This is a genomic window from Oerskovia sp. Root22, assembly GCF_001429135.1.
In the GTDB taxonomy this organism is placed as follows: domain Bacteria; phylum Actinomycetota; class Actinomycetes; order Actinomycetales; family Cellulomonadaceae; genus Oerskovia; species Oerskovia enterophila.
This window is the reverse complement of sequence record NZ_LMIL01000013.1, coordinates 1-57,184: the sequence shown is the minus strand read 5'-3', so window position 1 is coordinate 57,184 and position 57,184 is coordinate 1. Positions and strand designations below refer to the sequence as shown.

Genomic DNA, 57,184 nt, shown 5'->3' with positions numbered 1-57,184 from the left:
GACGCCGGCACCGCCCTGCGACTCGTCGCGGAGGACGCCCAGGTCCCGGAGGCCCACGGGCTGCTCGCCCCTGCCCTCCTGCGGTCGCAGACCCTGTCAGTGCTGCACGAGGCCGTGCACCGGGGCGACCTCCCGGCCGAGGTCGGGCGCGAGCACCTGGCGCGCGTCGGCCGCCTCCCGGTCAGGTTGTTCGGGGACGCCGTGCTGCGCCGCACGTCGTGGAAGGTCGCCGACGAGCTGGGCCTGGCCTCGACGTACGCCGCCGAGTACGTGGCCCTCGCCCGGCTCCGGGGCGTCGCGCTCGTGACCACGGATGCCGACCTGGCTCGTGCCGTCGTGGGCGTGGTCGAGACGGCGCCGTACGAGGCGCTGCTCGACGCGGGGACGTGAGCGGCGCGTCGTCCGGCGGGGTAGTCGAAAAGGCCAGGTAGTGTCGCTCTCTTCGGCGAGCCGGGCCCGCTGGAGTCGTGAAGGAGAGCCATGCTCCCGGACACCGATGTCGCTGCAGCCGCCACCACGATCTCGACCCTGTTCTCCGGCGTGGCCGCCCACCCCGTCGACCGCGGATGCGGTCGTTGTTTCAGCGACGAGGAGAGCGCGCTGCTCTGCACGCCGGACGCACCGCTGCCGGACGACCTGGTGCTGCGGGTCGCCGCGAAGGACCCACTCCACTGGGCCGACCAGCCGGCAATCGTCCGCCGCGTCCTCCCCCAGCTGGTCGTCCTGCTCGTCGACGGCGTCGACCTCGACGCCCGGTGGTGCGCCAGAGGCCTGGCCGCAGCCCGGTGGTCCACCTGGCCCGCTGACGAGAGCGAGGCCGTCGAGGCCTTCCTCAATGCCTGGTGGACGCACACCCTGAGATCGGGCGCGTCGTTCGAGCGGGTCGCCGAAGTCTTCATGAGCTGCGCGATCGCGAGCCTGCTCGTCGATCCCTGGCTCGCGACCTGGGACGAGGAGGCCGCGAGGAGCAGCGTCGTCCGCGAGCGCCGCGACAGCTGTGTCGAGGACTGGTGGGAGGACCTCGACCGGGTCGCGTCGCCCTTCCCCTGCTGGTGGGGCACCGACGAGAGCGAGGAGAGAGCCGCCGAGACCTTGCAGTCCTGGATGGGCTGCGCCGAGCGACCCGTTCGCTGACGAGCCTCAGGGGCTCGGTGCCCCCAGGCGGTCGAGCGCGCCGATGCTCGCCTCGACGATCTGCGCCTGCGCGTCGGCGCGGCTCGTGGCCGGCTGACCGTCTCCCGGTTGCTCGCCGTAGTCGGCGAAGAAGGCGTGGACGCCCCCTGGGACCTCGACGAACTCGGTGGTGGCGGGCAGGTCGGCGCGGGACGCCTCGATCTTGTCGGGCGTCGTCAGGCCGTCGCGCGATCCCCACACCGAGGTCACCTCGACGTCGGCCGTGCTCATGTCGCCCGACGGGTACGAGGCGTGCAGGAGCAGGCCGGTGACCTCGTCGTCGTGCGCGGCGGCGAACGACGCCGCGACGACGCCGCCCAACGAGTGACCGCCCACCGCCCAGGTGTCGACCTCGTCGAACGCTGCCATCGCCGACGCCGACTGGTTCGGTGACGTGAAGGCGATGCCCAGCGGTTCCTTGAGCGCCACGACCAGGTACCCGGCCTCGGCGAGCGGGCGCAGCACGGCGGCGGTCGCACGCACGTCCACCCGGGCGCCGGGCGAGTAGACCAGGCCGGTCGTCGCCGCACCGTCCCGCGGGACGAACGCTATCCAGCCCGCCTCGTCACGGACCTCGACCGAGCCGTCGCTCTCGAGAGCTGCGAGCGCTGGCGCCGTCGCGGGGAAGGGCCGGAGCCACACGACGGCCGCCGCCAGGACGACCAGGACGGCGACGGCGACACCCACCGCGACCCCACGCAGGATCCGGCGGGCCCGCGGTCGCCGTGGCGAAGGACCACGATCACGTCGGCGGGCACCCAGGAGGGCCACCGCGAGGACGAGCAGGCCCGCGACCACGCTCGCTCCGAGGACCGCAGCGAGCGCCCAGTGCTGGTGGCGCACGGTGTCGCCGGTCGTCGCGACGACCCAGACGGGCGCTGCGACCAGCGCGACCCCCAGGACGACGAGCAGCAACCGCCCAAGGGTCGCGGCAGGAGATTCCCTGGGCGGGACGGGCAGATCTGCCTCGGTACCCGATGCCGACGTGTTCACCGGTGCTCCGTACTTCTCGACGACGCCCACAGGGGCTGGGCGTCCGTCACGCTAGCAGCCGCGGACCAGCGACGAGGTCGGCAGCGTGCGGTGCGCGCGCGGGACGACGCCTCCTCTGGACACACTGGTCCGGGCGCGCGCGATGAGTTTCGGGGACGCCCAGGGTCTACCCCGACGACACCACGAGACGGGCCGCGAGCAGACCGGGCCGCTCGACCGACCGAGAGGCTCCGCCATGACCGACATCGAGACCCGCACGCTCGAGGCACCGGGTGCGACCGTGACCTACGACGTCCGCGGCGACCTGAGCGCCGCCACTCCCGAGGTGCCCGCGCTGCTGCTCATCGGCTCGCCCATGGGCGCCGACGGGTTCGGCACGCTCGCCTCGCACTTCACCGACCGACCGGTCGTCACCTACGACCCTCGCGGGGTCTCGCGCAGCGTCCGGCCCGACCCCGGGTCGCCCGTCCGCCCCGAGGACCACGCCGACGACCTCCACCGCGTGATCGACGCCCTGGGCGTCGGGCCCGTCGACATCATGGCGAGCAGCGGCGGTGCCATCAACGCGCTCGCCCTCGTGGCCGAGCACCCCGAGCAGGTGCGGACCCTCGTGGCCCACGAGCCGCCGTCGGGCCCCGCGCTGCCCGACCGCGACGCCGCGCTCGCGGCGGTCCAGGCCGTCTCGGAGACCTACCGGACCAAGGGGTTCGGGGCCGGCATGGCGCGGTTCATCACCCTGACGAGCTGGGAGGGGCCGTTCCCCGACGACGTCGCCGAGCTCCCCGCGCCGGACCCGGCCGCGTTCGGCTTCCCCGCCGGGGACGACGGGTCGCGCGACGACCCGCTGCTGGGTCAGAACCTCATCTCCTGCACCCACTACGAGCCCGCCTACGACGCGCTCACCTCGGCCTCGACCCGCGTGGTCCTCGCGGCGGGCGACGAGTCCGGCCAGCAGATGGCTGCGCGCGCGGCGCGGGCCATCGCCAAGAGCCTCGGCTCCGAGGCGGTCGCGTTCCCGAGCGGGCACGGCGGCTTCCTGGGTGACGAGTACGGGATGCCGGGCGACCCCGCGGGCTTCGCCGCGGCGCTGCGGACCGTGCTCGACGGCGACGGGCCGCGCTGAGCACCTCGCGGAGGGCAGCGGGCTCCCGCGAGGTGAGCCCGCCGCCCGGGTAAGTGCCGCCGTCGGGCACTCTGCCCCCCCCAGATGCCAGCAGCGGCGACCGCGAGGACCATGGCGGCATGACGAACCTGCTGACCGCCGACCCGCCGCCCGACACCCTGGCTCGACGCATCGGGCGCATCGCGCTCGGGCTGAGCCTGGTCTTCGCCGGGATCGGGCACCTGACGTTCTCGCGCGAGGAGTTCCAGGCCCAGGTCCCCGACTGGTTCCCCGTGAACGAGGACGTGACGGTCCTCGCGTCGGGGGCCGTCGAGATCGCGCTCGGTTCGTCGCTCGTCGTGCTGTCGCGCCGACGGGTCGCGGTCGGGCTCGTCGCGGCGGCGTTCTTCGTCGTGATCTTCCCCGGGAACATCGGGCAGTGGCTCGAGCACAAGGACGGGTTCGGGCTCGACACCGACGCCAAGCGGTTCGGTCGCCTGTTCTTCCAGCCCGTGCTCGTCGCGTGGGCGCTCTGGTCGACGGGCGCGTTCAAGGCTCTGCGCACGTCGCGGGACTGAGGAGACCTACCGGTGCGACGCAGCATCCCCCGACACCGCGGGCATGCCCAGCGCGGCGTCGACGAGCGTCTCCGCCGCGGCGCGAGCGCGCGCCGCCACGGCAGGGTCCCCCGAGATCGCGGCGGTCGTCTGCGCCCCCTCGGCCAGAATGACGAGCTGACCTGCGAGCGCCGGAGGGGCACCGGCGCCGTCGACCAGTCGTGCGACGAACCTCTCGAACGAGGCCTTGTGCGTCCGGACCGCGTCGGCGACCGCGGGGTGAGTGGTCCCGAGCTCGCCGAACGCGTTGATGAAGGCACAGCCGCGGAAGTCGTCGGCGCAGAACCAGTCGGCGAGGTAGTCGTAGATCGCGAGGAGCCGGGCGCGCGGGTCCGGCTCGCCCTCGACGCGCTCGGTGATCCCCCGCTCCCACTGCTCGTGCTTGCGCGCGAGCACGGCCAGGACGATGTCGTCCTTCGAGGGGAACGTGGCGTACAGGCGCCGCAGGGACACGCCCGACTCGCGGCGCAGCTCGTCCATGCCGACGGCCGCGTAGCCCTTGGCGTAGTAGAGGCGGTCGGCTGCGTCGACGATCTTCTCCCGTGCTTCCTCTGCAGTCATGTCCATCATCCTACTTGCACCGAGAACGATCGTTCTCTAGAGTCAGGACCAGCGGCGAGAACGATCGTTCTCACGCTCCATCGTGAAGGGACGCATCATGGGCACGATCACCTCCGGCACCGAGAACAGCACACCCGTCGAGCTCTACTACGAGGACCACGGGACGGGGCAGGCCGTCGTCCTCGTCCACGGCTACCCGCTCGACGGGAACAGCTGGGAGCGCCAGTCCCGCGTCCTGCTCGACGCCGGGTACCGCGTCGTCACCTATGACCGCCGCGGGTTCGGTCAGTCCAGCAAGGTCGGGACCGGGTACGACTACGACACGTTCGCGGCCGATCTCGACGCCGTCCTCGAGACCCTCGACCTCCGCGACGTGATCCTCGTCGGTTTCTCCATGGGCACGGGCGAGCTCGCCCGCTACGTCACGAACCACGGCCACGACCGCGTCGCCAAGCTCGCGTTCCTCGCCTCGCTCGAGCCCTTCCTCGTCCAGCGCGACGACAACCCCACGGGCGTCCCGCAGGAGGTGTTCGACGGGATCGCCGAGACGGCCCGCGCAGACCGCTTCGCCTGGTTCACGCAGTTCTACAACGACTTCTACAACCTCGACGAGAACCTCGGCGAGCGCATCTCCCAGGAGGTCGTCACCGCGAGCTGGAACACCGCGACCGGCTCGGCCCCCGTCGCCGCCTACGCCGTCGTGCCCACCTGGATCGAGGACTTCCGCGACGACGTCGCGGCCGTCCGGGCGAGCGGCAAGCCCGCGCTCATCCTGCACGGCACGGCCGACCGGATCCTGCCCATCGACTCGACGGGCCGCCCGTTCCACGCGGCCTTCCCCGAGGCCGACTACGTCGAGGTCGACGGCGCACCGCACGGGCTCCTGTGGACCCACGCCGAGGACGTCAACCGGGCACTGCTCGCGTTCGTCCAGAAGTAGCGCACGCCCCGCGCGGCGCACCGGGCCCCTGGTCCGGTGCGCCGCGTCGGCGTGCGGGGTGGGCGACCGCGGGGCTACACGGTCGAAGGGAACGCCTTGCGCGCGACCACCACGACGACGAGCCCCACGAGCACGAGGACCGCCCCCACGAAGGGCAGCCAGCCGACCCCGTACCCCGCGAGCACGGCACCGCCCAGGGCCGCTCCCCCGCCGATCCCGATGTTCGCGGTCGAGTTCACGAGCGCCCCCACGACGTCGGGCGACGCCCCGCGCGTACGGATCGCAGCCGTCTGGAAGATCGACGCCACGCCGCCGAACCCCGCGCCCCACACCACGGCGGCCACGAGCACGGGGGCGAGCGCGGGGAACGCCAGGCCCAGCGCGCACAGGCCCAGCGTCAGCGTCACCAGGACCACGAGGACCGTCCGGCGCGGCCGGCGGTCGAGCGAGACCCCCGCGTACCAGGTCCCGACCAGGCCCAGCGCCCCGAGCCCGAGCAGCACCGGTCCCACACCCGCGACCGAGAGCCCGGCAGCCAGGAGCAGGACCGACACGTAGGTGTACACCGAGAACTGGCCCAGGTAGACGAGCGCGTTCGCGGTCGAGACCACGGCCAGGCGCGAACGTCGGGCAGCCTGCCCGTGATCGTCTCGCCGCGCGCCCCCTCCGCCCGCGACAGCCGGCAGGAGCAGCGCGACCAGCACCGTGGTGAGCGCGCAGACCCCGGCGAGCACCGCGAACGCGGTCCGCCAGCCCACGGCTGCACCCAACGAGGTCGACAGAGGCACGCCGAAGACGAAGCCCGCCGACGCCCCTGCGGTCACGAGCGCGAGCGCGCGGCCCGTGAACAGCGGCTGCACGAGCCGCGCGCCGTACCCGATGCTCACCGAGAAGAACAGTGCGTGCGCGATCCCGCCCACGGCCCGCCCGGCCGCGACGACGGCGAACGTCGGCGCCACCGCGACCAGGGCGTTGCTCACGGTGTACGCGACGAGCGTCCCGAGCAGCAGGCCCTTGCGCGGGAGGCGCACGGTCGCGAGCGTCAGCGGCACCGCGAGCGCGGCGACCATGAAGGCGTAGACCGTCACGAGCAGCCCCGCGGTCGACTCCGTGACGTCCAGCTCGTCGCTCATGAGCGGCAGCAGGCCCACCGGGAGCAGCTCGGTCGTCACGGCGAGGAAGGTCGCGAGCATGAGCGCAAGGATCCCCCCGGCGGCGTCCCGCACGGTCCCCGGACGCCAGCCCGGTGAGGCGTTCGGCGCAGGATCGGTCACCCAGGCATCTTGGCACGGCGCGTCGCCCTCCTCACGACGCGCCGCAGGGACGGGCACGCGGGGCCGCACCTAGGGTGAGGAGCAGGACCCGAGGGGACGGGAGGCACGGATGGTCGAGACCGTGACGCTCGACCTGCCCTTCCGCGACCGCTGGCTCGTGCAGAACAGCCCCGCCCGGCGCGTCCCGAGCCACGGGGTCGACATCCTGGGCGAGCGCTACGCGATCGACTTCGTGGGCGTCGACGAGCGGCACCGCACGGCCGCGGTGCGCGACTGGCGCACGCTCCTCGCGACCGAGCCGCCCGAGCGCTTCGTCGCGTTCGGGCGCCCGATCCTCGCGCCTGCAGGCGGTGTCGTGGCCCACGTGCACGACGGCGAGGACGACCACGCGGCCCGTCGCTCCCAGCCGGCCCTCGTGCCCTACGCGCTCGGGGCCGCGGGGAGGCTGCGCGAGGGCGTGCACGCCGTGGCGGGGAACCACGTGACGATCGCGCTCCCGGGTGCCCGGGCGTACGTGTCGCTCGTGCACCTGCGGCGCGGGACCGTGCAGGTCGGGGTCGGCGACGAGGTGCACGTGGGGCAGCAGCTCGCCGAGTGCGGCAACTCCGGGAACTCGACCCAGCCGCACGTCCACGTGCAGGTCGCCGACAGCCTGGACCTCACGGTCGCCCAGGGGGTCCCGGTCGCGTTCCGCGACTTCCGCGAGTGGCTCCGCGGCCGGGGCGAGCCCCTCGACCGGGCGACAGGACTGCCCGGCGAACGCTCCGTCGTCGAACCCTTGCCCCTCGCCGGGACGTGACGGGCGCACGACCTTCACGTCCCGGCACCGGCTCACCCGGGGCACGAGCGCAGCGGGGCTAAACGCTTCACCCCCTGGCCACCGACGCCCCGTGCTCCTCACCATGGGCCGGGTCCGCACGACCGTGCGGACGACGCCGCCAGAGACGAGGACGTCCGATGAGCCGCACCCCCCTCCCACCCGACGCCGCCCCCGGGCGCCTCGCCCCCGTCGTCGCGGGCCTCACGACGGCCGCGCTGCTCGCGACCCTCGCGGCCGTGGGCGTCGGAGCCGCCGCGCGCACGGCCCACGCCGCCGAGACCCCGGGCATCCATGTCGCCGACGGCCGGATCGTCGAGGGCGACGGCACCGACCTGGTGCTGCGCGGCGTCAACCACGCGCACACCTGGTTCACGGGCCAGACCTCGTCGATCGAGGCCATCAAGGACGCGGGCGCGAACTCGGTGCGCGTCGTGCTCTCGAGCGGCGACCAGTGGACGCGGAACACCCCCGAGGACGTCGCGCACATCGTCGACCTCTGCGAGGAGAACCGGCTCGTGTGCGTCCTCGAGGTCCACGACACCACGGGCTACGGCGACCAGTACGCGCCCGCGGCGGGCACGCTGGACCAGGCCGTCGACTACTGGGAGGACCTGTATCCCACGCTCGCGGGGACCGAGGACTTCGTCATGGTCAACATCGGCAACGAGCCGTTCGGCAACGACGCCGCGACCAACACGCGCTGGGGTGCGGAGACGTCCGCGGCGATCGAGCGCCTGCGAGACATCGGGTACGAGCACGCGATCGTCGTCGACGCCCCGAACTGGGGGCAGGACTGGACGAACATCATGCGGGCCGAGGCCGACGAGGTCTTCGCGGCCGACCCCGACGCCAACACGATCTTCTCGATCCACATGTACGGCGTGTACGCGCAGGCCTCGACCGTCACGCAGTACCTCGAGCACTTCGTGGACGCAGGCCTGCCTCTGATCGTCGGGGAGTTCGGCTGGCGGCAGACGTCGTCGGACGTCGACGAGGACGTCGTGCTGGCCGAGGCCGAGCGCCTCGACCTCGGGTGGCTCGCCTGGTCGTGGAGCGGCAACACCGACCCGTACCTCGACATGGTCCTGGGCTTCGACCCGGCGAACCCGAGCGCGTGGGGCACGCGCATCGTCGACGGGCCCGACGGCCTGCGGGACACCGCGGTCGAGGCGTCGTGGTTCGGCGGCACGGTCGAGCCCACCGAGGAACCGACCGAGGAGCCCACCGAGCAGCCGACCGAAGGGCCCGAGGACTGCACCGCGGCGCTGCGCATCGTGGGTTCGTGGCCCGGCGGATGGCAGGGCGAGGTCACGGTCACGGCGGGGTCCGCGCCGGTCGACGGCTGGTCGGTCGGCGTCCCGCTCCCGGCGGGAGCCTCGGTCACCCAGCTCTGGGGCGGGGTCCGCACGTCCACGCCCGACGGCGTCGTCGTGACCCCCGCGGCCTGGAACGGAACGCTCGCGGCGGGCGGGGCGGCGACGTTCGGGTTCATCGGGACGGGTGCCGCGCCGTCGGGCACGGGCGTGACCTGCGCGGGGTCCTGACGGGACTGCCGGGCGCTCCTCGCGGGGAGCGCCCGGCGGGACGCGCCGGGGCTGCATGCCCGACGGCGCAGCCTGGGTCGCGTGTTCGGCGCGGCCGGGAGCGACCGAGGTTCACGCCAGCGGCTGGAGCCTGAACAGGCGGACCACCCGGCCCGACTCGCGCTCGTACGCGCGGTACCCCGGCCACTGCGCCTGGATGAGGTCCCACGCGGCCTCTCGCTCGCCGTCGTCCTCGACGAGCGACGCCCGCACCCTCATGTCCCGGCCGCGCACCGTGATCGCGGCGTCGGGGTGCGCCAGCAGGTTGTACGTCCAGGCCGGGTGCCGGTCCCGCGCGAACGACGTCCCGGCCACGATCGCCCGGCCATGGCCGTCGGGCGTGTACATGAGGTAGGTGCTGCGCGGCTCGCCCGACCTCGCGCCTGTCGTGTGCAGGACGAGCGAGGGCACGAGGAGCGCGCTGAGCTGCACGCGACCTCGCGAGACGCGCGCGAGGAAGCGTTCGGCCGGCGGCAGCACGACCGGCCCGATCCTGCGGAACGCCCGCGTGCGCGTGAGCGGGGCGACGAGCGACCGGACGACCTGCAGCAGGGAGGTCATGCCCCCATGATGGCGGGGACGGCTCCGGTGTGCTCGTCCGGGGTGGCCGATCGAGCGGCCGGGTGCGAGGCGAGGGGCGGGATCGACGGGCGCCAGGCATCGGGCCCGTCAGCGCGCCGCGTACTCCTCATCGGTCACGTGCTCGAGCCACGTCGTGGTGGTCGCCGCGTCCTCGGCGTTCTCGAGCATCGCGAGGTGCTCCATGAAGTCGTCCGCGGTCGCGCCGTGCCAGTGCTCCTCGCCCGGCGGGCAGTAGACCGTCTCGCCGGGACGCACCTCGACCACGGACTCCCCGCGGGACTGGACGAGCGCCACGCCCGACACCACGTGCAGCGTCTGCCCCTTGGCGTGCGAGTGCCAGGCGGTCCGTGCCCCCGGCGCGAAGCGCACGAGCGCGACGACCATGCGCTGCGAGGGGTCCTGCGGCAGGGCGATCGGGTCGAGCCACACGTCGCCCGTGAACTGCTCGGGCGGGTTCTTGGTGGTCGCGGGCTTGGTCAGCTTCTGCATCAGAGGTCCTTCTCGGTGGGGGTGGTGGTCGGGCGTCCTGTCGGCCCGGGGCTCCCGGCGGGAGCACCGGCCTGCACCCCGTGGCCCTCGGCGGCCGCGCCGTCGGCCTCCGTGGCGCGCGTGGCGGCCCACGAGGCGAGGAGCTTGAGCCCGTCGTCGGACGACGACCCGGGTACCGCGGTGTAGACGTTGAGCTGCAGGCCGGCGTCCGCGGGCAGCTCCAACGCCTCGTAGTCGAGCTCGAGCCTGCCCACCGCCGGGTGGTGGAAGACCTTGGTCCCCGTCCGGTGGAGCCGCACGTCGTGCGACGCCCAGAGCCGACGGAAGTCCTCGCTGCGGGTCGACAGCTCCCCGACCAGCGCGGTGAGCGCCGAGTCGAACGGGTTCTTCCCGGCCTCGGCCCGCAGGATCGCGACCGCGTCGTGCGCGATCCGGTCGTACCGGTCGCCCCAGAACTCGCGTGCGGCGTCCGGGTCGAGGAACTGGAACCGGGCCGTGTTGACGGGCTTGTTCGCGATCCGCTCGGGCGAGTCGTAGATCGGCGCGTAGAGCGCCCGGCCCAGGGTGTTCGTGCCCAGCACGTCGAGCCGACCGTTGCGCACGAACGCGGGCGCGCCGTCCATCGCGTCGAGGATCCGCTGGACGGCGGGCCGCAGGACCGGCGCCGGAGTCCGACGGGCGCGCGACCGCGCGGCGCCCGACGCGTTGGCCGCCCGCGCCAGGTCGAACAGGTGGCGGTGCTCGGCCTCGTCGAGCTGCAGCGCCTGGGCCAGGGCCTCGAGCACCTCCTCGGACACCCCGCCGAGGCTCCCGCGCTCGAGCCGCGTGTAGTAGTCGACGCTCACCCCGGCGAGCATCGCGACCTCCTCGCGACGCAGGCCAGGGACCCGACGGTTGGTGCCGAACGCGGGCAGACCGGCGCGGTCCGGGGTGATCCGGGCGCGGCGCGTCGTGAGGAAGTCGCGGGTCTCCGCCTTCAGGTCCATGCCTACGACGGTACGACCAGAGGCCGGTGCGGGGGAGGTACTGGTGGTACCCGGGACTGCCCGGGCCCTCGTGAGCCGGGCCCACCCGCTGGCTCAGCGACGCGCCCGGCTCACCGGTGCACGTCGTACGTCAGGCGCAGCGCGCCCGTCTCCGTCGGCTCGGAAGCCGCCAGGCGCCAGCTCGACGCGGGCAGGCCGTCGTCGAACAGCCGCTCTCCCCCGCCCGAGATCTCGGGGCACAGCATGAGGCTCAGGCGGTCGAGCCGTCCTGCGGCGACGAGCTGCCGCAGGATCGACGCGCTCGACATGACCCACACGTCACCGCCGGCCTGCTCCTGAAGGTGCGCGACGACGTCGGGCGGGCTCTGCGCGGTCACGCGCGTCCCCGACCACTCGGCCTCGGTGAGCGTGCGCGAGAAGACGACCTTCTCGACGTCGTCCAGCCAGCGCGAGAACTCCCGGCTGCGCGGGTCCGCGGACTCGTCGCCCGCGACCGCGGGCCAGTAGGAGCGGAACCCCTCGTAGTTCTTGCGGCCGAGCAGGACCGTGGTGCTGGTCCGCATCAGGTCCTCCAGGAGGCCGAACGCCGCGTCGCTCACGGCGTGCGGGGCCACCCATCCCATGTCGTTCTCGCCGCCCGGGCCGTTGATGCGGCCGTCGAGCGAGACGGAGACGTTGCCGACGACGGTGCGTGAGCTCGGGGCCATGGTGCGATCCTCCTGCGGTGGGACTGGTGTCGCACGGTAGACGGGCGCGGGACCGAGAACTCATCGGTCCCGCGGACAGCGCGGAGGCCGGACCGAGAACCGGACATCTCGACCAGCAGGAGGTGCGTGCCGATGCTCTTCCGACAGCAACAGTCATGGCGTCCAGTCGCTACCGCGGGCAATGCCCCCGGTGCTACAGTCTCGCAGTTCACCTCCCCCCAAGACGCGAGGCGCGGTCCATGATCACCCAGCTTGCCCGGTACACCCGACACATGATCCTTCTGACGATCGTCGGGATCCTCCTGATCCTCGTCTCGCAGGCCGGCTCCGACTCGGGGGGCTTCCTCGTGACGGGGATCCTCGCCGTGGTCGTCGGGGTGGGCCTGCTCGTCCTGACCATCGTCGGCGGCCGACGCAAGAGTCGCCAGTGACGGCCCGCACGGGCTCGAGCCGGCGCGCCACGGTCCTTCTCGCCGCCCCGATCGCCCTCGTCCTCGCGCTGTCCGCCTGCTCGGGCGGGGCGGACGAGGCCTCCCCGACCCCCACGCCGTCCGCTCCGAGCGGCGTGCTCGCAGGGTCCGAGCACGGCCTCGCCGTGGGGAGCACGGAGGCCGTCCCGTTCGACGCGTCGGCCGTGAGCCAGGGACCGCAGGCCACGTTCACCACCCCGGCGACGAGCCTCGTCTACGACGGCAAGGGCAACGAGGACCCGGCCGTCGCCCAGGTCGAGCTCACCTCCCTGACCGAGGGCTCGGTCGAGGACCTGAACCTCGACGAGTCGTCGCTCGCTCTCGTCGAGGGCGCCACGCTCTACTACCTGTCGTACAAGCTCTCGTACGTCAACGGTCCCGTGTTCACCATGCCGAACTTCAACTCGTTCGCTCTCCTCGCGGGCGACGAGAACGTCACGGACGACATCTCCAACTTCAGCGCAGGGAACGCCGAGTGCGGCACGGCCTACGAGGTCGAGAACTTCGGGGCCGGCGCCTCCATGGAGACCTGCACCTGGTTCTTCGTCACCGCGGGCAACCCCGCCCCCACCGCCGTGCAGTGGTACTCGCCCGCGATGCTGGACGCGGGACTGACCCCGGTCACCTGGCCCATCGGCTGAGTCCGCGGGGCGCTGCCGCGGCGGTCGGCGCCCCGTCCGCCGCTCCGGATGCGCGAGCCGTGAACGGCTGCAAGGCTCCGAGACATGTCACGATCCAAGCCAGCCTCCCCCGCCATCGTCCGGCAGCAGCAGGCCTTGCGAGACAGCCTGCCGTTCCACGACACCCAGGACTTCGACGACACCAGTCGTGGGCTCCTCGGCCGACGCACCCCGAACGCGGTGACCGCCGAGGACGGCCGCGTCGTCTGGGACAACGACACCTACGACTTCCTCCAGGGCGAGGCCCCGGACACGGTCAACCCGAGCCTGTGGCGCCAGTCCCAGCTCGTCGCGACGCAGGGCCTGTTCGAGGTCGTCGAGGGCATCTACCAGGTCCGTGGCTTCGACCTGTCCAACGTCACCTTCATCGAGGGCGAGACCGGCGTGATCGTGCTGGACCCCCTCATCTCGACGGAGACGGCCGCCGCGGCGCTCGCGCTGTACCGCGAGCACCGCGGGGACCGCCCGGTCACGGGCGTCATCTACACCCACTCGCACGTCGACCACTTCGGCGGTGTCAAGGGTGTCACGACCCAGGAGGACGTCGACGCCGGGCGCGTGCCGGTCCTCGCTCCCGAGGGGTTCACCGAGCACGCCGTCTCGGAGAACGTCTACGCGGGCACGGCCATGGGGCGCAGGTCGGGATACATGTACGGGGCGGCTCTCGCGCGCGGGCCGCAGGGACAGGTCGGGGCCGGGCTCGGACAGACGACGTCGACGGGAACCATCACCCTCATCGCCCCGACCGTGGACATCACCACGACCGGCGAGGAGAAGACGGTCGACGGCGTCCGGATGATCTTCCAGATGGCCCCCGACACCGAGGCGCCGTCCGAGATGCTCGTCTACTTCCCCGACCACCGCGCGCTGTGCGCGGCCGAGGACGCGACGCACAACCTGCACAACCTGCTGACGCTGCGCGGCGCCGTCGTGCGTGACCCGCATGCCTGGGCGCACTACCTCACCGAGTCGATCGAGCTCTTCGGCGACGACCTCGAGGTCGTCTTCGCGTCCCACCACTGGCCCACGTGGGGCAACGCACGCATCCTCGAGTACCTGAACATCCAGCGCGACCTCTACGCGTACCTCCACGACCAGACCTTGCGCCTGCTCAACCAGGGACTGACCGGGATCGAGATCGCCGAGGTCCTCACGCTCCCCCCGGCGCTCGAGAACGCGTGGAGCACCCATGGCTACTACGGCTCCGTGAGCCACAACGTCAAGGCCATCTACCAGCGGTACATGGGCTGGTACGACGGGAACCCCGCGCACCTGTGGGAGCACCCGCCGGTCGAGGCGGGCAAGCGCTATGTCGAGCTCGGCGGTGGTGCGGACGCCGTGGTCGCCAAGGCCCAGACCGCGTTCGACGAGGGCGACTACCGCTGGGTCGCGGAGCTCCTGAACCACGTCGTCTTCGCCGAGCCCGACCACGCCGGGGCACGCGAGCTGCTCGCCGACACCTACGAGCAGCTCGGGTACGGGGCGGAGAACGGCACCTGGCGCAGCGTCTACCTCTCGGGGACGACCGAGCTGCGCGACGGCCCGTTCGGGACGCCCATCGTCACGGTGTCGGGTGACATGGTCGCCCAGCTCTCCCCGACGATGCTGTTCGACGCCCTCGCGATCCAGGTCGACGGGCCGGCGGCGTGGGACGAGAACCTGTCGATCGACGTCGTGCTGACCGACGTCGACGAGCGCTACCGTCTGCGCCTCGCCAACGGGGTGCTCAGCTACAACACGGCCGTCCAGAAGAGCCCTGCCGACGCCACGCTCACCGGGACCAAGCGTGCGCTACCGGTCCTCGCGAGCGGGAACGTCACCCCGGACACGCTTGCCCAGGCGGGCATCGAGCTGACCGGTGACGCAACCGTGCTGGGTCGCCTCGCCGCCGTGCTGGACCCGGGAGACCGGGACTTCGCCATCGTCACCCCGTGACCCGGGCCATGTCCTCACCTGTCGCAGTCCCGTCGCCCCGGTGGCGAGTCGCACCCTCGGTGCCCGTCGCGGCGGTCGTGTTCGTCGTCTACTGCGTGATCGTCGTCGGCCTGATGAAGGTCTCGGGCGTCGGGTACGAGCACTTCTTCGACACAGCGGACACCACGCTGCGCACCGCGGTCCTGCCGCTCGCGGCAGGAGCCGTCTGGCTCGTCGCCTTCCTCGCCTGGGCGCGCTGGGACCACGTGTTCCGGGACGCTCGCCGCCTGCCGACGAGCTGGTTCCTCTGGACGCTGCCGGCCGTCATGGTCCTCATCTCGGTGCTGCACCTCCTGGGACTCGAGTGGAGCCTGTTCGCCCCCGCGCACGTGCTCGCCGTCCTGCTGGCGAGCCTGCTCGTCGGGTTCACCGAGGAGACCCTGTTCCGTGGGGTCGTCCTGCGCTCGATGCGGCAGGGGGAACGGTCCGAGGGCATGGCGATCCTGTGGACGACGCTCTGGTTCGGCGGGTTCCACCTGACCAACCTCCTGCTGAACGAGCCCGGCGCCGTCATCCAGATCTTCTTCGCCGCCCTCACCGGGACCGGCCTCTACCTGGCGCGGCGCGGGACCGGCACGATCCTGGCCGCCATGGCCCTCCACGCGCTCTGGGACTTCTCGTCCTTCCTGGTCGGGGTCCACCCGGCCGACAACGGTGCGGCCATGGGCGCGAACTTCCTCGTCCCGGTCGTCTACGTCCTGGCTGCGGTGACGCTCGTCGTGCTCGTCGTCCGCGAGCGCACGCGGCCCGCCCGCGAGGCGATCACCCCGGCGCTCGTGCCCGACGTCGGGGCGCGCCCGTGAGCTGTGTCCAGCCCGTCGCGGGCTCGCCCGAGCCTGGCTAGGGTCGACGGCATGCCCGCACCTCGTTCCTGGCAGTCCGAGACCGCGCGGCTCGGCAACGCCGAGCCGTCCGACCCCACGGGCTGGTTCGAGCGGCTCTGGTCCTCCGCCACGCACGGCGACATCACCATGCCGTGGGACCGGGTCGATCCGCACCCGGCGCTGGCCTCGTGGACCGGAGCCCCCGCACCGGGCGGCGCGAGCGCGACTGCGGTCGTCGTCGGCTGCGGGCTCGGGGCCGACGCCGAGCACCTGGCCCGGCTCGGCTACCAGACGACGGGCTTCGACGTCTCGCCCACCGCGGTCCAGGCCGCCCGCGACCGGAACCCTGGATCGTCGGTGACCTACGCCGTCGGGAACCTGCTCGACCTGCCGCCCGCGTGGGCGGGCGCGTTCGACCTGGTCGTGGAGATCTACACCGTCCAGGCCGTGAACCGCAGCGTCCGTGACGCGCTCACGGCCGGGGTCCGCTCGCTCGTCGCGCCGGGCGGGACCCTGCTCGCCGTCCAGGGGGCCACACGCCAGCCCGACGACGACGGCCCGCCCTGGCCGTTGACGCGCACCGAGATCGAGGCGTTCGGCCGGGACGGCCTGGAGGCCGTGTCGATCGAGGAGCTCGCGGCGCCGGGTGCTGCTCCTGGCCGGCCCGGGACGTGGCGGGCGGAGTTCCGTCGGGGCTGAGCGTCCGCCCCGGCTACGGTGGGGTCTTTCTGCCCGACCGAGCCGGAGCGTTCGTCCCCCGTGATCTCCACCCTTCTCGTCGCCCACCCGTGGTTCTCCCCCGTGGTCCTCGCCGTGCTCGTGCTCGGCGGCCCGGTCGCGGGGCGCTGGCTGTACTGGCGGCCGCGCACCGCGTGGGTGGTGTTCGCGGCGTCGCTGCTGCCGATCGTGCTGCTGACGCTCGTCCCGACGAGCCGGGAGGTCCTCGAGCGGTGCGCCGTCTCCTGGTACCTGCCGACGTTCGGCCGGGTCGAGCTCATGGCCAACGTGATCCTGTTCGTCCCGCCGGTCCTGCTCGCCGCCGTCGCGAGCCGCCGCCCCGTGGTGGCGCTGGTCGGGGGTGTCGTCGGTTCCGCTGCGATCGAGGCAGTGCAGGCGCTGGCCCCCGGCCTCGGGCGCTCGTGCGACACCAACGACTGGCTCACGAACTCGATCGGCGCGGTGATCGGCGCGGCCCTGGCCTGGGCCGCGATCTGGGCCGCGCGACGGTGGCCGCGACGGATCGGGACCACGGGCCGTCGGTGAGGCGCGTGGCGTGAGGCGCGTTGTGTCCGAGGGGCGCTGGGTGTGGGCGTTCCGCTCCTGATCAGGCGTCGGCCTGGTCCGGGTACCCGGCGTCGTGCGTGTCGGGTCGAGCGCGCGTAGCGTCGAGGGCACAAGCCGTCGTACCGACACAGGAGGGGTGCTCATGGCACGCAAGAAGTCGTGGAGCGAGTTCAGCAGCGGCAAGAAGGCACTGATGGTGGTGGCCTCGATCGTGCAGATCTCGCTCACGGTCGCGGGCTACCGCGACCTGGCCAAGCGCTCCGACGACGAGGTCGAGGGCTCGAAGCTCGCATGGGGCGTGGCGATGCTCGCGAACTGGGTGGGCCCGATCACCTACTTCGCGAAGGGCCGCAAGGGGCTGGGCCTCAACAGCTGAGCCGTCGGGGCGCGGGCCCGCAGTGGCAGGACGACACCGGCGAGAAGCGGTGTGTACGGTCGCCATCCACTCGTAGAAGTCTCGAGGGACGAGGTCGTCGTTCTCCGTCGAACGAGCGAACCGGGCGACGACGTCGGTCGACGCTGCAACGCGCCATCACAGGCCGGAGGCCTGTCGCCCTTTCGCCCTCCGCCTCTGCTCGGCTGGTCACGATGCTTCGCCTCCCGTCGCTGGAGGCCCCACGGTCGGCAGACTGGCGAGCAGGCCACGGAGGAGCTCCACCTCGACGAGCAGTGCTTGCTTGCCGCGCGGGGTGATGCGTGCCCACGTGCGAGATCGGCGCCCGTCGCTGCCCTTGCGGAGTAGATCGGATCAAGACACCTGTTCGCGGCGACGACCCATCGATGGAAGACGTCGCAGGACTGGTGTTCACGATGCGCCAGGGCGCCCTCGACAACGGGCGACAGCATCGACTGGCAGGTAGGCGACGGGCACCGCGCCGGGCGTGAATCTGGGGAACCTACCCCTCGGCGGTGCTCTGCTGGCCGCCGTCCTCCTCGTTCTCCCCGCGCACCCAGGCCGTCCTGAGCGGGGTACCAGCAGAACCTGCCTCATCCGGCGGGCACCTCCTAGCGTGAAAGGCATGACGATGAACCCGATCCCCACTCTGACCTTGAACAACGGCACAGAGATGCCTGCCCTGGGGTACGGCGTCTTTCAGACGCCCCCGCAGGAGACCGTCGACGTGGTCACCGAAGCGCTGCGCACCGGCTACCGGCACATCGACACCGCCGCCGCCTACGGCAACGAGCGCGAGGTCGGACGCGCGATCGCCGGATCCGGTCTCGAGCGCGACGAGGTCTTCGTCGAGACGAAGGTCTGGATCAGCGACTACGGCTACGACGCGACGCTGCACGCGTTCGACAAGTCCGCCGGCAAGCTCGGCATCGAGACCATCGACCTGCTGATCCTGCACCAGGCGCTGCCGAGCCGGTTCGACCTGACGATCGAGGCCTACAGAGCACTGGAGACGCTGCTCGCCGACGGCAAGGTCCGCGCGATCGGCGTCAGCAACTTCATGCCCGACCACCTGACCTCGCTCCTCGAGGCCACATCGGTGGTCCCAGCGGTCAACCAGATCGAGGTCCATCCCTACTTCCAGCAGAAAGACCTCCAGAAGCTGCACGCCGAGCACGACATCCTCACCCAGGCGTGGTCGCCGATCGGCGGCATCACGTTCTACCCCGGCTACGGCGAGGAACGTCGCAGCACCCTCGCGGACCCGACGATCGGCCAGATCGCCACCGCGCACGGCAGGACGCCCGCGCAGGTGATGCTGCGCTGGCACCTGCAGCAGGGCCGCTCCGCGATCCCCAAGTCCGTCACCCCCTCGCGCATCGCCGAGAACTTCGCCGTGACCGACTTCGAGCTCACGGACGACGAGCTGGCCACGATCGACGCCCTCGACACGGGCGTCCGCGGCGGCCCCGACCCCGCCGACATCACGCTCGAGAGCTTCGGCCGCGAGATCCCCGAAGCCTGAGCACCAGCACCGGCCGAGCCTCACCGCACGAAGGAGCCAACCATGCAGTACCGCCCGCTCGGACGCACCGGCGTCCAGGTCAGCCCCCTGACCCTCGGTGCCATGATGTTCGGCCCATGGGGCAACGACGACCGCCAGGACGCGACGCGCATCATCCACCGCGCGCTCGATGCCGGCATCAACGTCATCGACACCGCTGACGTGTACTCCGCCGGCGTCTCGGAGGAGATCGTCGGCGACGCGATCACCGGGCGCCGGGACGAGGTCTTTCTCGCGACCAAGTTCTTCATGCCGATGGACGACGACCCGAATCACCGGGGCGGGTCGCGCCGGTGGATCGTGCGCGAGGTCGAGAGCTCGCTGCGGCGGCTGAAGACCGACCACATCGACCTGTACCAGGTGCACAGGCCCGACCCCGGCACAGACGTGACCGAGACCCTCGGCGCCCTGACCGACCTGGTCCGCCAGGGCAAGGTCCGCTACATCGGCTCGTCCTCGTACTCCGGGTCGCAGATCGTCGAGGCCCAGTGGGCGTCCCGGGAGCGGCGCCTCGAGCGCTTCGTCACCGAGCAGCCGCCGTACTCGATCCTCGTCCGCGGCATCGAGGAGGACGTCCTGCCCGCCGTGCAGCGGCACGGCATGGGGACCTTGACCTACAGCCCCCTGAGCGGCGGCTGGCTGTCAGGCCGGTGGCGCAAGGGGGCCGCGTCCACCCCGACGTCGAGCGCGCGACCCGGTGCCCGCTTCGACATGAGCAGCCCGGCCAACCAGCGCAAGCTCGACGTCGTGGAGGACCTCGCCCTGCTCGCAGAGCAGGCGGGCATGTCGCTCATCGAGATGTCGATCGCCTGGGCGATCCGTCATCCGGGTGTCACGTCCGCGATCGTCGGCCCTCGCACGATGGAGCAGCTCGAGTCGTACCTGCCCGCCCTGGACGTCACGCTCAGCGCCGACGTCCTCGACCGGATCGACGAGCTCGTCGCCCCGGGGGTCACGGTGAACCCCGACGACAACAGCTACGGCGCGCACGAGCTGACTCCCGCGGCACGGCGCCGCTGAACCACCTCTTCCCCGAACCATCCCAGCACCACTGAGAGGCACCACCTCATGCGAGCAACACTCATGTACGGCGCCGGCGACGTCCGCATCGAGACCGTCCCCGACCCCGTCCTCCAGCAGCCCACCGACGCCATCGTGCGCGTCGTGCGGGCGTGCGTCTGCGGGTCGGACCTGCACCCCTACCACTCCATGCCCGGCTCTACCCAGGGCAACCCGATGGGCCACGAGCTCATCGGCGTCGTCGAGGAGACCGGCAGCGCCGTGACGAACGTCAAGAAGGGCGACTTCGTCATCGCCCCGTTCGCGTTCTCCGACAACACCTGCGTGTTCTGCCGTGAAGGATTCCAGACCTCCTGCGTGCACGGCGGATGGTACGGCTCCCCCGAGACGGGTGGCCTGCAGGCCGAGCTCGCCCGCATCCCGCTGGCCGACGGCAGCCTCGTCGTCGTCCCCGACGTCGACCCGGCGACCGCCGACGAGGGCCTGCTGAACTCCCTGCTCACCCTGTCCGACGTGTACCTCACCGGCTACCACGCGGCGCACATGGCACAGGTGCAGCCCGGCCAGATCGTCACCGTGATCGGTGACGGCGCCGTGGGGCTCTCCGCCGTGCTCGCCGCCAAGCAGCTCGGCGCGGAGCGGATCATCCTCATGGGCCGGCACGCCGCGCGCACCGACCTGGGGCGTGAGTTCGGCGCGACCGACGTCGTCGCTGAGCGTGGCGCCGAGGGCATCAGCAAGGTCATGGACCTCACCGGAGGCGAAGGCTCGCACGCCGTGCTCGAGGCCGTGGGCCACATGCCCGCCTACGAGCAGGCCTACGGCGTCGTACGCCCCGGCGGGATCATCTCCCGCGTCGGCGTCCCCCAGTACGAGGACGCCCCCGTCGGTTTCGGGTCCCTGTTCGGCAAGAACGCACGCCTCGCCGGCGGCCCCGCTCCGGTGCGCGCCTACCAGGAGGCAGCGATCACGCAGGTCCTTGCCGGGGAGATCAACCCGGGCAAGGTGTTCGACGCCACCCTGCCGCTCGAGGACGTCGCCGAGGCCTACCGCCTCATGGACTCCCGCGAGTCCCTCAAGGTCGCCCTGCGGCCCTGACCACCAGAGGGTGGGCGCCCCGGCGCCCACCCTCTTCCCGTTCTGTGTCCCCGACCCCACCCGAGGAGTGGTCATGGCTCCCACACCGTCCGCACGCGCCCACCACGACGAGCTGTTCCCCGACCACGTCTCGACGCTCGCCCAGACCGACCCCGAGCTCGTCGAGTACTTCGACAGCTTCGCGTTCGACGAGGTGCAGCGCGACGCACCCCTGCCGGTGCGCACCCGGCTCATGGTCCAGCTCGCCGCGCTCATCGCCTGCGGTGCCGTGAACGAGTACCGCACGATGGCCGGCGCCGCACTGACCGTCGGCATCACGCCGGTCGAGGTCAAGGAGGTCGTCTACCAGGCGGTGCCGTACGTCGGCATGGGCCGCGTGCTCGACTTCCTGCACGCGACGAACACCCTCCTGACCGAGCACGGCGTGAGCCTGCCGCTGCCCGGCCAGTGGTGCGGGCACTGCACCGTAGGCCGTGCCCATCATCGGATGCGCCGTCTGCGCGCCGTCAGCCTCGGGTGCACGCGCAGCGAGCGGTAGCTACGCGTTGCGTACAGGATCCCAAACCTTCGAAGGGCCCCGATTGCCCCCACGGTCTCGGGCCTCGACCAGCCCATGCACACGCCGACCTCCATCCATGTCGGGCCCCGCTTGTGCTCTCGGTGGTACGTGGAGACGAAGGCGATGAGCTGGCGGGCGACGTCGTCTCGGACCAGACCTTCGTCGTCGAGCACGAACGATTCGCCCCTCTTCTTGCCGGCGGTGATCGAGATGCATCGATCAGGTCGACAAACGTCATGGCGGCACGGTAGGCGCGACACCTCCGCCACCGGCGCTTGGCCGTGCGCTGTCGCCGTGGACAGACACAACGGCGCCTCACGCTTCGGCGCCCACCACATGCGGGTCAAGGGCGCCGAACCGACCGTCATCCCCAGCGCCAACATCGCCGCTGGCCAGCTCGAAGTACAACCTCCCCTCGCGCGCGATACCTCTGCGATCTCGACGTCGAGGACCCGCTGGATAGGGGGGGCGACGTCCGACGCATCGACCGTCTCTGTATGCAACGGCCGGGCATGAAGGATGCCTGCGGACACGAGCATCATCTTCGAGAACCGGTGATCAACCGGTTGACCAAACCTCGTAGCGGCGCTACCGTTCTGCGCAACCGCTTAACCACGACGATAGGTAGCAATGGACCAGCGAGGGTTCTACCAGCCGACGGACGCCTGGGTGGGGGATGTTATCCCCTGGCAGGAGGACGGTGTCTTCCACCTCTTCTACCTGCACGAGACGCGCCGCACCCCGAAGGACGGCATGCCGTGGCACCGGGTCGTGACCAACGACCTGGTCAGCTTCCGCGATGCTGGGGAGGCGCTCGCCTCGGGAGGCCCGTCCGCTGCAGATTTCAACGTCTACACGGGCAGCATCGTCCTCGATGTCGAGGGGACGCACCACGCGTTCTACACCGGGCAGAACCCTGCCCACGTGGGCACGGACGGGCGACCGCTGCAGGTGGTGATGCACGCGACGAGCCGCGACGGTATGCGGTCCTGGAAGGGCCGCACTGAGGAGACGTTCGGCGCGACACCGGGCTACGAGACTGGGGACTGGCGCGACCCCTTTGTGTTCTGGGACGCCGAGAGCGGTCTGTGGCGCATGCTGATTACAGCCCGTCACGACCACGGACCAGAGCGTCGACGGGGCGTCATTGCCCAGTGCGTCTCGCGTGACCTCACCACGTGGGAGGCGGCGGAGCCATTCTGGGACCCGCGCCGGTACGTCGCTCACGAATGCCCCGAGGTGTTCCAATGGGGCGAGTGGTGGTATCTCGTCTACTCGGAGTTCAGCGACGCCTTCACCACGCGCTACCGGATGGCCCGCAGTCTGGACGGTCCATGGATCGTGCCGGAGCGCGACACGCTCGACGGGCGCGCATACTACGCCGCCAAGTCTGCCGAGCGCGACGGCCGCCGATTCTTCTTCGGCTGGATCGCCTCCCGCGAGGGCGCGACCGATGACGGGGCGTGGCAGTGGGCGGGCACGATGTCGGTGCTCGAGGCAGAGCAGCGCGAAGACGGCACGCTCGCCTTCCACCCCACCCGTGAGCTGCGCGACACGTTCGCCGAGCCGGTAGACGTCGTCCCCGCCGGGACGACACTCAGTGCCCCCGACGGTCACGCGAGCGTCCTCTCGCCCGAGGACGTGCCGACCGCGTTCCGGCTCACCGCCCGGTTCGACGTCGCCGAGGGCACCAGGGAGTTTGGTCTGCTGCTGCGCGCGAGCGCGGACGGCGACGAGGGGTACGTGGTGCGCCTTGAGCCGCACCGTCAACGCCTTGTCTTGGACCGGTGGCCACGCCGACAGACCGGCACCGAGCAGTGGCAGATCTCCGGCGACGTGCCGTTCGCCATCGAGCTTGAGCGCCCGTGCACGCTCGAACCCGGCGAGCACGAGCTCGAGGTGATCGTCGACGGCGACCTGTGCGTCGCCACGGTCGACAACTCGACGGTGCTGAGCACCCGGCTGTACGACCGGCCGACCGGCCGCCTCGGCGCGTTTGTCGGCGAGGGCACGGTGACCCTCACCCAGTTCTCCGTCTCCACGCCCGACGACGCAGCAACCGGTTCGCTCGCCGCGCCACCCCTTGCCCTGTCCACCACCTGACAACCCCACCCCAGCACAGCCTCTTGGCGTCAATCAAAGGAGATTCCGACATGCCTCGTCCCACCCGCACAGCGGCCTTCCTCGCCACCCTCACCGCCGCGTCGCTCGCCCTCTCGGCCTGCGCGGGCGCGGCGACCATCGCCGACCCCACCGACGTCAACCCGGAGGGGGAGATCGTCCCGCGCGAGATCTCCTGGCTGCTGTCCCGGCCGGCGGACGGTGGCGTGATCGCGGCGATGGAGCAGATCGCCGACGAGTACGCCGCCGACCACCCCGGCTTCTCCCTCAACCTCATCACGACGCCGGACCGCCCCTCCTACATCCAGAAGTACGAGACGCTCGCCGCCGCCAACAAGCTGCCCGAGCTCTTCGACACCGACGCGACGCCGTTCGCCCAGAAGCTCGCCGGCCAGGACCGCATGGTCGACATCGACGTCCTGCTCGACGACCTCGGTCTCGCCGACGACTACCGCGAGGCGGCGCTCAACTACCAGCGCTTCGACGACGGTGCCCTCTACATGGTCCCGTTCGAGTTCCAGCTCGAGGTTTTCTGGTACAACTCCGCGCTGCTTGAGCAGGCCGGCACGCAGATCCCGGCGACGCTCGACGACTTCCCGGCGATGTGCACGGCCCTGCGGGGTGCGGGTATCACGCCCATCGCGCTCAACGGCCAGGACCAGTGGCCGCTCGAGCGCTACATGGCGTACTACCCGTTCCGCATGACGGGGACCGACTACATCCGGGACCTCAAGAACGGCGACGCGTCCTTCGCCGACCCGACCGGGCAGGCCGCCGCCCAGTGGCTGTACGACCTCGGCCAGGCGGGGTGCTTCCCGGAGGGGTTCTCCTCGACCGGGTACGCGGACGCCCAGGCGCTCTTCACCTCCGGCAAGGCCGCCGTCTACAACATCGGCACGTGGGAGCTGAGCAACCTCGCCACCGAGGCGCTCAACCCCGACGTGCGGGACACGGTCGACTACTTCACCCTGCCGACCATCGACGGAGCCGTCACGGCCGACAACGAGTTCGTCACGCCGTCGGGCATCGGGATGGCCGTCAACGCCCAGACCTACGACCCACTCGTGCGGGACTTCCTCGGCTTCGCCCTCGAGCGCTACCCCGAGCTCTACGCGGCCACCGGCGCCCTGTCGCCGACCACGACCGCCCAGACGACGATCCCCGCCGACGCCACCGAGCTGTACTCCCGTCTCGTGGCCCTGGCGGACGAGGTGGGCCCCGCGATCGCGATGCCCTGGGACACCCAGCTCGACCCAGCTACGAACACGCGGCTGCAGCAGGAGCTGACGCTCCTGGTTCAGGGTGACATCACGCCCGACGAATTCGTCACGACCATGGACGCGGCTCTGGCGGAGAACCTGCGATGACCGAGCTCACACAGTCCGGGGTGGGTGAGGCGTCCACGCGCCCGTCCCGGCGGGGGACGAGGAAGCCGGTGCGGACCTCGATGCTCCCGCGCCGCTCCGGGATCTCGGTGCTGGTCTTCCTTCTCCCGCCGCTGCTCGTGTACGGCGTCGCCGTGCTGCTGCCGATCGGGCAGTCGCTCGTCCTGAGCCTCTTCCGGTGGGACGGCATCACCGACATGTCCTTCGTCGGCGCCGACAACTACGTGAAGATGTTCACCCGCGACGACGTCTTCTGGACCGCGTTCGCCAACGCGCTCGGCTACCTCGCGATCTGCCTGGTGCTGCAGCTCGGCGGGGCGCTGGTCGTGGCCGGGCTGCTCACGGCGCTGCCCAGGGCACGCGAGCTGGTCAAGACGCTCTACTTGCTGCCCGCGGTGATCTCCACGGTGGCGATCGCCCTGCTGTTCCAGCGGATCTACTCGCTCGAGCCGGTTGGCCTGCTCAACCAGATCCTTGCCTGGGTCGGTCTGGAGAACCTGCAGACCGCGTGGCTTTCCAACGTCAACACCGTGCTGGCCGCCGTGTCGATCCCCGAAGGCTGGCGCTTCACCGGCCTGTACATGCTCATCATCTACGCCGCGCTCGTCGCCGTCCCGAGCGAACTCGAGGAGGCCGCTCGGTTGGACGGCGCGTCGTGGTGGCAGGTGTTCTGGCGCATCCGCTTCCCGTACATCCGCCCGGTCTGGATCACGACCACGGTGATGGCGACGACCTTCGCGTTGCGGGGTTTTGACATCCCGTACCTGCTCACCAACGGCGGCCCCGGGCAATCCTCGGAGCTCCTGACGACGTACATGTACAAGACCGCATTCGTGCACACCGACTACGGCTATGCCAGTGCGATCTCCGTCTTCATTGTCCTGGAGTGCCTCGTCGCCGTCGGCCTCATCTTCCTGCTCTTCCGTCGAAGGGACGACTCGTGACCGCGCCAGTACTCACCGTGACCGCCAAGCCCACGCCGCCGGCCCGGCGCAGCGCGCGTCGGGCCCCCAGCCGTTCACCTCGACTCCGTGTACAGCGCACACTGCTGACCGTGACCGTCGCGCTGATCGTGGTGGTCCAGGTGTACCCGCTCCTGTGGCTTCTGCTGACGAGCTTTCGAACGGCAGCGGACTTCGCCGGCGGCAACCCGTTCGCGCTGCCTTCCGAGTTCACCCTCGAGAACTACACCCGGGCCTTCGCCACTGGAAACCTCGGCCTGAACGTCGTCAACAGCCTCGTCGTCACGTTGGGGGCAAGCGCCCTCATCGTCGTGGCAGGCATGATGGCCGCCTTCGCTCTGCAGGTGCTCGGCTTCCGCTTCAGCGGGTTTGTGCGGGGCTTGTTCCTGCTGGGGATCATCGTGCCAGTGCAGATCGCACTCGTCCCGCTGTTCATCGACTATTCGAGAGTCGGGCTGCTCGACACGCACTTGTCGATGATCATCCCGCTGGCCGCCTTTGCCTTGCCGATGGCCGTCTACCTGTTCTCCTCGTTCTACGAGTACATCCCGCGGGAGATGTATGAGGCCGCTTCGCTCGATGGTGCTGGCCCCTACAGGATCTTCGGGCAGATCACTCTCCCGTTGTCGGTAAACACGATCATCACAGTGGTGCTGGTCAACAGCATCTTTATCTGGAACGACTTCATCTTCGCGAACACCTTCGTACTCTCCGACGGGCTGAAGACGATCCCTCTCGGTCTGCAAAACTACATCGGCGCCATGGGCAACACAGACTGGACGGCCACCTTCGCCGCCGTGTGTGTCACCGTGACACCGTTGCTGCTGGTATTCCTCGTCTTGAACAAGGCGATGATCAATGGACTCGAGAGTGGGGCGACCAAGGGATGAGCATGACAGGCAACGGCAAGCACGGAGCGAACATCACGATGCGCGACGTCGCGAAGCTCGCGGGCGTCTCGGTCGCCACGGTCTCCCATGTGGTGAACGACAAGCCCGGAGCCCGCATCGGCAAGGACGCCCGGCGACGGGTGCACGAGGCCGTCGAACAGCTCGGCTACCGCCCTAACGCCCTCGCGAAGACCCTCTCCCGCGGCACGTCGGCGTTCATCGGCCTCGTCGCCGACGAGATCGCCACGACCCCGTTCGCGGGACAGATCATCCACGGGGCGCAGGACGAGGCGTGGAAGCACGGCTACGTGCTCCTGGTGGCCAACACCGACGGCAACGTGGCTGCCGAGAACGACGCCATCGCGATGATGCTCGAGCACCAGGTGCGCGGGATCCTCTACTCCACCTGGTACCACCGCGAAATCATCGTCCCCGAATCGCTGCACCAGACCGACACGATCCTCGTCGACTGCTACGCCGAGGGCAGCGGGCTGCCCGCCGTAGTCCCCGACGAAGAGCAGGGCGGGCGAACCGCCACCGAGGAGCTCCTCGCCGCAGGCCACCGCCGCATCGCGTTCCTCAACACCACCACCCCATCTCCTGCCCAAACCGGTCGTCTGGCCGGGTACCGCGCCGCGCTCGAGATGGCCGGGGTCGGCTTCGACCCCAAGCTCGTCTTTCCCGTAGCACCCGAGCAAGAGGGTGGCTACGCCGCAACATCGCGAGTCGTCGAGTCCGGCGCGACCGCCGTCTTCTGCCACAACGACCGGGTGGCGATGGGTGTCTACGACGGCTTGCGCGAGCGCGAGCTGCGCATCCCCGACGACATCGCGGTCATGGGATTCGATAACCAGGACGTCATCGCCGCCCACCTGCGCCCGACCCTGTCCACGGTCGCGCTGCCGCACTACGAGCTCGGCGCTGCAGGGGTCCGCATGCTCCTCGGCATGGACCCCGCCCCCGATGATCAGCCCCATCTCATCGCCTGCCCACCAGTCCGCCGGCACTCGGTCTGAGGAGATACTCCCGTGCCCACGACGAACACCGAAGTGCCCCGCCCCCGCTACCACTTCACCCCCCGGCGACACTGGATGAACGACCCGAACGGACTCGTGCATCACGGAGGCCTGTGGCACCTGTACTTCCAGTACAACCCGGAAGGTCCCGACTGGGGCAACATGAGCTGGGGCCACGCAACCAGCCCCGACCTGAAGCACTGGACCGAGCACCCCGTCGCGCTGGCTCACCGGGTAGGCGAGCAGATCTTTTCCGGCTCCGTCGTTGCCTCACGTACGGGCAACGACGTGCTCACCGCGTACTACACCAGCGCTTTTGACGACGGACGCCAAGCACAGTCTCGTGCGACCAGTGACGACGGCGGGTTCACGTGGCAGACCGATCCCGGGAACCCAGTCCTCGACCGAGGCACCACCGCCTTCCGTGACCCCAAGGTGATCCGCTACGACGACGGCCTCACCGCCCGGTGGATCATGCTCACCGTCGAGGCGGACGACCGGCAGGTCCTGCTCTACGCCTCCGACGACCTGGCGTCCTGGGAGCACCTGAGCACCTTCGGGCCCCTGGGCGCAACAGGCGTCGTGTGGGAGTGCCCCGACCTGATCATGCTGCCTCTGGACGGCGACATCGACGATCCCCGGTGGGTCTTGCTGCTCAGCACGAACCCGGTCGGTGACGAACCCGATCCTGCGGGGTCGTCGATGCACTACGTCGCTGGGCGCTTCGACGGAACCACCTTCATCCCGGACTCCCCTGAGCTTTGCCTGCTCGACCACGGACGCGACTACTACGCAGCGGTTACGTTCGACAACGCCCCGAGCCAGGAGGCCGTCGCCATCGGCTGGATGAGCAACTGGCGCTACGCGCACGTGTTTCCCTCGAAGCCGTGGCGCGGAGCGATGTCGCTGCCACGCCTACTGTCGCTGCGCACCGTCGACGGGCGACCTACCCTCGTTCAGGCACCGCCACACTTCGTCCGCGAACACCTCCAAAGCACATCACCCACCCCCATCGTCGTCGCCGACCGCGCCACTGACTTCCCGCTCACCGGGCACTCGCTGCTCGAGCTGTACTGGGACCCCGCGACCACCGGCACGCTCCGTCTACGGCTACGCGGGGACGTGGACGCATTCGTGGACCTCGTCCACGATCCCCGCCGCGAGACGCTGTGCCTCACTCGCGGTGGCCCGGCGGCCGAGGCGGTGCACCCCGACTTCCCGTCCACGAGCACCGTCCCGATTCCCGGAGACCGCCCCACACGTCTGCTCCTTAGCCTCGACGGCCCCCTCCTGGAACTCTTCGTCGACAACGGTGAAGCGACCGCCTCGAACCTGATCCTCCTCGGCGCCGGCAGCGTGACCGCGAGCCTCGAGGCGGCACGACCAGGAACCGTGCACGTCACCGCGATCGAGATCGGAATGTCCACCAACATCGACGCACTCGTGCCCGCCGCGCACGACTAACCAGCCCCTCCCTTCTCCACATCGCCCCGTCCACCACCGCCCCAACCAGGGTGGACGCTATGTCGCGCGCCCATCCACGAGAGGAACTAGCAATGACGCCGTCCATCTCACGTCGCACCGTGCTCCAGGGAGCAGGCGCCGGAGCAATCGCCCTGTTCCTCAGCGGCGCCATGTCGCCCACAGCCCGAGCAACAGTCCCGGGTTCGCTCCGCGCCGTCTACCACATGACCCCTCCGACCGGCTGGCTCTGCGACCCGCAACGCCCGGTCGCCACACTCGGCGCCTACCAGCTGTACTACCTGCACTCCGACCAGAACAACGGCCCCGGCGGGTGGGACCACGCAACCACGACCGACGGTGTCGCCTACACCCACCACGGCACCGTGATGCCCCTGCAACCCGACTTCCCCGTGTGGTCCGGATCAATGGTCCTCGACACCGCGAACACGGCAGGCTTCGGTGCGGGAACCGTCGTCGCGCTTGCGACCCAACCGACCGACGGCATCCGCAAGTACCAGGAGCAATACCTCTACTGGTCGACCGACGGCGGCTTCTCTTTCACCGCCCTGCCCGAACCCGTCATCGTCAACACCGACGGCCGCACCGCTACGACCGGCACGGAGATCGAGAACGCCGAGTGGTTCCGCGACCCAAAGATCCACTGGGACGCCACCCGCGAAGAGTGGGTCTGCGTCATCGGACGGCTGCGCTACGCCGCCTTCTACACCTCGCCGAACCTGCGTGACTGGACGCTACGACGCAACTTCGACTACCCGAACCACACCCTCGGTGGCATCGAGTGCCCCGACCTTTTCGAGATGACCGCCGAAGATGGCACACGCCACTGGGTGCTCGCCGCCAGCATGGACGCCTACGGGGCCGACCTGCCGATGACGTACGCCTACTGGACTGGCACCTGGGACGGCGAGCAGTTCCTTGCCGACGACCTCACCCCCCAGTGGCTCGACTGGGGCTGGGACTGGTACGCGGCTGTCACCTGGCCGTCGATCGACGCACCCGAGACGAAGCGGCTCGCCATCGCATGGATGAACAACTGGAAGTACGCCGCCCGCGACGTCCCCACCGACGCGACGGACAGTTACAACGGGCAGAACTCGATCGTTCGTGAGCTGCGGCTTGTCCGACAGCCTGGTGGTTGGTACAGCCTCCTGAGCAGTCCCGTGGCTGCGCTGGCGAACTACGTCGTCGCCACCACCACCCTGCCCAACAGGACCATCGACGGCAGTGCCGTCCTTCCGTGGAGCGGGCGCGCGTACGAGATCGAGCTCGACATCGCCTGGGACGCCGCCACGAACGTTGGCATTTCCGTCGGACGCTCCGCCGACGGCTCCCGACACACGAACATCGGCAAGCACGGAGCAGACCTCTACGTCGACCGTGGTCCCTCCGACCTCGCCGGGTACTCGCTCGCGCCCTACTTGCGAGCCGCAGCCCCCATCGACCCCGGCGCTCGATCTGTGCACCTGCGCATCCTTGTCGACACCCAAAGCGTCGAGGTCTTCGTCAACGCCGGTCACACCGTGCTCTCCCAGCAGGTCCACTTCACCGAGGGCGACACCGGGATCTCGCTCTACACCGACGGCGGCCCCGCACACTTCACCGGCATCACAATCCGCGATCTCGGAAAGGCGATCTAAGCCATGCCAACCAAGACCTCCGCCGAAAGCCACCCTGAAGAGGAATCTGACACGCGTACCGAGCACGTGCTCATGGTCGGCGAAGCGCTGATCGACATCGTGCACCGCGCCGACGGCAGCGTCGACGAGCACCCCGGCGGCAGCCTCGCCAACGTCGCCCTCACCCTCGGACGGCTCGGCCGCAACACACGCCTGGCCACGTGGCTCGCGACCGACACCCATGGCGACAGGATCCGGGCCTGGCTCGACGACTCCGCCGTGATCCTCACCCCCGGCAGCTCAGGCGCTGGCTCCACGAGCCGCGCCACCGCCCACCTCGACGCCCACGGAGCCGCCACTTACGAGTTTGACCTGGAGTGGCGCGTCCCGGCTGGCACCGCCCCGGACGCAGGCACCCTCGCCGTGCACACCGGCTCAATCGCCGCCGTCCTCGAGCCTGGTGCGAGCGACGTGCGCACGCTGGTGGCCGCCGCACGCGCCACGGCCACGATCACCTACGACCCCAATGTCCGCCCCGCTCTCATGGGCGACCCAGCAGACGCGCTCGCCCGGATCGAGGCGCTCGTCGCGCTCGCCGACGTGGTCAAGGTGAGCGACGAGGACGTCACCTGGCTCGCGCCTGGGGCGGACCCGGTCGCCGTCGCGCACCAGTGGCTCATGCTCGGCCCGGCGCTTGTCGTCGTGACGTTCGGCGGCGAGGGCGCCCTCGCCGTAACCGCCGCGGGCGAGCAGCGCGTCGCCGCACCGCGCGTGAACGTCGTCGACACCGTCGGCGCGGGCGACTCTTTCATGGGCGCGCTTATCGACGGGCTCTGGGACGCCGGCCTTCTCGGCGCGGACCGCCGCGACGCGCTGCGCGCGATCACACCGGTCACTCTCGCCACACTGCTCGACCGCTGCGTCGCCGTCGCAGCCGTCACCGTCTCACGCGCCGGGGCCAATCCCCCATGCAGTACGGAGCTCTCGTCCACGAACACCCGCCGCAAGTAGCTGACGACCAGCAAACCGGAACGCACGAGGTCGTGCCGTCAACCACCATCCGGTAACGATGAAAACGGTCGTGGAGCACAAGATCCAGCCGCCACTTGCCGAAGCAGAAGGCGTGATCACTTCCTACTGTGTGGGCACGACCGTGTGCCCGTCGTGGGTGAACGCGGTCATGTGACCGGCAAGGAGCATCGTGACGGCAAGTGCCGTGTCTACGTTCGACGAGAACCGACTCGCCTCGGCTCCTTCGACCAGCGGCAGGCCTTCAGCAGCATCTTGCCCACAACGAGCTCCCCGCTCAGACTACGCGGACCTCAGCTTCATCGAGCGCCGCTAGCACACGGCTGGGGCCTTCGATCAGTCCGCACAGATTGCTCGTCCGCTGCGCCCACTGTTTGGGATCTTCCCCTTCGGCGAATGTGATTGCCCACGTGAACTTGCCGCGGAGATTGACCGGCAGCCGGTTTGCCAGGGACGCGCCGAGCTCACGGCCCAGGACAGCGCGCGGCGATGACGGCGGCAGAAACCGGCTCAGTTTGCCGGGCGCAGGTGCAGGGGTGTCCGAAGCGCCATCGAGGGACGCGACGGCGTCACGCACCCATTCGTCGTCCCAAGCATCGGGCAACGGTATGGCGACCTGCTGGACGCAATCGATCGCTTCCCGCCCCAGCGCGAGGGAGATCCGGCCAGGGTCCTCGTGGTAGTTCAGGTAACGGGCGACGTCGACGCCAGGAGGGCAGACCTCGGCCAGGCCGACGTCGCCCATGAAGTCGCTCGGGTCGATGAGCCAGTCCTTCCGAACCACGACGGACGACTTGAGGTGCACCCGATACAGGTAGAACTGACGCCCTTGGTCGGCCTGGTTACAGATCCGCCGCAGCATGTTGTGGACCGCGGCCTCGTACGTGCCAACGTGGAGAGCCTTCACGCACTGCCGTGCGGCCCACTGGGCGAACCGCTTGTCGCCGCCCATCCTCATCCGCGCCTCGGGTGTGAATTCCGCCGCAGGGTCGAAGTCCCTGGTTGGCCAGTCCGGCTGCGTGCTGGTGTGGTACCAGGACAACTGCGCAACCTTGCCGTCGACCAGCGCGACGTCACTGGCGTCAACCGTCACCCGAGGCGAGTCCTCGTGTTCACAAGTGGTTCCGCATCCCGGACACATCTCCTTTGCCTGGTCCCACCGATCAATCCAGTCCAGGTCGACCGCCCACTGGTGCCTGCAAATCGCGCACAGCATCTGCCGCTCGCGCAAGAAGTTGATCTGTCGTTCCATGGCTCCATTCTCCGCAGGCGATCGACCAGACTCGAGGCGCAGGACCAAGCACGGTGAGGGTCTCATCCCAAGGGCATCGCAATCGCCACCGACCCGCGCATGCGCCAGCACTAGCCCCGACAGCCCCAATGACGGCGATACAAGACAAACGGAAGAACGTACAAACCAGGCTGCATCTCGACAGCATCCGAGCCGTTCCTGGCGTCGACTTCAGTTGGGCTTCTCGACACAGGTGGTGACGATCGTCGGCGCGGCCCGTCACGGGTGGCCCACCGCCCCCGGTTGAGGACTTCATCGCCTACGAAACGTATCTGGAGGATTACGAAAACTAGGCTGCACGTCGACACAACAGCAGCGGGCTAGACCTGCATGTCCACGAACCGCGCGTAGTGCCCCTGGAACGCCACGGTGATCGTGTCGGTCGGGCCGTTACGGTGCTTGGCCACGATCAGGTCTGCCTCGCCCGCTCGCGGGGACTCCTTCTCGTACGCGTCCTCACGGTGCAGAAGGATGACCATGTCGGCATCCTGCTCGATCGAGCCGGATTCGCGCAAATCAGACATAGCAGGCTTCTTGTCCGTACGCTGCTCAGCGCCACGGTTCAGCTGCGAGATCGCGATGACCGGCACCTCGAGCTCCTTCGCGAGGAGCTTGAGCGCACGGGAGAACTCCGAGACCTCCTGCTGGCGGGACTCGACGCGCTTGCCCGACGTCATGAGCTGGAGGTAGTCGATCACGACGAGCTTGAGGTCGTGCTTCTGCTTGAGCCGGCGGCACTTGGCGCGGATCTCCATGAGCGACATGTTGGGCGAGTCGTCGATGAACAGCGGCGCCTCGGAGATCTTTCCCATGGTGCCGGCGAGCTTCTGCCAGTCGTCCTCGCCCATGGAGCCGTTGCGCATCTTCTGCAGGTGGATGCGGGCCTCGGCAGCCAACAGACGCATCGTGATCTCGTTGCGGCTCATCTCGAGCGAGAACACGACGGACGTCATGTTGTGCTTGATCGATGCCGACCTGACGATGTCGATTCCCAGCGTCGAGTTGTGCGTGGGGATCATCGCGCGGCTGGCCAGGTAGAGGTGCTCGGGGTGGTCGATCTCCACGCAGCGCACGGGTACGGGGTCGATGCGACGGACGTCGACGATGAAACGTGTCTTCAGACGCGGGGTCGAAGGGCGACGGCGCTCCTTGTGGACCAGCTTCTTCCGCTCGAGAGCGAAGACGTCGTCGTCGGTCGTGAACGTGATGGTGAAGGCGGTCGACGACTTCTCGGATCGTCCGTCCACCCGCTTCTCGGACCAACCCGTCCGGTACCCCAGGCTGTGGATCAGTTCGCGGACGCCTTCGGCAAGGCGCCGGTTCGTCAGGGAGATCTGGGGGCTTCCCGTGGGATTGACCGTGCCGTCCGTGTCCATGAGCCCTGCCAGCAGTTCGCGACGCTGCGTCTCGCTCGCCCGGAGGTAGTTGAGGGGGATGTGCTTGTCGTCCATCACGCCGAGCGTGCGAAGGATCCCGGCGACGGTCCCGCGAGCGTTGTGGCACTCCTGGCAGCGCCGAAGGCCGGTGCTGGGACGTCCGCAGTCCGGGCACGTCGGGGCAGGCATCTTCTCGGAGATGCCCTTCGACTTCCCTCCGCATGAACGCCCACAGCTCTTGACCTGAGTGGTCCGGGGCACGAACTCGACCCCGCAGACGACACAGTTCCGGGTGGCAACGGCCGGGGCCTCGGGAAGTTGGAGCGAGTAGAGGCGGGCGGGCCCCTCGAACTGTGTTCGCGCCTCGGCGACCAGCCCGAGCCCTTCGATGCGTACCGCGATCTCGGGGTCGGCGGACGTGAAGCGGGCTGACGCCGAGTGACCGTCGCCCAACCAGACGCCCAGGGCGTAGGGGTGCAGGGGGAGGTCCGCCTCGGGAAGAGCCAGCGCACCCGCAGTCGTCACGGCGTGGTTCGCGCGGCGATCGGCGGTTTCGCACCGCACTGTCGCTGCGATCTCCTCGGTGGTGCGGACGGTCTCCGTCAGCCCACTCTTCCGGCGCGAGGCTCTGGTGCTCGTGGACCACTCGTGCAGCGCATCGGCGACGATCGTCGTGCCGTCGTCGAACACGACCTCGTAGCACGGCCGGTCCGTGAGGATCTCAGTCGCGCGCACGACGGACGTCGGGGTGCCGTCCGCAGCGAGCAGCCGGTCACCGACCGCGACCTCACCCATGGTGGTCCATCCGGTCGGTGTCGGCAGGAGGGTGTCGAGCGCGAGCGCCTTCCCGATCGCCGGTCGTGCCGCGATCACGATCATCTGCCCGGGGTGCAGCCCGTTGGTCAGCCGGTCGAGGTCGGCGAAGCCCGTCGGCACCCCGACCATGCCCTCGCCGCGGTGCCCTGCGGCCTCGATCTCGTCGACCGTCCCGCCGATGACCTCGCCCAGCACGATGTAGTCCTCGGCCGTGCGGCGCTCGGTGACCGCATAGACCTCGGCCTGTGCGTTGTTGACCACGTCGTCGACGTCGCCGCCGTCGGTCGCGTAGCCCAGCTGGACGATCCTGGTCCCGGCCTCGACGAGGCGTCGCAGCACGGCGCGCTCGCGCACGATGCGCGCGTAGTAGCCCGCGTTCGCGGCGGTCGGCACCATGGCCATGAGGTCGTGGATGTAAGGCGCGCCACCGATCCTGCCCAGCTCGCCGCGGCGCGTGAGCTCGGCGACGACCGTGATGGCGTCCGCGGGCTCACCGCGTCCGTAGAGGTCGATGATGACGTCGTAGATCGACTCGTGCGCAGGCTTGTAGAAGTCGGTGCCGCGGATCTGCTCGATCACGTCCGCGATGGCGTCCTTGGACAGCAGCATGCCACCGAGCACGCTCTGCTCGGCGGCGATGTCCTGCGGCGGGGTGCGGTCGAACCCGGGACCGCCGCTGCCTGCGGGCGGTCCAAAGCTCGACTCGAGCTCGTCGATCGACATGCGGGCCCCTCACTCCCCCGGCACGGCCGGGTATCGTCCTGCGTCGCACGTCTGTTCTACTCCGGCCCACCGACACGCCTGCGCCCGCATCGTCGAGGGGTATCGCTGGTGGTGCACCGTCGACCGTTCGGAAGGCCCGAGCATGCGCGACTCAGCGACACTAGATCGCGCTCCCACAGCCCGCAAACGGCCCTGTTCACAGAGGTGTGGACAGCCTGTGGACAGAGGCCCCCATGCTGTTCACAGGCTTGTGGACAACCATGTGGACAAGTGACCAGTTTTCCCCTGTACAGCCCTGGGAGCAGCCAGTTCACTAGGCTCAGCCATGTGGACGAAGAAATTTCCGGCAACACGCCGCCGACACGCCAGCCCTCCCCCGGTCAGGGCGAGGACACCGGTCGTTCACCCCGTTCACCCGAGCACCGCCCCCAGGACACCCGGGAGGCATCGGCCGCCGCGCAGTCACCTGGTTCGTCCACAGGGCCTGTGGAGACACCTGCCGGGTCCCCGCCCCAGCCTCCCAGCCGTCGCCTCATCGACAAGCAGATCCTGGCCCTCGCGGTCCCGGCCCTGGGGGCGCTCGTCGCGGAGCCGATCTTCGTGCTCGTGGACAGCGCCGTCGTCGGGCACCTGGGGACCGCGCAGCTCGCCGGGCTCTCCCTCGCGTCCACGGTCCTCCTGACCCTCGTCGGCCTGTGCGTGTTCCTCGCGTACGCGACTACCGCGGCCGTGGCCCGGCGCATCGGCGCGGGGCACCGGCGCGAGGCGCTCCAGTCCGGTATCGACGGCATGTGGCTCGCGCTCGGGCTGGGCCTCGTGCTCGCCGCCGCCCTGTGGTTCGGCGGCGGCTGGGCGATCGGCGCGATGGGCGGCACGGGCGAGGTCGCGCACCACGCCCTGGTGTACCTGCGGTGGTCGGGCCTGGGCCTGCCCGGCATGCTCGTCGTCCTGGCCTCCACGGGCGTGCTGCGCGGCCTCCAGGACACCCGCACGCCCCTCTACGTCGCCGCCGGTGGCGCGACGTTCAACGCGATCCTCAACGTCGTGCTCGTGTACGGCGTGGGCCTCGGCATCGCCGGCTCGGGGATCGGGACCGCCGTCGCCCAATTGACCATGGGCGCGGTGCTCGGCGTCGTCGTCGTGCGCGGTGCCCGACGCGAGGGCGCCTCGCTGCGCCCCGCCGCGGGCGGCATCTGGTCCAACGCGCGCGCGGGTGCGCCGCTGTTCGTCCGCACGCTCTCGCTGCGCCTCGCGATCCTCCTGACGGTCTTCGTCGCGACGGGCCTGGGCGAGGTCACGCTCGCGGGCTACCAGGTGGTCGCGTCGGTGTGGGGTCTCGCGGCGTTCGCGCTCGACGCCCTCGCGATCGCGGCGCAGGCCCTCGTGGGGCACGGCCTGGGCGCCGGGGACCGGTCGCACGTGCGCTCGGTCCTGCGCCGCACGCTCCAGTGGGGCGTCGCGGCAGGAGCGCTGCTCGGTCTGGTCATGGCCGTGGGCGGGTGGTGGTTCGCGCTGTTCTTCACGTCCGACCCCGACGTCCGCACCGCCGTCGCGCTCGGCATGGCCGTGTGCGGGTTGCTGCTGCCCATGGCGGGGTGGGTGTTCGTCCTGGACGGGGTGCTCATCGGGGCCGGGGACGGCCGCTACCTCGCGTGGGCCGGCATGCTCACGTTCGTCGTGTACGTGCCGTTCGCGCTGGCGGTCCGTGAGCTCGCGCCCGACGGCGCCGCGGGCCTCGCGTGGCTGTGGGCGGCCTTCGCAGGGGTCTTCATGGCGGCGCGCGCACTCACCACGGGCCTCAGGGCGCGCGGCGACCGGTGGATGGTCACGGGGGCCTGAGGAGGCCTGCCTCGGGAACGCCGACGGCCCGGCCCCCTCCGCAGAGGGGACCGGGCCGTCGGGTGAGATCTCCGATCCATCCATCCCTCACGGGACAGGGGCGATCAGTCGATCAGGCAGCCACCACGTTGACCGCGATGTTCGCCGAGACCTCGGCGTGCAGGCGGATGGTGACCGTGTACGAACCGGTCGACTTGATCGGCTGGCCGATCTCGATCTTGCGCTTGTCGACGGACGGGCCGCCGACGGCCTTGACGGCCTCGGCGATGTCACCGGTGGTGACCGCGCCGAACAGACGGCCGCCCTGGCCCGCCTTGGCCTTCACGACGACAGGCTTCGACTGCAGCGAGTCGCGCGTCGCCTTGGCCTCGTCGAGCGTCGCGATCTCGCGAGCCTTGCGTGCCTTGCGGATCGCAGAGATCTGCGACTCGGCACCCTTGGACCACCCGGTCGCCAGACCACGGGGCACGAGGAAGTTACGGGCGTACCCGTCCTTGACCTCGACCACGTCGCCGGGCTCGCCCAGGCCGGTGACCTCGTGGGTCAGAATGAGCTTTGCCATGTTCTATCCCCTCTCGATCAGCGTGCGGACGACGAGTACGGCAGGAGTGCCATCTCGCGGGCGTTCTTGACGGCACGTGCGATCTGACGCTGCTCCTGGACGGAGACGCCGGTCACGCGACGGGCACGGATCTTCCCGCGGTCGGAGATGAACTTCCGCAGCAGGGTCGTGTCCTTGTAGTCGACCGACTCGATCTTCGCCGACTTCAGGGGGTTGGACTTCTTCTTGGGCTTGCGCACCACTGGCTTCGCCATGGTGTTGCTCCTTCACAAGGTGCTATCCCCGGCCGGGGCGAGTGCCGTCGTCGGGCACCTGCCCTGCCGGGAAGGGTTTGTCTGGGGTGAGCGGTGACTAGAAGGGGGGCTCGTCCGAGAACGAGGCACCACCCGACGACGCGGGGCCAGCCGTGGCCCATGGGTCGTCGTTGCTCTGCTGGCCACCGCCGGAAGCGCTGAATCCGCCGCCGCCGCTCGAAGCGCCGCCGCCGCCGAAACCGCCGCCACCACCGAAGTTGCCGCCACCCGAGCGCTGGGCCCGGGTGACCTTCGCGGAGGCGTACTTCAGGGAAGGACCGATCTCCTCCACCTGCAGCTCGACGACCGTGCGCTTCTCCCCCTCGCGGGTCTCGTACGAACGCTGGACCAGACGGCCCTGAACGATGACGCGCATGCCCTTGGTCAAGGACTCGGCGACGTTCTCCGCGGCCTCACGCCAGATCGAGCAGCGCATGAACAGCGTGTCGCCGTCCTTCCACTCGTTGCTCTGGCGGTCGAAGGTGCGCGGCGTGGACGCCACGGTGAAGTTGGCGACGGCAGCCCCCGCGGGGGTGAAGCGAAGCTCCGGGTCCCCGGTCAGGTTCCCGACCACCGTGATGACGGTTTCACCAGCCATGCCAGCTCCTCATTGTTCGTTACGTATCGAAGACTCTTCGAAGGGGATGACCCCCGTCCGCGGACATCCCACCACGTGCCACTGACGCTGTCCTGGGGACGCGCAGCGCACCGGAGGTGCCACGAGGGAAGTCAGAAGTGCGGGGTGATCAGCGAGCGTCGGTGCGCAGGACCTTCGTGCGCAGGACGACCTCGTTGAGGCCGAGCTGACGGTCCAGCTCCTTGGCCGTGTCCGACGTCGCGGTGAAGTCGACGACGGCGTAGATGCCCTCGGACTTCTTGTTGATCTCGAAGGACAGGCGGCGACGGCCCCAGATGTCCACCTTGTCGACAGTGCCACCGTCGGTCTTGATCACCGTCAGGTACTTGTCGAGCGACGGAGCAACGGTGCGCTCCTCGATCTCGGGGTCGAGGATGATCATCAATTCGTACTGACGCATGCGGTTAACCCACCTCCTGCGGACTCAGCGGTCACGGTATCTCCGTGACAGGAGGGTTGTGCGTCGCTGTGAGGTCACCGTGCTGATGGCAGCACAGATCGAGACACAGCAAGTTCCCAAGGTACCCGGTCGGGACCGGGCTCGGGAAATCTGTGGGGGTGACGTCGGTCGCTACCCGCCGTTGTTGCCGTTCCCGTTGCCGTTCCCGTTGCCGCTGCCCGGGTTCCCGCCACCTTCCGGTGGCGTGGTCGGCGGCGGGGTGCTGGGTTCGGGTTCGGGGTCGGGCTTGGGCTTGGGGTCCGGCCCCTTGGACAGGACGACCGTGACGGTCTTGCCCGTCTCGACCTGCTGGCCGGATCCGCCGACCCTGAGCACCACGCCGGGGGCGACGTCGGCCGAGTACTCCTCGGTGAACGAGACCTTGAGCCCCATGCCCTCGAGCACGGCCTTGGCATCCGCCTTGGACCTGCCGGTGAGGTCGGTCGGAACCGTCACGGTGGTCGGCGCGACAGGTTCCTCCGGCTCGACCGGCTCCTCGATCGCGGGCTCCGTGGGTTCCTCGGTCGGCGTCGGAGAAGGCTTGACCTTCTTCATCGTGTACTCGGGGAAGTCCTGGACCTCGGCGTACTGGGGCAGCGCGAGGACGCCCTCCATGTAGGAGGTCCAGGCGTCGACGGGCCACGTACCGCCCGTGATCGACCTCTTGTAGTACTTGCCGAACGGGGTGATCTGCTCCTGGACCCCAGTTTCCTTGTTGTCCTGGTAGAGCCCGACGACCGTCGCCAGCTGCGGGACGTACCCCGCGAACCAGGCCGACTTGTTGTCGTTCGACGTACCGGTCTTGCCCGCGACGGGACGGTTCAACGCCTTGGCCGGGGCACCGGAGGCCCCCTTCGCCTCGACGACCTGGGTCATGGCGTAGGTCGTCGCGGCCATGACGTCGGCATCGAAGACCCGGTCGTTGCGGCCCGGTGGGTCGTAGGTCTCGGCGCCCGTGCCCAGCCGCTTGACCGACTGGACCACGTGCGGCGTCGACTCGAAGCCCTGCGCGGCGAACGTCGCGTAGGCGTGCGCGATGTCGATCGGGTGGACCGACGCGGTACCCAGCACGTTCGACGGGACGGCCTTGAGGTCCATGGTGTCCGCGGGGATCCCGGCCTTGACTGCCGCGTCGACCGTCGCCTGCGGGCCGACCTCCATGTTCAGGGCTGCGTAGACCGTGTTGACAGAGTTCGCGGTCGCGGTCGCCAGGTCGATCTGGCCGAAGGGCTGGTCGCCGAAGTTCTTGACTCCCTGGCCCTTGTCGTAGAAGCCGGGCACCTCCACGTCGTTGTTGCCGTCGTACGTCGCCGACAGGTCGATTCCCTGCTCGAGGGCCGCGACGAGCGTGAACGGCTTGAACGTCGAGCCGGCCTGCGCCACACCACGCGTCGCGGAGTTGTACTGGTCGCTGAGGAAGTCGCTGCCGCCGTAGACGGCCCGCACTGCACCGTCCGCCGGGTCGATCGAGACGATGGACGGCTTGAGCCATCCGGAAGCCGCATGGTCGCCCTCGCGCGGGATGCTCTCCGCGGTCGCGACCGCGAGGTCCTGCATGGTCTTGTCGATCGTCGTGACGATCGTGAAGCCCTTGGTGTCGAGGTCTCCGTCGCCGTAGCCGTTGGCCTCGAGCTCACGCCTCACCAGGTCCAGGAGGTAGCCGGCCTGCCCACCCTTGGAGTTGGTCGCGGCCTTCTCCTTGATGTCGGCCGGGAAGGCCGCCTCGGCCTTCTCCGCCGCCGTGATGTGCCCGTCCTTGGCCATCCGGTTGATCACACGCTGCCACTTCTCCTGCGTGATGTCGGGGTTGTTGGCCGGGTCGTAGACCGTCGGGTTGGGGATGATCGCGGTGATCATCGCCGCCTGGGAGATGGTCAGCTCCGAGGCGGGGATACCGAAGTACGCCTGCGCGGCGGCCTCGATCCCGTGCGCCCCGCGGCCGAAGTAGATCGTGTTGAGGTAGTTCCCGAGGATCTCCTCCTTGGGCTGCTCCTGCGTGAGCCGCAGCGCGAGCATCGCCTCCCGGAACTTCCCCACGTAGTCGGAGACCGTCGCGCCGGCGTAGTAGCGCTCCGCGTACTGCTGGGTGATGGTCGAGGCACCCTGGGTGCTCCCGCCCTTGAGGTTGTTCACCATCGCGCGAGCGATGCCCTTGAGGTCGATCCCCGAGTTCGTCCAGAACGAGCTGTCCTCGGACGCGACCACGGAGTTGCCGACGTAGTCCGGGAGCGTGGCGTAGTCGACGATGACACGGTTCTCCTCCTGGAAGGTCCCGATCTCCGTGACGCCGTCGGCGTAGTACACCGTGGTCTTCTGGTTCTGCACCGCATAGGCGGGGTCCTTGGGGACCGAGGTCGTCGCGTAGGCGGCGATGACGATGCCGGCAACGAGCGCGGTCCCTGTGAGGAAGGTCCCGAGCAGCACGCGCCAGGACGGCAGCCAGCGACGGAAGCTCTTGACGTGGGAACGGGGGTAGTTGAAGAAGCGGCGCTTGCGCGCCGAGGTGCCCGTGCGCGCCGTGCTGCCCGCACGCGCCGTGCCCTTCGTCTGCCTCGCGGAGCTCGCCACGGTTCACCTTCCTCTGGGGGTCTGTACCGGTCAGGACCTGTTCCGCGCCGCCGCCCGGGAGAGGGCGCGCCAGGCGCAGAGCATGCATCAGACCACCCTGAACAATAGGGCGTCCTCCCGTGAGGACAAGGCCCTCCGGGGCCTGGTCCGCCATTGTTTCGCCACAGCCACGCCGCAGGTCCCCCAGTCCTTCACATCTGCTCGAGGGCGTGACATATTGCGCGGTACCGCGAATACACCTAACCTGTCGATGTATCGACTCGATACATCGAGTAGTCGAACCACGCCAGATCCGCCCTCCGCGGTGACAGCCGGACCGAGGAGGAGGTGTCATGGCACGCAGCCGTTCCGACGTGCTGGAGACCGCGATCCTCGGCCTCCTGAACGAGTCCCCGCTCCACGGGTACGAGCTCCGCAAGCGGCTCAACCTGCTGCTCGGGTCGTTCCGGGCGTTCTCCTACGGTTCGCTCTACCCGGCGCTCAAGGCGATGGTCACGCACGGCTACATCGTCGGCACCGAGTCCCCCACCACCCCTCCCCACGCGTTGTCGGGCAAGCGGGCACGCATCGTGTACCAGCTGACCGCCGAGGGCAAGGAACGTCTTCAGACGGTCCTCGCGACCTCGGGACCGGCGGCCTGGGAGGACGAGAGCTTCGACGTCCGGTTCGCGTTCTTCGCGCAGACCGACGCCGAGACCCGGCTCCGCATCCTCGAGGGTCGGCGCAGCCGGCTCACCGAGAGGTTGGAGTCGGTCAAGGAGTCCGCCGCGCGCACACGTGAGCGGCTGGACGAATACACCCTCGAGCTGCAGCGTCACGGCCTGGAACAGGTCGAGCGTGAGGTTCGGTGGCTCGACGGACTGATCACGACCGAGCGCGACCGTCGTCGCACCCGGCCGTCGAGCGGCCCTGAGAACCGTCACGGGCAAGACAACCACTAACTACGAAGCCGTCGGCGCGCAGCGCCCCCGGCACTGACAGCAAGGAGCGAGGATGTCCTCCATCCGCGTCGCCATCGTTGGCGTCGGAAACTGCGCATCTTCCCTGGTCCAGGGCGTGCACTACTACCGCGATGCTGACCCGAGCAGCACCGTGCCCGGACTGATGCACGTGCAGTTCGGTGACTACCACGTGTCCGACCTGGAGTTCGTCGCCGCTTTCGACGTCGACGCCAAGAAGGTCGGCTTCGACCTCTCGGAGGCCATCCACGCCTCGGAGAACAACACCATCAAGATCGCGGACGTCCCGCCGCTGGGCGTGCCCGTCCAGCGCGGTGTGACGAACGACGGTCTCGGCAAGTACTACCGCGAGACCATCGAGGAGTCGGACGCCGAGCCGGTCGACATCGTCGCCGCGCTCAAGGAGTCGGGCGCCGACGTGCTCGTCTGCTACCTGCCCGTCGGTTCGGAGATCGCTGCGAAGTACTACGCGCAGTGCGCGATCGACGCGGGTGTCGCGTTCGTCAACGCCCTGCCGGTCTTCATCGCGTCGGACCCCGAGTGGGCTGCGAAGTTCGAGGCCGCGGGCGTCCCGATCGTCGGCGACGACATCAAGTCGCAGGTCGGCGCGACCATCACGCACCGCGTGCTCGCGAAGCTCTTCGAGGACCGCGGCGTGGTCCTGGACCGCACGTACCAGCTGAACGTCGGTGGCAACATGGACTTCAAGAACATGCTGGAGCGCACGCGCCTCGAGTCCAAGAAGATCTCGAAGACGCAGGCCGTGACGTCGAACCTCGAGGGTCCCCTCGGTGGCAAGACCGAGGACCGCAACGTCCACATCGGCCCGTCGGACTACGTCGCCTGGCTCGACGACCGCAAGTGGGCGTACGTCCGCCTCGAGGGTCGTGCGTTCGGCGAGGTGCCCCTGAACCTGGAGTACAAGCTCGAGGTCTGGGACTCCCCCAACTCGGCCGGCATCATCATCGACGCCGTCCGCGCTGCGAAGATCGCCAAGGACCGTGGCGTCGGTGGCCCGATCCTCTCGGCGTCGACGTACTTCATGAAGTCCCCGCCGGTCCAGATGGAGGACACGAAGGGCCGTGCGGCTCTGGAGGCCTTCATCTCCGGCGAGAACGAGCGCTGATCCGTAGCGAGCTTGCGAGTGCAGGACCAGCGCGACCAGAAGTACCTGCGCTGATCCGTAGCGAGCCCGCGAGTGCAGGACCAGCGCGACCGTAGGAACCTGCGCTGATCCGTAGCACCCGCCGAGTTGTCAGAACCAGCCCGGGCGATACCCCGCCCTGCTTCTGACGACCGAGCGAAGAGGGTCCGGAACCTGAGGGTTCCGGACCCTCTTCGCATGCCCGACGCGGAGCGCACCACCCCGTTCGGCCCCGGCAACCCGCCGGCTGAGTTGTCAGAACCACCCCGGGCCATGCCCCGCCCGGCGTCTGACAACCCCCGAGCCCCGGGGGGAGGCCCGCCGTCGAGCCGTCCCGGGGTGAGGTCCGCTCCCACCACCGCATACCCTGAACCGGTGGGTGTGATCTCGGAACTCGGCGTCCTGCTTCGGCTGCGCGACTTCAGGAAGCTCTTCGCCGTCCGGCTGGTCAGCCAGGCGGGCGACGGCATGTTCCAGGTCGGGTTGGCGTCGCTCCTCTTCTTCTCCCCGGAGTCCCAGGGCACGGCGGCGTCGATCGCCGCGGCGTTCGCGGTGATGCTGGCCCCGTTCACGATCGTCGGGCCGTTCGCGGGGGTCTTCCTGGACCGGTGGAGCCGACGCCAGGTGCTGGTGTGGGGCAACGCGGTGCGCGTGGTCCTGACGGCGGCCACGGCGGTCCTCATGCTGACGTCGGGCGTCACGCCGTGGATCTACGTCCTGGCGCTCGCGACGCTCTCGGTCAACCGGTTCCTGCTCGCGGGCCTGTCGGCGGGCCTGCCGCGGGTGGTCGACGGCCCGCTGCTGCTCACGGCGAACTCCCTGACCCCGTCCCTCGGTGCCGCGGCGGCCTTCGTCGGCGGGGGCATCGGCTTCCTGCTGAGCCTGTTGTTCGAGCCGGGCCGGGTCAAGGACTCGGTCGCGCTGATGTGCGCGGCACTCGTGTTCGGGGCGGCGTCGGCGCTCGCGCTGCGCATGTCGCGCGGGCTGCTGGGGCCGGACGAGCCGGCCGAGGCCGCGATCACGACAGAGATCGCGAAGGTCGCGCGCGGCCTCGCGGACGGCGCGCGCTATCTCGCAGCGCGGCGCACGCCGGGTCAGGCCCTCATGGTCATGGCGACGCACCGCTTCCTGTACGGGGTCACGTTCATCGCGTCGATCCTCATCTCGCGCAACCTGCTGTCGGACCCGGGCAACGCGAACGCGGGGCTCGCGACGTTCGCGACGGTCGTCGGGCTCACGGGGGTGGGTGGCGCGCTCGCCGTCGTGCTGACCCCGACCCTGTCGCGCTACACGGGGCCGCACCTGTGGATCGCGCTCATGCTGGGCCTGGCCTCGGCGAGCCAGCTCCTGCTCGTCACGACACCGTCGCGCACGGTCGTGTACGCGGGGGCGCTGCTGCTGGGGCTCGCGGCCCAGGCGACCAAGATCGCGGTGGACACGATCGTCCAGCGTGACACCGCGGACGCCTTCCGGGGCAGGGCCTTCGCGTTCTACGACGTCCTGTACAACGCGGCGTTCGTGGGGGCGGCGGCCCTGGCCGCGTTCACGCTCCCGGACACGGGCTACTCGCGTCCGGTCTTCGTGGTCCTCGCGCTCGCGTACGCGGCAGCGGCGGTGGTCTTCGGCCGGTTCGGGGCACGCCGCCCGGCGGAGCCCGACGGCGCGGCTCACCTCCCGCGCGCGGCCGTCGGCGAGTAGCGCGTGGGGTGAGGTCGCTCACCCCGGATCCCTGCCCGCGCCGACGCGTGCCGTGAGACCGGCGCCGTGCCGGGCCTCGCGACGCGGTCGGCGTCGTCGTCGTCGGACGACCGATGAGTCCTGCCCGGAAAAGGAGTCGTCAGGGTCGCGGGGAATAACTCAGGATGGTTGAGCGTCGTTTCTCGTAGGGCGTACGACTTCTCGACCCGACGCTCCCCACCTCCCTCGCTGTGCTCCCCCGGGCCGCGCGGGCGCGCACCGACCCCACAGGAGAGCCATGCAGGTACCTCAGAGCACCGCCCCGTCCTTACCCACCTCCGACAAGCTCTCGCGCGAGAACTTCCTCGTGATCGCGCTCCTGCTCGTCTCGGCGTCGGTCGTCATCCTCAACGAGACGACCATGGGCGTCGCCCTGCCGCACCTCATGGCGGAGATGCACATCTCCGCGACCACGGGCCAGTGGCTCACGACGGCCTTCATGCTCACCATGGCGATCGTCATCCCCGCGACCGGCTTCCTGCTGCAGCGCTTGGGGACCCGCGGCGCGTTCCTGCTCGCCATGTCGCTGTTCAGCACGGGCACGGCCCTCGCGGCGTTCGCACCCGGCTTCGGTTGGCTGCTCGGCGCGCGCGTGGTGCAGGCCTCGGGCACCGCGATCATGATGCCGCTGCTCATGACGACCATCATGACGCTCGTCCCCCCGACGGCCCGTGGCCGGATCATGGGCAACGTCGCGATCGTCATGGCGGCCGCTCCCGCCCTGGGCCCCACGCTGTCCGGTCTGATCCTCGACACCCTGAGCTGGCGCTGGATCTTCGGCCTGGTCCTGCCGGTCGCCCTCGTGGCGCTCGTCGTCGGCGCGAAGTACGTCAAGGACTCGGCCGACCGGACGCACACGCGACTCGACCCGCTCTCGCTCGTCCTCGCGGCCCTCGCGTTCGGCGGTCTGGTCTACGGCCTGTCCAACCTGGGTGAGGCCGCGCGCGCCACGCCGGTCGTCCCCGTGTGGATCCCGCTCGTCGTCGGACCCGTGTTCCTGGTCCTGTTCGTCGCACGTCAGCTCGTCCTCCAGCGTCGCGACGCGGCGCTGCTCGACCTGCGCGTCTTCTCCTCGCGCGGCTTCACGGTGTCGCTCGGGATCATGGCGGTCAGCATGATCGCGCTGTTCGGCTCGATCATCCTGCTGCCGCTGTACCTGCAGAACTCGCTGGGCATGGACCCCTTGTACACGGGGCTGCTCGTGCTGCCGGGTGGTCTGCTCATGGGTCTGCTGGGTCCCACGGTCGGACGCCTGTACGACCGCGTCGGACCCCGTCCCCTCGTCCTGCCGGGCCTGGTCGCGGTCACGGTGTCGCTCGCCGCGCTGTCGACCGTGGGCGCGAGCACGTCGCCCTGGTTCGTCCTGGGCGCGCACGTCGTGCTGAGCCTGGGCCTGGCGTTCGTGTTCACACCGCTGTTCACGGGGGCGCTCTCGGCGCTCAAGCCGTCGCTGTACTCGCACGGCAGCGCGATGATCGGCACGGTCCAGCAGCTCGCGGGCGCGGCCGGGACGGCGCTGTTCGTCGCGGTCATGACGTCGCGCTCGGTCGCGCTGGCCGCTGAGGGCGCGAGCGAGCAGGTCGCCCTCGCGGAGGGCGTGAGCTCGGCGTTCGTCTGGGGCGCGGCGGTCACGCTGGTCGCGGTCGCGCTGACGTTCCTGCTGCGCAGGCCGGCTGCGGTCGAGACGTCCCCCGTCCTGCCCGACGCCGTCGCGCCCGCCACGCTCGACGCTCCCGTCCTCGAGAGCGTCGGGGAGGCGCCCGAGCGCCGCTGACGCGGCCGACGGCACGCGAGCGGAAGTACGCACGAAGGGCGGGCACCGAGGTGCCCGCCCTTCGTCGTTCCCGGCCTTCGAGGTGGCCCGCGGTCGACCGGCCGACCGCGGGAGCCGACCAGCACCTCGGCCGGCGTCAGCCCGCGGCCGGGCTCGCGCTCACTGCTCGCGGGCCGCCCACCAGGCGAGCAGCTCCTCGCGCGCGACGTCCTCGCCGAGCGGGCCACGGTCGAGCCGCAGCTCGAGCAGGAACTTGTAGGCCTGGCCCACCTCGGGGCCGGGAGCGATCCCCAGGGTCGCCATGATCTGCTGCCCGTCGAGGTCGGGACGGATCGAGGCCAGCTCCTCCTCGCCCCGCAGCCGCTCGATGCGCTGCTCCAGGTCGGTGTACGCGTCCGAGAGGCGCTGCGCCTTGCGCTTGTTGCGCGTGGTCGAGTCGGCCCGGGTCAGGCGGTGGAGCCGCTCGAGCAGAGGGCCGGCGTCCGTGACGTACCGTCGCACCGCGGAGTCGGTCCACTCGCCCTCGCCGTACCCGTGGAAGCGCAGGTGCAGCTCGACGAGCCGCGAGACGTCCTTGACCGTGTCCTTGTCGAAGCGCAGGGCCTTGAGCCGCTTGGCGGTGAGCTTGGCCCCCACCACCTCGTGGTGGTGGAAGCTGACCCCGCCCCCGGACTCGAAGCGCCGCGTGGCGGGCTTGCCGATGTCGTGCAGGAGCGACGCGAGCCGCAGGACGAGGTCCGGGGCCGGCACCGCGCCGTCGGGCCCCGTCTCCTGCGCGATCGCCTGCTCGAGCACCGTCAACGAGTGCTGGTAGACGTCCTTGTGCCGGTGGTGCTCGTCGATCTCGAGGCGCAGCGCCGGGAGCTCGGGCAGGACGTGGTCCGCGAGCCCGGTCTCGACGAGCACCTCGAGCCCCTTGCGCGGCTCGTCCGACAGCAGCAGCTTGGTCAGCTCGTCGCGCACGCGCTCCGCGGAGACGATCTCGATGCGCGAGGCCATGCCGACGATCGCTGCGCGGGTCGCGGGCTCGACCTCGAACCCGAGCTGGGCGGCGAAGCGCGCTGCCCGCATCATGCGCAGCGGGTCGTCGTCGAACGAGCGCTCGGGGGCGATCGGGGTGCGCAGGACGCCCAGCGCCAGGTCCGCGAGGCCGTCGTGCGGGTCGACGAACAGCATCTCCGGTACCCGCACGGCCATCGCGTTGACCGTGAAGTCCCGCCGGGACAGGTCGCCGACGAGCGTGTCCCCGAACGCGACGAGCGGCTTGCGCGACGCCGGGTCGTACTCGTCGGTGCGGTAGGTCGTGACCTCGACCACCAGGTCACCCGTCCCCCGCGGGCTGCCCTTGGGCCCGAACCGCTTGGCGCCGATCGTGCCGAACTCCTTGCCGATGTCCCAGTGCGCGTCGCCCCACGCCGCGAGGAGCGCCTGGGTCTGGTCCGGGTCCGCCGAGGTCGCGAAGTCGAGGTCGTTGCTCGCGCGGCCGAGGAACGCGTCGCGGACCGGACCGCCCACGAGGGCGAGCTCGTGGCCTGCGGCGTGGAACAGCTCCCCGAGCTCGATCGCCGCGGGCGCCATCTCCGTCAGCACCGCCAGGGCGCGCCGGAGGAGCTCGAGCTGTTCGGGCGTGGTCGGCACCCCACGAGAACCCCCCGCTGGCTGCGCGGAAGGTTCGGGGACGGGGGCGTTCTGGGAAGGAGTCGGCACGACATCCAAGCGTGCCAGATCAGGCGCCGACTCCACACTCGGTAAAGTTGGGTCATGTCCACCCCAGCGCACTCTCCGGACCACCGCGGTGTCCCAGCACCGCCCGGTGGGCATGCGTTGCGGATCGACCCGGAGGCCGCGCGCGCAGCGACCCCGGCGCCCTCCCCGACCACACCGCTCCCCGTCGTCGAGGAGATCTCCGCAGGTGGACTCGTCGTCGACACGTTCGACGGCCTGTTCCGGGCCGCCGTCATCGCCCGCCGCAACCGGGGTGGACGCCTCGAGTGGTGCCTGCCCAAGGGCCACCTCGAGGGTGACGAGACGCCCGAGGAGGCCGCCGTCCGGGAGATCGCCGAGGAGACGGGGATCACGGGCGTGGTCCAGCTGCCGCTCGGGATCATCGACTACTGGTTCACGGGCGAGGACCGGCGCGTGCACAAGGTCGTCCATCACTTCCTGCTCAAGGCCACGGGCGGGCGCCTCACGGTCGAGGGCGACCCCGACGGCGAGGCCGAGGACGTCGCCTGGATCCCGTTCGAGGACCTTCCCGAGCGGTTGTCGTACCCGAACGAGCGGCGCCTCGCGGCCGTCGCGCACGACGTCCTCCGAGGTCGGCGCACGACAGCCCGCTTCCGGGGTACCGTGACTCGCACCGTCGTCCGTACCAGCCGGCCGGCACCCGACGACCCCCGGAACCCGACCGACCACTCATGACCTTCCACTCGCCCGTCGGCTCAGCCCGTGCATCGAGCCGTCGCCCCGCAGACTCCCCCGCGCCCTCGGCCGTCCCGCAGACTCGACCGCTCCTTCGGCCGTCCCCGGACGACCTGCGTACCGGTGCCAGGGCTTCCGGTCCTCGATCCCTGACCAGAAACCTCGTCGGCGGTCTCCTGACCGCAGCGCTCGCCCTCGCGCTCGTCGTCGTACCCTCCTCCCCCGGCAGTGCACGTGAGGCCACGGCGTCCGCTGCTGTCGGGACGAGCGGGGCGGCCGGGGCCGCGCCCGCGGTCGTCGACGAGCCGGGCGCGGTCTCGACCACGCTCGTCTCGATGACGCCCACCACGGTCGGTCCCGGGAGCACCGTCACGGTGGTCGCGCGCATCCACAACGGCACCGACGAGGTGCTGACGGCCCCCCGGGCCACGCTCGGCGTGAACTGGCGCCTCCTCGGCACCCGGTCCGCCCTGGCCACCTGGGCCGACGAACCCACCTCCAAGCGGTCCGCCGAGGCCATGGCGACCGAGGCCCTCGATCCGATCGCCCCGGGCCAGGAGGCGACCGTGACGTTCGACCTGGACACCGACGACTTCAACCTCGAACCGGGATCGACATGGGGGCCCCGGCCCCTCTCGATCACGGTCACGGACGGCTCCGCACGGCTCGACGTGCTGCGTACCTTCCTCCTGTGGGAGGACGCCGCGGCGCCGGCACCCGTCGGGCTGAGCCTCCTCGCCCCCGTGACCGGCCCTCCGCTGGGCCTCACCACGTCCCCGGACGCCGAGGGGCAGGAGCAGACGAGCGTCGACGTCGCGGCCGTGGACGGTGCGCTCGGTGCCGAGCAACCTCTGGGACACCTCCTCACCGCGACCGCGGGTCGCCCCGAGGTCGCCTGGGCGGTCGACCCGGCGCTGGTCGCCGCGGCGCGCACCTCGGCCGAGAGCTCGACCGCGGCGTGGGTGTCCGCCTTCGACGAGGCGTCCGCGGACCGATCGATCTTCGCGCTCCGCCCCTACGACCCGGACCCTGCGGCCTACGCACAGGTCGGGGCCGCGCTCCCCGCGCCGTCGGTCCCCCTGCCAGGAGGCTCGACGACGGATCCCTCCTGGCGCACCGACCTCACGCTCCCCGGCGACGAGGTCCCGGGCCGGGCGACCGTGCGCACGAGCGTGCAGGCCGGATCGCCCCTCGTCGTGGTCCGGGGCGACGGCCTGACCCCGGTGGACTCCGTGAGCTACACCCCGACCGGCCTGGCCACGGTCGAGACCGACGCGGGTCCCGCGACCGCTCTGGTGTCCGACGCCGCGCTCACCGAGGCGTTCTCGGCGGGCACCCGGGCCTCGGGAGCGGGTTCGACGGCGGACGCCACGCAGCGCCTCCTCGCGGAGACCGCAGTGATCGCCTCGGAGCGCCCTGCGGACTCCCGACACCTCCTGATCGCGCTCTCCCGTGGGTTCGACCCGGACCCTGCCGCCTTCGACGCCGTGCTCGACGCGCTCGACGCCGCCTCCTGGGTCACGCTCACCCCCGTCGACGATCTGCTGTCCGCACCGGTGCCGGACGTCGAGCGGAGCGCCCTCCCCGAGACCGACGGCGGCGAAGGGGTCCTGCCGGCACCCGAGATGTCGTCGCTCCAGCGGGCCCGCTCCGAGGTCTCGACGTTCTCCACGATCGCCACCGACCCGGCCGCGATCGTCCAGGAGGCCGAGCCCGCGCTCGTCGTGCCCACGGCCGTGGCGTACCGCGCGGCGCAGGACGAACGGACGGCCGCGGTGCAGGCGGCGATCGCCGACGCGGACCGCCTCCGCTCGTCGGTCGCCGTGGTCCGTCGCGGGTCGGGCGTCCTGCTCATCAACACGTCGGGCAACATCCCCGTGCGGGTGCAGAACACGCTCGACCAGGAGGTCACGGTCCAGGTCGCGCTCCGACCGGACAACGCGCGCCTCAAGGTCGTCTCGTTCCCCGTCGGCCCCATCCCGCCCGGGACCGAGGTGGACTTCAAGGTCCCGGTCCGGGCGTACGGCAGCGGCAACGTCCGCGTCGAGGTCGAGCTCCTCGCCGTCCCGTCCGGGACGGTCGTCGCTCCGTCCTCCGACTTCTCTGTCAGGGTGCGCGCCGACTGGGAGACCGTCGGCACCGCGGTGTTCGCCGGGCTGGTCGCCCTGCTCATGATCGGCGGCCTGTGGCGGACGATCCGGCGCGGGCGCTCCCCGCGCCGGGTCGCGGAGCTCACCCCCGCGTCCGGTGTGCCGACCGCTCAGGCCTCCGCGCCGCCGTCGGACACCTCGGCAGGGAGCGAGGAGTGAAGCACGCCCGCCCGAGCGGCACCCCGCGCAGGCCACGCCCCGTGCCCGACGACGCGGCGCCCGCCGCCGCCGGAGCGACGTCGTCCGCGCCCGACGGCACCCAGGACACCGAGGCAGGGACGACGACCGTGACCGGCACCAAGGGCGGCCTCGGCCGCAGCTCGATGCTCATGGCGTCCGGGACCGCGGTCTCGCGCATCCTGGGACTCGTCCGCAACGTCCTGCTCATCACCGCGATCGGGACCACGGGCCTCGCAGCCGACGCGTTCGACGTCGCGAACAAGATCCCCAACGTGCTCTTCGCGATCCTGGCGGGCGGTGTCCTCAACGCGGTCCTCGTCCCCCAGATCATCCGCGCGTTCCGCTCCAAGAACCCGCAGGAACGTCTCGACAAGCTGCTGACGCTGTCCGGGGTCCTGCTCCTGGGCCTGAGCCTGCTCCTGACGTCGGCGTCCACGATCATCGTGTCGCTGTACACCGACGGGTGGGGCTCCGCGCAGTTCTCGCTCGCGGTGGCGTTCGCGTTCTGGTGCATCCCCCAGCTGTTCTTCTACGGGCTGTACACGCTGCTCGGGCAGGTGCTCAACGCGCGCGGACAGTTCGGGCCGTTCATGTGGGCCCCCGTGGTCAACAACGTCGTGTCGATCGTCGGCTTCGTCGCGTTCATCCTGATCTACGGCCCGTACGCGACCGGCGCGGTCGAGGACCTCGGCACGTGGGACGGGGCCAAGATCGCGCTCCTCGCCGGGACGGCGACGCTGGGGGTCGCGTCCCAGGCCCTCATCCTGATCCTGCCCCTGTGGCGCTCCGGCTTCCGCTGGCACTTCCGCCTGGGCCTGCACGGGATCGGCCTGCGCTCGGCGGGCCAGGTCGCGATCTGGACGTTCGGTGCCGTGATCCTCGAGCAGATCGGCGTCCTGTTCACGACGCAGTTCGCCTCGAGCGCCCCTGCCGCCGCGCTGCGGCAGACGTTCGGCGACTACGCCTCCGAACCGGCCGCGCTCGGGGTGGTCACGGGCGTCGTGACGGGCGCGCCCGAGGCCTTCTCCGTCGCGGGCAACGCCGCCTACACCCAGGCGCTCATGATCTACCTGCTGCCCCACTCGCTCGTCACCGTGTCGATCGCCACCGCGCTGTTCACCGGCATGAGCGCGGCCGCCGGGGCCGGCGACTTCGCGCGCGTGCGTCACGACCTGTCGCGCGGCGTGCGGACGGTGGGCGTGTTCACGGTCTTCGCGACCGCGGTCTTCGCGATCCTCGCACTGCCGCTCACCAAGCTCCTGCTCATCAACGTCTCGCCGAGCGGGGCCGTCGCCGTCAGCCAGATCCTGGTCGCCATGGCCTTCGGCCTGGTGCCGCTCGGCGGCATGGTCCTCATGAAGTGGGTGTACTTCGCCTACGAGGACGGCAAGACCGTCTTCATGATCCAGGTCCCCGCGACCGTCGCGCTCGTGGGGATCGCGTGGCTCGCGACGCGCACGCTCGACCCCGTGTGGTGGGTCGTCGGCGTCGGTGCCGCGATGTCGCTGTCCAACATGATCGTCGTGCTCCTGCGGACCGCCGGCCTGCGGCGCAAGCTGCACGGGCTGGACGCCTTCCGGATCGTCCGGATGCACGTCAAGACCATCCTCGCCGCGGGAGCCAGCGCTGCGGTCGGATGGGGTGTACTTCAGCTCTTCGGTGACCTGTACGGACTGTCGTGGCTCCGCGCCGCGGTCGTCACGGTGGTTGTCGGGATCATCATGACCGCCGTGTACATCGGCGGTCTCAAGGCCATGCGGGTCCGTGAGCTCGACCAGCTCGCCGACCCCCTGCTCCGCAAGCTCGGGCGACGACGTCCGGCCGCGAGATAGAAGGCGCCCGTACCATGTGGGGGGAAGATGTCAACGGCAAGGAAGTTCGAGGTGGGCAGGTGACCGCAGCAGGACCCGGCACGACGCTGGTAGGGCGATACCTGCTGGCCGAACGACTGGCGAGCGACCTGGTCGACGTCACCGCCTGGTCCGCGCACGACTCGGTGCTCAACCGCACCGTGCGTGTCTCGCTCGTCACCGGGCAGCACGTCACCGAGGCGATCGACTCGGCACGACGCGCTGCGCTCGTCGCCGACCCCCGGCTGACACGTGTGCTCGACGTGGGGACCGACGACGGCATCGCCTACGTCATCACCGAGCCCTTCGCCGGCATCACGCTGTCAGAGGTCGTCGCGGGCGGGATCGTCGACGCCCAGCAGGCCCGAGTCATCGTCGGCGAGGCCGCTGCTGCGCTCGAGGTGGCACGGCGCCGCGGTGTCCACCACCTCGCGCTGCGCCCCGAGGCCGTCCGCGTCGACGGCAACAAGGTCCTCGTCACGGGCCTCGGTCTCGACGCCGGGATCAGCGGGCAGGACCAGCAGGATGCCGACGTCACCTCCCACCTCGACGCCGTCGGGCTCGTCGCGCTCCTCTACTACGCCATGACCGCGCGCTGGGCCGGGCCCAGTCTCGACGTGCCGTGGATCACCCCCGACTCCGTCCATCCCCTTCCGGCGCAGCGCGACGCCTCGGGCATCCTCCCGCTCGCGGCCGTGGTCCCCGGGGCGCCCGCCGACCTGTCCGAGCTCTGCGCGCAGGTCTTCGCCGACGCCGCGGCGCGTTCGGACGCATCGGGTGACGACACCGCCGCCGACGGCGACCGCCCGGCTCCCGCGACACCCGCCCAGATCGTCTCGGCCCTCGAGCCCTGGGGCACCCTCTCGGTGGTCGCCGCGCTCCCGACCTTCGTCCAGCGCCCCGCCCCGCAGCCCACCAACGGGGTGAGCAGGCAGTCGATCCGCAGCGCGTTCGACGTCCCGCTCTCGACCCCGCCGGGCACCCCGCCGCCCGCGGTACCGTTCCATCGTCCGGCCACGGGACGGATCCACCGGGTCCCCCTGAGCGGCGCATCGACGCTGCCCGACGGCGCGAGCTACCCGGCTCCCACCTACGCCGACTCCCCGGCTCCTGCGGCCTACGCCGCGGTCACGGCCGGGCCTCCCGCCGGCGGGTACCCGACGCAGCCGGCCGCCGCCGTGCCGCACCCGGTCTCCGCGGCGCAGCCCACGGTCAGCGTGCCGCCGCCTCCCCCGGCCGCCGCCCAACCTTCCGCCGGACAGACCGCGGCGGGCCCGCCGTCGGGCCCCTTCGCCACCACCCCCACCAAGAAGACCGGGTCCAAGAGCACCTGGATCATCATGCCGATCGTGCTGCTCCTCGTGATCGTCGCGGTCGTGTGGGGCGTCAAGTTCGGCCTCAGCGGGTTCGGTGACACCGCCTCGCCCAACGATGACAACGGGATCGAGCAGCCGAGCGGGTCCGACCCCTCGGAAGGCGGCACCGACGAGGAGCTGCCGGTCAACACCGATCCCCTCACGATCGCGAGCGGCGGGCTGCTCGACCCCGACGTGGCCGACCCCGGTGACGTCGGAGAGAAGCCCGAGGCAGTGCCCCTCGCGATCGACGGAGACCCGTCGACCTTCTGGTTCACGTACTCCTACAAGGACGGTGGCTTCGGCGGCCTCAAGTCGCGTACCGGCTACACCTTCTCGTTCAGGGAGCCGGAGACCGTCCAGCGGATCGTCCTGAGCACGAACAACACGGGCGGCCACGTCGAGGTCCGCGCCGTGACGCCCGCCGAGCCCAACGGTGGCGAGATCCTGGCTTCGGGAACCTTCTCGGAGACCGTCGAGCTCGAGCTCGACCCCGCCGCGAAGGGCACGACGTTCGTCCTGATGATCACCGAGCTGCCCCAGGCCCCCGACGGCGCGTACCGCGTCGAGCTCAACGAGATCACGGTCTACTGAACGGCTGACCAGCATCGACCGCCCTGCTGCGCTCCCCCGCGTCGGCGTGAGGGAGCGCAGCAGACCACCGACACCGGTGCCCTCGGAACAGAAGGACGCCCCTTGGCGTTGGACCCGGTGCACCACCCACCACTGAGGAGTACACGTGACGGAGAACAGCCCCACGACCGCGCCGCGGAACGTCATCATCGTGGGTTCGGGCCCCGCCGGGTACACGGCCGCCGTGTACGCCGCGCGCGCGGGCCTCGAACCCCTGGTCCTGGCCGGTTCCATCACGG

The 57,184-nt window shown here is 70.4% G+C and carries 51 protein-coding genes (1 of these 51 cut by a window edge); 36 read left to right on the top strand and 15 right to left on the bottom strand.

The window, feature by feature from the left end:
• Together ASE15_RS19020 and ASE15_RS19015 are read left to right on the top strand one after the other, a co-directional pair.
• Positions 1-390: the 3' portion of a type II toxin-antitoxin system VapC family toxin gene (locus ASE15_RS19020; protein ID WP_056765144.1), read on the top strand. Its footprint begins 18 nt before the window's first position; 390 of the gene's 408 nt are visible here — the last part of the coding sequence; the start codon falls outside the window, past its left edge; it ends in the stop codon at positions 388-390.
• Between the two features lie 90 nt (positions 391-480).
• Entirely contained in the window at positions 481-1,134 is a 654-nt protein-coding gene (locus ASE15_RS19015; protein WP_056765141.1) for a hypothetical protein, read from the top strand.
• A gap of 6 nt (positions 1,135-1,140) precedes the next feature.
• On the opposite strand, the gene ASE15_RS19010 is transcribed toward ASE15_RS19015, so the two are convergent.
• Positions 1,141-2,166 (bottom strand): alpha/beta hydrolase, encoded by a 1,026-nt coding sequence (locus ASE15_RS19010; protein ID WP_235534580.1) that lies wholly within the window; start codon positions 2,164-2,166, stop codon positions 1,141-1,143.
• A gap of 235 nt (positions 2,167-2,401) precedes the next feature.
• On the opposite strand from ASE15_RS19010, the gene ASE15_RS19005 reads away from it, so the two are divergent.
• Positions 2,402-3,289 carry an alpha/beta fold hydrolase gene (locus ASE15_RS19005; protein ID WP_056765135.1) on the top strand — a complete coding sequence of 296 codons (888 nt, stop codon included), beginning with the start codon at positions 2,402-2,404 and terminating at the stop codon, positions 3,287-3,289.
• A gap of 119 nt (positions 3,290-3,408) precedes the next feature.
• Entirely contained in the window at positions 3,409-3,846 is a 438-nt protein-coding gene (locus tag ASE15_RS19000; protein ID WP_056765132.1) for a hypothetical protein, read from the top strand.
• Positions 3,847-3,852: 6 nt separating this feature from the next.
• Here the strand turns inward: ASE15_RS19000 and ASE15_RS18995 are convergent, their stop codons facing one another.
• Complete coding sequence (locus ASE15_RS18995; RefSeq protein ID WP_056765341.1) at positions 3,853-4,446, bottom strand: TetR/AcrR family transcriptional regulator; 594 nt, start codon at positions 4,444-4,446, stop codon at positions 3,853-3,855.
• A gap of 97 nt (positions 4,447-4,543) precedes the next feature.
• Between ASE15_RS18995 and ASE15_RS18990 the strand changes: the two genes are divergently transcribed.
• On the top strand, positions 4,544-5,386 hold the full coding sequence (locus tag ASE15_RS18990; protein WP_056765337.1) for an alpha/beta fold hydrolase: 843 nt from the start codon (positions 4,544-4,546) through the stop codon (positions 5,384-5,386).
• A 74-nt stretch (positions 5,387-5,460) separates the two neighbouring features.
• Here the strand turns inward: ASE15_RS18990 and ASE15_RS18985 are convergent, their stop codons facing one another.
• Positions 5,461-6,660 (bottom strand): MFS transporter, encoded by a 1,200-nt coding sequence (locus tag ASE15_RS18985; RefSeq protein WP_235534576.1) that lies wholly within the window; start codon positions 6,658-6,660, stop codon positions 5,461-5,463.
• Positions 6,661-6,769: 109 nt separating this feature from the next.
• Between ASE15_RS18985 and ASE15_RS18980 the strand changes: the two genes are divergently transcribed.
• Both ASE15_RS18980 and ASE15_RS18975 read left to right on the top strand, forming a co-directional pair.
• Positions 6,770-7,459 carry a M23 family metallopeptidase gene (locus ASE15_RS18980; protein ID WP_056765129.1) on the top strand — a complete coding sequence of 230 codons (690 nt, stop codon included), beginning with the start codon at positions 6,770-6,772 and terminating at the stop codon, positions 7,457-7,459.
• Positions 7,460-7,617: 158 nt separating this feature from the next.
• The gene (locus ASE15_RS18975) at positions 7,618-9,024 is read left to right on the top strand and encodes a cellulase family glycosylhydrolase (protein ID WP_056765126.1); all 1,407 of its coding nucleotides are present in this window, start codon (positions 7,618-7,620) and stop codon (positions 9,022-9,024) included.
• 111 nt (positions 9,025-9,135) lie between these two features.
• Here the strand turns inward: ASE15_RS18975 and ASE15_RS18970 are convergent, their stop codons facing one another.
• The 4 genes from ASE15_RS18970 to ASE15_RS18955 form a co-directional block, all read right to left on the bottom strand.
• Positions 9,136-9,624, bottom strand: a complete 489-nt coding sequence (locus tag ASE15_RS18970) for a nitroreductase family deazaflavin-dependent oxidoreductase (RefSeq protein WP_056765123.1) — start codon at positions 9,622-9,624, stop codon at positions 9,136-9,138.
• A gap of 108 nt (positions 9,625-9,732) precedes the next feature.
• Entirely contained in the window at positions 9,733-10,134 is a 402-nt protein-coding gene (locus tag ASE15_RS18965) for a cupin domain-containing protein (RefSeq protein WP_056765120.1), read from the bottom strand.
• The gene (locus ASE15_RS18960; RefSeq protein WP_082618608.1) at positions 10,134-11,120 is read right to left on the bottom strand and encodes a helix-turn-helix transcriptional regulator; all 987 of its coding nucleotides are present in this window, start codon (positions 11,118-11,120) and stop codon (positions 10,134-10,136) included. Before ASE15_RS18960 ends, ASE15_RS18965 begins: the two co-directional genes overlap by 1 nt.
• A 110-nt stretch (positions 11,121-11,230) precedes the next feature.
• On the bottom strand, positions 11,231-11,827 hold the full coding sequence (locus ASE15_RS18955) for a dihydrofolate reductase family protein (RefSeq protein WP_056765117.1): 597 nt from the start codon (positions 11,825-11,827) through the stop codon (positions 11,231-11,233).
• A 239-nt stretch (positions 11,828-12,066) separates the two neighbouring features.
• Here ASE15_RS18955 and ASE15_RS20995 point away from each other — a divergent pair, with 239 nt between their 5' ends.
• The 19 genes from ASE15_RS20995 (at position 12,067) to ASE15_RS18865 (ending at position 32,180) form a co-directional block, all read left to right on the top strand.
• Positions 12,067-12,258 carry a hypothetical protein gene (locus ASE15_RS20995; protein ID WP_157257707.1) on the top strand — a complete coding sequence of 64 codons (192 nt, stop codon included), beginning with the start codon at positions 12,067-12,069 and terminating at the stop codon, positions 12,256-12,258.
• On the top strand, positions 12,255-12,938 hold the full coding sequence (locus ASE15_RS18950) for a hypothetical protein (protein ID WP_056654117.1): 684 nt from the start codon (positions 12,255-12,257) through the stop codon (positions 12,936-12,938). The genes ASE15_RS20995 and ASE15_RS18950 overlap by 4 nt, the downstream gene beginning before the upstream one ends.
• Positions 12,939-13,022: 84 nt before the next feature.
• Positions 13,023-14,912 carry an alkyl/aryl-sulfatase gene (locus tag ASE15_RS18945; protein ID WP_056765114.1) on the top strand — a complete coding sequence of 630 codons (1,890 nt, stop codon included), beginning with the start codon at positions 13,023-13,025 and terminating at the stop codon, positions 14,910-14,912.
• An 8-nt stretch (positions 14,913-14,920) separates the two neighbouring features.
• Complete coding sequence (locus ASE15_RS18940) at positions 14,921-15,754, top strand: CPBP family intramembrane glutamic endopeptidase (RefSeq protein WP_157277286.1); 834 nt, start codon at positions 14,921-14,923, stop codon at positions 15,752-15,754.
• Positions 15,755-15,805: 51 nt separating this feature from the next.
• Complete coding sequence (locus tag ASE15_RS18935; RefSeq protein ID WP_056765109.1) at positions 15,806-16,474, top strand: bifunctional 2-polyprenyl-6-hydroxyphenol methylase/3-demethylubiquinol 3-O-methyltransferase UbiG; 669 nt, start codon at positions 15,806-15,808, stop codon at positions 16,472-16,474.
• 60 nt (positions 16,475-16,534) lie between these two features.
• Entirely contained in the window at positions 16,535-17,038 is a 504-nt protein-coding gene (locus ASE15_RS18930; RefSeq protein ID WP_056765106.1) for a VanZ family protein, read from the top strand.
• Positions 17,039-17,201: 163 nt separating this feature from the next.
• The gene (locus ASE15_RS18925) at positions 17,202-17,435 is read left to right on the top strand and encodes a hypothetical protein (RefSeq protein ID WP_056654376.1); all 234 of its coding nucleotides are present in this window, start codon (positions 17,202-17,204) and stop codon (positions 17,433-17,435) included.
• Between the two features lie 643 nt (positions 17,436-18,078).
• Positions 18,079-18,978 carry an aldo/keto reductase gene (locus ASE15_RS18920; RefSeq protein ID WP_056765103.1) on the top strand — a complete coding sequence of 300 codons (900 nt, stop codon included), beginning with the start codon at positions 18,079-18,081 and terminating at the stop codon, positions 18,976-18,978.
• Positions 18,979-19,020: 42 nt separating this feature from the next.
• Positions 19,021-20,037 carry an aldo/keto reductase gene (locus tag ASE15_RS18915; RefSeq protein ID WP_056765099.1) on the top strand — a complete coding sequence of 339 codons (1,017 nt, stop codon included), beginning with the start codon at positions 19,021-19,023 and terminating at the stop codon, positions 20,035-20,037.
• Between the two features lie 48 nt (positions 20,038-20,085).
• Complete coding sequence (locus ASE15_RS18910) at positions 20,086-21,135, top strand: zinc-dependent alcohol dehydrogenase family protein (protein ID WP_200955978.1); 1,050 nt, start codon at positions 20,086-20,088, stop codon at positions 21,133-21,135.
• 73 nt (positions 21,136-21,208) lie between these two features.
• The gene (locus ASE15_RS18905; protein ID WP_056765096.1) at positions 21,209-21,673 is read left to right on the top strand and encodes a carboxymuconolactone decarboxylase family protein; all 465 of its coding nucleotides are present in this window, start codon (positions 21,209-21,211) and stop codon (positions 21,671-21,673) included.
• A gap of 651 nt (positions 21,674-22,324) precedes the next feature.
• A complete protein-coding gene (locus ASE15_RS18900; RefSeq protein ID WP_056765093.1) occupies positions 22,325-23,797 on the top strand; it encodes a glycoside hydrolase family 32 protein in 1,473 nt (490 codons plus the stop codon).
• Between the two features lie 50 nt (positions 23,798-23,847).
• Positions 23,848-25,182 carry an ABC transporter substrate-binding protein gene (locus tag ASE15_RS18895; protein WP_056765089.1) on the top strand — a complete coding sequence of 445 codons (1,335 nt, stop codon included), beginning with the start codon at positions 23,848-23,850 and terminating at the stop codon, positions 25,180-25,182.
• 80 nt (positions 25,183-25,262) lie between these two features.
• Positions 25,263-26,144: a carbohydrate ABC transporter permease gene (locus tag ASE15_RS18890; protein ID WP_056765331.1), complete on the top strand. Its 882-nt coding sequence runs from the start codon at positions 25,263-25,265 to the stop codon at positions 26,142-26,144.
• Entirely contained in the window at positions 26,141-27,052 is a 912-nt protein-coding gene (locus tag ASE15_RS18885) for a carbohydrate ABC transporter permease (protein ID WP_369800651.1), read from the top strand. The genes ASE15_RS18890 and ASE15_RS18885 overlap by 4 nt, the downstream gene beginning before the upstream one ends.
• 2 nt (positions 27,053-27,054) lie before the next feature.
• Positions 27,055-28,068 carry a LacI family DNA-binding transcriptional regulator gene (locus tag ASE15_RS18880; RefSeq protein ID WP_082618605.1) on the top strand — a complete coding sequence of 338 codons (1,014 nt, stop codon included), beginning with the start codon at positions 27,055-27,057 and terminating at the stop codon, positions 28,066-28,068.
• Between the two features lie 12 nt (positions 28,069-28,080).
• Entirely contained in the window at positions 28,081-29,532 is a 1,452-nt protein-coding gene (locus tag ASE15_RS18875) for a glycoside hydrolase family 32 protein (protein ID WP_157277285.1), read from the top strand.
• A gap of 92 nt (positions 29,533-29,624) precedes the next feature.
• Positions 29,625-31,190 (top strand): glycoside hydrolase family 32 protein, encoded by a 1,566-nt coding sequence (locus ASE15_RS18870; RefSeq protein WP_056765078.1) that lies wholly within the window; start codon positions 29,625-29,627, stop codon positions 31,188-31,190.
• A 3-nt stretch (positions 31,191-31,193) separates the two neighbouring features.
• On the top strand, positions 31,194-32,180 hold the full coding sequence (locus tag ASE15_RS18865) for a carbohydrate kinase (RefSeq protein ID WP_082618604.1): 987 nt from the start codon (positions 31,194-31,196) through the stop codon (positions 32,178-32,180).
• Positions 32,181-32,475: 295 nt separating this feature from the next.
• On the opposite strand, the gene ASE15_RS18860 is transcribed toward ASE15_RS18865, so the two are convergent.
• Together ASE15_RS18860 and dnaB are read right to left on the bottom strand one after the other, a co-directional pair.
• Positions 32,476-33,450, bottom strand: a complete 975-nt coding sequence (locus ASE15_RS18860; RefSeq protein ID WP_056765074.1) for a hypothetical protein — start codon at positions 33,448-33,450, stop codon at positions 32,476-32,478.
• A gap of 359 nt (positions 33,451-33,809) precedes the next feature.
• Positions 33,810-36,404 (bottom strand): replicative DNA helicase, encoded by a 2,595-nt coding sequence (dnaB, locus tag ASE15_RS18855; RefSeq protein ID WP_056765071.1) that lies wholly within the window; start codon positions 36,402-36,404, stop codon positions 33,810-33,812.
• Between the two features lie 486 nt (positions 36,405-36,890).
• Between dnaB and ASE15_RS18850 the strand changes: the two genes are divergently transcribed.
• On the top strand, positions 36,891-38,243 hold the full coding sequence (locus tag ASE15_RS18850; RefSeq protein ID WP_056654047.1) for an MATE family efflux transporter: 1,353 nt from the start codon (positions 36,891-36,893) through the stop codon (positions 38,241-38,243).
• Between the two features lie 112 nt (positions 38,244-38,355).
• On the opposite strand, the gene rplI is transcribed toward ASE15_RS18850, so the two are convergent.
• The 5 genes from rplI to ASE15_RS18825 all read right to left on the bottom strand — a co-directional run bounded on the left by rplI (position 38,356) and on the right by ASE15_RS18825 (position 42,742).
• Positions 38,356-38,805 carry a 50S ribosomal protein L9 gene (gene rplI / locus ASE15_RS18845; protein ID WP_056654042.1) on the bottom strand — a complete coding sequence of 150 codons (450 nt, stop codon included), beginning with the start codon at positions 38,803-38,805 and terminating at the stop codon, positions 38,356-38,358.
• Between the two features lie 17 nt (positions 38,806-38,822).
• Positions 38,823-39,059, bottom strand: a complete 237-nt coding sequence (gene rpsR, locus ASE15_RS18840; protein WP_030152654.1) for a 30S ribosomal protein S18 — start codon at positions 39,057-39,059, stop codon at positions 38,823-38,825.
• A gap of 97 nt (positions 39,060-39,156) precedes the next feature.
• Entirely contained in the window at positions 39,157-39,696 is a 540-nt protein-coding gene (locus ASE15_RS18835) for a single-stranded DNA-binding protein (RefSeq protein ID WP_056765068.1), read from the bottom strand.
• 148 nt (positions 39,697-39,844) lie between these two features.
• Positions 39,845-40,135 (bottom strand): 30S ribosomal protein S6, encoded by a 291-nt coding sequence (gene rpsF, locus ASE15_RS18830; RefSeq protein WP_056654034.1) that lies wholly within the window; start codon positions 40,133-40,135, stop codon positions 39,845-39,847.
• A gap of 171 nt (positions 40,136-40,306) precedes the next feature.
• A complete protein-coding gene (locus ASE15_RS18825) occupies positions 40,307-42,742 on the bottom strand; it encodes a transglycosylase domain-containing protein (RefSeq protein WP_056765065.1) in 2,436 nt (811 codons plus the stop codon).
• A gap of 332 nt (positions 42,743-43,074) precedes the next feature.
• Here ASE15_RS18825 and ASE15_RS18820 point away from each other — a divergent pair, with 332 nt between their 5' ends.
• From ASE15_RS18820 to ASE15_RS18805, 4 genes are all read left to right on the top strand, one after another.
• A complete protein-coding gene (locus ASE15_RS18820; RefSeq protein ID WP_056654029.1) occupies positions 43,075-43,683 on the top strand; it encodes a PadR family transcriptional regulator in 609 nt (202 codons plus the stop codon).
• Between the two features lie 52 nt (positions 43,684-43,735).
• The gene (locus ASE15_RS18815) at positions 43,736-44,827 is read left to right on the top strand and encodes an inositol-3-phosphate synthase (protein ID WP_056654026.1); all 1,092 of its coding nucleotides are present in this window, start codon (positions 43,736-43,738) and stop codon (positions 44,825-44,827) included.
• A gap of 393 nt (positions 44,828-45,220) precedes the next feature.
• Positions 45,221-46,543: an MFS transporter gene (locus ASE15_RS18810; protein WP_056654024.1), complete on the top strand. Its 1,323-nt coding sequence runs from the start codon at positions 45,221-45,223 to the stop codon at positions 46,541-46,543.
• 277 nt (positions 46,544-46,820) lie between these two features.
• Complete coding sequence (locus tag ASE15_RS18805; protein WP_056654021.1) at positions 46,821-48,356, top strand: MDR family MFS transporter; 1,536 nt, start codon at positions 46,821-46,823, stop codon at positions 48,354-48,356.
• 159 nt (positions 48,357-48,515) lie between these two features.
• On the opposite strand, the gene ASE15_RS18800 is transcribed toward ASE15_RS18805, so the two are convergent.
• On the bottom strand, positions 48,516-49,994 hold the full coding sequence (locus ASE15_RS18800) for a CCA tRNA nucleotidyltransferase (RefSeq protein WP_056765062.1): 1,479 nt from the start codon (positions 49,992-49,994) through the stop codon (positions 48,516-48,518).
• A gap of 123 nt (positions 49,995-50,117) precedes the next feature.
• Here ASE15_RS18800 and ASE15_RS18795 point away from each other — a divergent pair, with 123 nt between their 5' ends.
• The 5 genes from ASE15_RS18795 to ASE15_RS20990 form a co-directional block, all read left to right on the top strand.
• Entirely contained in the window at positions 50,118-50,777 is a 660-nt protein-coding gene (locus tag ASE15_RS18795; protein WP_082609125.1) for an NUDIX hydrolase, read from the top strand.
• Complete coding sequence (locus ASE15_RS18790; RefSeq protein WP_056765059.1) at positions 50,774-53,086, top strand: DUF6049 family protein; 2,313 nt, start codon at positions 50,774-50,776, stop codon at positions 53,084-53,086. Before ASE15_RS18795 ends, ASE15_RS18790 begins: the two co-directional genes overlap by 4 nt.
• The gene (gene murJ / locus ASE15_RS18785) at positions 53,083-54,939 is read left to right on the top strand and encodes a murein biosynthesis integral membrane protein MurJ (RefSeq protein ID WP_235534574.1); all 1,857 of its coding nucleotides are present in this window, start codon (positions 53,083-53,085) and stop codon (positions 54,937-54,939) included. Before ASE15_RS18790 ends, murJ begins: the two co-directional genes overlap by 4 nt.
• A gap of 59 nt (positions 54,940-54,998) precedes the next feature.
• Positions 54,999-56,906, top strand: a complete 1,908-nt coding sequence (locus ASE15_RS18780; RefSeq protein WP_056765057.1) for a protein kinase family protein — start codon at positions 54,999-55,001, stop codon at positions 56,904-56,906.
• A 145-nt stretch (positions 56,907-57,051) separates the two neighbouring features.
• A partial coding sequence (locus ASE15_RS20990) for an FAD-binding protein (RefSeq protein WP_157277284.1) occupies positions 57,052-57,184 on the top strand: 133 nt, incomplete at its 3' end.

Coding starts and splice junctions, on each gene's coding strand:
- ASE15_RS18870 (WP_056765078.1), top strand. CDS start 29,625: ATGACGCCGTCCATCTCACGTCGCACCGTGCTCCAGGGAGCAGGCGCC.
- rpsR (WP_030152654.1), bottom strand. CDS start 39,059: ATGGCGAAGCCAGTGGTGCGCAAGCCCAAGAAGAAGTCCAACCCCCTG.
- ASE15_RS18900 (WP_056765093.1), top strand. CDS start 22,325: ATGGACCAGCGAGGGTTCTACCAGCCGACGGACGCCTGGGTGGGGGAT.
- rpsF (WP_056654034.1), bottom strand. CDS start 40,135: ATGCGTCAGTACGAATTGATGATCATCCTCGACCCCGAGATCGAGGAG.
- ASE15_RS18795 (WP_082609125.1), top strand. CDS start 50,118: ATGTCCACCCCAGCGCACTCTCCGGACCACCGCGGTGTCCCAGCACCG.
- ASE15_RS18970 (WP_056765123.1), bottom strand. CDS start 9,624: ATGACCTCCCTGCTGCAGGTCGTCCGGTCGCTCGTCGCCCCGCTCACG.
- ASE15_RS19000 (WP_056765132.1), top strand. CDS start 3,409: ATGACGAACCTGCTGACCGCCGACCCGCCGCCCGACACCCTGGCTCGA.
- ASE15_RS18990 (WP_056765337.1), top strand. CDS start 4,544: ATGGGCACGATCACCTCCGGCACCGAGAACAGCACACCCGTCGAGCTC.
- ASE15_RS18920 (WP_056765103.1), top strand. CDS start 18,079: ATGACGATGAACCCGATCCCCACTCTGACCTTGAACAACGGCACAGAG.
- ASE15_RS18905 (WP_056765096.1), top strand. CDS start 21,209: ATGGCTCCCACACCGTCCGCACGCGCCCACCACGACGAGCTGTTCCCC.
- ASE15_RS18865 (WP_082618604.1), top strand. CDS start 31,194: ATGCCAACCAAGACCTCCGCCGAAAGCCACCCTGAAGAGGAATCTGAC.
- ASE15_RS18790 (WP_056765059.1), top strand. CDS start 50,774: ATGACCTTCCACTCGCCCGTCGGCTCAGCCCGTGCATCGAGCCGTCGC.
- ASE15_RS18935 (WP_056765109.1), top strand. CDS start 15,806: ATGCCCGCACCTCGTTCCTGGCAGTCCGAGACCGCGCGGCTCGGCAAC.
- dnaB (WP_056765071.1), bottom strand. CDS start 36,404: ATGTCGATCGACGAGCTCGAGTCGAGCTTTGGACCGCCCGCAGGCAGC.
- ASE15_RS18915 (WP_056765099.1), top strand. CDS start 19,021: ATGCAGTACCGCCCGCTCGGACGCACCGGCGTCCAGGTCAGCCCCCTG.
- ASE15_RS18895 (WP_056765089.1), top strand. CDS start 23,848: ATGCCTCGTCCCACCCGCACAGCGGCCTTCCTCGCCACCCTCACCGCC.
- ASE15_RS18805 (WP_056654021.1), top strand. CDS start 46,821: ATGCAGGTACCTCAGAGCACCGCCCCGTCCTTACCCACCTCCGACAAG.
- rplI (WP_056654042.1), bottom strand. CDS start 38,805: ATGGCAAAGCTCATTCTGACCCACGAGGTCACCGGCCTGGGCGAGCCC.
- ASE15_RS20995 (WP_157257707.1), top strand. CDS start 12,067: ATGATCACCCAGCTTGCCCGGTACACCCGACACATGATCCTTCTGACG.
- ASE15_RS18820 (WP_056654029.1), top strand. CDS start 43,075: ATGGCACGCAGCCGTTCCGACGTGCTGGAGACCGCGATCCTCGGCCTC.
- ASE15_RS18955 (WP_056765117.1), bottom strand. CDS start 11,827: ATGGCCCCGAGCTCACGCACCGTCGTCGGCAACGTCTCCGTCTCGCTC.
- ASE15_RS18945 (WP_056765114.1), top strand. CDS start 13,023: ATGTCACGATCCAAGCCAGCCTCCCCCGCCATCGTCCGGCAGCAGCAG.
- ASE15_RS18960 (WP_082618608.1), bottom strand. CDS start 11,120: ATGGACCTGAAGGCGGAGACCCGCGACTTCCTCACGACGCGCCGCGCC.
- ASE15_RS18815 (WP_056654026.1), top strand. CDS start 43,736: ATGTCCTCCATCCGCGTCGCCATCGTTGGCGTCGGAAACTGCGCATCT.
- ASE15_RS19005 (WP_056765135.1), top strand. CDS start 2,402: ATGACCGACATCGAGACCCGCACGCTCGAGGCACCGGGTGCGACCGTG.
- ASE15_RS18940 (WP_157277286.1), top strand. CDS start 14,921: ATGTCCTCACCTGTCGCAGTCCCGTCGCCCCGGTGGCGAGTCGCACCC.
- ASE15_RS19015 (WP_056765141.1), top strand. CDS start 481: ATGCTCCCGGACACCGATGTCGCTGCAGCCGCCACCACGATCTCGACC.
- ASE15_RS18925 (WP_056654376.1), top strand. CDS start 17,202: ATGGCACGCAAGAAGTCGTGGAGCGAGTTCAGCAGCGGCAAGAAGGCA.
- ASE15_RS18965 (WP_056765120.1), bottom strand. CDS start 10,134: ATGCAGAAGCTGACCAAGCCCGCGACCACCAAGAACCCGCCCGAGCAG.
- ASE15_RS18975 (WP_056765126.1), top strand. CDS start 7,618: ATGAGCCGCACCCCCCTCCCACCCGACGCCGCCCCCGGGCGCCTCGCC.
- ASE15_RS18910 (WP_200955978.1), top strand. CDS start 20,086: ATGCGAGCAACACTCATGTACGGCGCCGGCGACGTCCGCATCGAGACC.
- ASE15_RS18980 (WP_056765129.1), top strand. CDS start 6,770: ATGGTCGAGACCGTGACGCTCGACCTGCCCTTCCGCGACCGCTGGCTC.
- ASE15_RS18890 (WP_056765331.1), top strand. CDS start 25,263: ATGCTCCCGCGCCGCTCCGGGATCTCGGTGCTGGTCTTCCTTCTCCCG.
- ASE15_RS18995 (WP_056765341.1), bottom strand. CDS start 4,446: ATGACTGCAGAGGAAGCACGGGAGAAGATCGTCGACGCAGCCGACCGC.
- ASE15_RS18880 (WP_082618605.1), top strand. CDS start 27,055: ATGACAGGCAACGGCAAGCACGGAGCGAACATCACGATGCGCGACGTC.
- ASE15_RS18860 (WP_056765074.1), bottom strand. CDS start 33,450: ATGGAACGACAGATCAACTTCTTGCGCGAGCGGCAGATGCTGTGCGCG.
- ASE15_RS18835 (WP_056765068.1), bottom strand. CDS start 39,696: ATGGCTGGTGAAACCGTCATCACGGTGGTCGGGAACCTGACCGGGGAC.